This window comes from Nonomuraea terrae (assembly GCF_004348995.1).
Taxonomy (GTDB): domain Bacteria; phylum Actinomycetota; class Actinomycetes; order Streptosporangiales; family Streptosporangiaceae; genus Nonomuraea; species Nonomuraea terrae.
Map to the genome: position 1 here is coordinate 1 of NZ_SMKQ01000014.1, position 55455 is coordinate 55455.

The 55455-nt window shown below is 71.5% G+C and carries 61 protein-coding genes, 6 tRNA genes and 1 pseudogene (1 of these 68 only partly in view); 53 read left to right on the plus strand and 15 right to left on the minus strand.

Annotation, left to right across the window (positions count from 1 at the left end; translation table 11 throughout):
* The 3 genes from E1286_RS07670 to E1286_RS07675 all read left to right on the plus strand — a co-directional run.
* The coding region (locus tag E1286_RS07670) for an integrase core domain-containing protein (protein WP_223189708.1) at nt 1-158 on the plus strand (158 nt) is incomplete at its 5' end.
* A 41-nt stretch (nt 159-199) separates the two neighbouring features.
* Nucleotides 200-340, plus strand: coding sequence for a hypothetical protein (locus E1286_RS47655; RefSeq protein ID WP_281282634.1), 141 nt, complete (start codon nt 200-202; stop codon nt 338-340).
* 20 nt (nt 341-360) lie between these two features.
* Nucleotides 361-1479, plus strand: coding sequence for a Tn3 family transposase (locus E1286_RS07675; protein ID WP_165969630.1), 1119 nt, complete (start codon nt 361-363; stop codon nt 1477-1479).
* Between the two features lie 249 nt (nt 1480-1728).
* On the opposite strand, the gene E1286_RS07680 is transcribed toward E1286_RS07675, so the two are convergent.
* From E1286_RS07680 to E1286_RS07695, 4 genes are read right to left on the minus strand one after another with little or no spacing between them, the layout of a single operon-like run.
* Nucleotides 1729-2484: an SDR family oxidoreductase gene (locus E1286_RS07680; RefSeq protein ID WP_246074557.1), complete on the minus strand. Its 756-nt coding sequence runs from the start codon at nt 2482-2484 to the stop codon at nt 1729-1731.
* Between the two features lie 11 nt (nt 2485-2495).
* Nucleotides 2496-3083: an NADPH-dependent FMN reductase gene (locus tag E1286_RS07685; protein ID WP_132610149.1), complete on the minus strand. Its 588-nt coding sequence runs from the start codon at nt 3081-3083 to the stop codon at nt 2496-2498.
* Nucleotides 3073-3693 carry a DsbA family oxidoreductase gene (locus E1286_RS07690; RefSeq protein WP_165969631.1) on the minus strand — a complete coding sequence of 207 codons (621 nt, stop codon included), beginning with the start codon at nt 3691-3693 and terminating at the stop codon, nt 3073-3075. Before E1286_RS07690 ends, E1286_RS07685 begins: the two co-directional genes overlap by 11 nt.
* A 24-nt stretch (nt 3694-3717) precedes the next feature.
* Entirely contained in the window at nt 3718-5211 is a 1494-nt protein-coding gene (locus tag E1286_RS07695; protein WP_223189687.1) for an MDR family MFS transporter, read from the minus strand.
* 85 nt (nt 5212-5296) lie between these two features.
* Here E1286_RS07695 and E1286_RS07700 point away from each other — a divergent pair, with 85 nt between their 5' ends.
* The 5 genes from E1286_RS07700 to E1286_RS51170 all read left to right on the plus strand — a co-directional run bounded on the left by E1286_RS07700 (nt 5297) and on the right by E1286_RS51170 (nt 7884).
* Nucleotides 5297-6040, plus strand: coding sequence for a TetR/AcrR family transcriptional regulator (locus E1286_RS07700; RefSeq protein WP_132610155.1), 744 nt, complete (start codon nt 5297-5299; stop codon nt 6038-6040).
* Nucleotides 6041-6438: 398 nt separating this feature from the next.
* The gene (locus tag E1286_RS49995; RefSeq protein ID WP_246074559.1) at nt 6439-6726 is read left to right on the plus strand and encodes a hypothetical protein; all 288 of its coding nucleotides are present in this window, start codon (nt 6439-6441) and stop codon (nt 6724-6726) included.
* Nucleotides 6642-7370: a tyrosine-type recombinase/integrase gene (locus E1286_RS07705; RefSeq protein WP_246074561.1), complete on the plus strand. Its 729-nt coding sequence runs from the start codon at nt 6642-6644 to the stop codon at nt 7368-7370. Before E1286_RS49995 ends, E1286_RS07705 begins: the two co-directional genes overlap by 85 nt.
* 32 nt (nt 7371-7402) lie before the next feature.
* Nucleotides 7403-7759 (plus strand): GNAT family N-acetyltransferase, encoded by a 357-nt coding sequence (locus tag E1286_RS07710; protein WP_132610157.1) that lies wholly within the window; start codon nt 7403-7405, stop codon nt 7757-7759.
* Nucleotides 7756-7884 carry a hypothetical protein gene (locus E1286_RS51170; protein WP_281282629.1) on the plus strand — a complete coding sequence of 43 codons (129 nt, stop codon included), beginning with the start codon at nt 7756-7758 and terminating at the stop codon, nt 7882-7884. Before E1286_RS07710 ends, E1286_RS51170 begins: the two co-directional genes overlap by 4 nt.
* Nucleotides 7885-8440: 556 nt before the next feature.
* Here the strand turns inward: E1286_RS51170 and E1286_RS07715 are convergent.
* Entirely contained in the window at nt 8441-8725 is a 285-nt protein-coding gene (locus tag E1286_RS07715; RefSeq protein ID WP_132610159.1) for a hypothetical protein, read from the minus strand.
* Here E1286_RS07715 and E1286_RS07720 point away from each other — a divergent pair.
* The gene (locus E1286_RS07720) at nt 8709-9215 is read left to right on the plus strand and encodes a hypothetical protein (protein ID WP_132610161.1); all 507 of its coding nucleotides are present in this window, start codon (nt 8709-8711) and stop codon (nt 9213-9215) included. The two genes, E1286_RS07715 and E1286_RS07720, sit on opposite strands and share 17 nt — an antisense overlap.
* Nucleotides 9216-9263: 48 nt before the next feature.
* On the opposite strand, the gene E1286_RS07725 is transcribed toward E1286_RS07720, so the two are convergent.
* Entirely contained in the window at nt 9264-9854 is a 591-nt protein-coding gene (locus tag E1286_RS07725) for a TetR/AcrR family transcriptional regulator (RefSeq protein ID WP_132610163.1), read from the minus strand.
* Nucleotides 9855-10167: 313 nt separating this feature from the next.
* Between E1286_RS07725 and E1286_RS07730 the strand changes: the two genes are divergently transcribed.
* The 7 genes from E1286_RS07730 (at nt 10168) to E1286_RS07755 (ending at nt 11747) form a co-directional block, all read left to right on the plus strand.
* A tRNA-Ala gene (locus tag E1286_RS07730) sits at nt 10168-10238 on the plus strand.
* A 5-nt stretch (nt 10239-10243) separates the two neighbouring features.
* Nucleotides 10244-10316, plus strand: a tRNA-Leu gene (locus tag E1286_RS07735).
* 6 nt (nt 10317-10322) lie between these two features.
* Nucleotides 10323-10395: transfer RNA gene (locus E1286_RS07740), tRNA-Glu, on the plus strand.
* 1 nt (nt 10396) lies between these two features.
* Nucleotides 10397-10471, plus strand: a tRNA-Arg gene (locus E1286_RS07745).
* A 5-nt stretch (nt 10472-10476) separates the two neighbouring features.
* Nucleotides 10477-10557, plus strand: a tRNA-Tyr gene (locus tag E1286_RS07750).
* A 35-nt stretch (nt 10558-10592) separates the two neighbouring features.
* Nucleotides 10593-10666: transfer RNA gene (locus E1286_RS47660), tRNA-OTHER, on the plus strand.
* 262 nt (nt 10667-10928) lie between these two features.
* Nucleotides 10929-11747: a nitroreductase/quinone reductase family protein gene (locus E1286_RS07755; protein WP_132610165.1), complete on the plus strand. Its 819-nt coding sequence runs from the start codon at nt 10929-10931 to the stop codon at nt 11745-11747.
* Nucleotides 11748-12021: 274 nt separating this feature from the next.
* Here E1286_RS07755 and E1286_RS48790 read toward each other — a convergent pair whose 3' ends face one another.
* Nucleotides 12022-12585: a tyrosine-type recombinase/integrase gene (locus E1286_RS48790; protein WP_132610167.1), complete on the minus strand. Its 564-nt coding sequence runs from the start codon at nt 12583-12585 to the stop codon at nt 12022-12024.
* 650 nt (nt 12586-13235) lie between these two features.
* On the opposite strand from E1286_RS48790, the gene E1286_RS07765 reads away from it, so the two are divergent.
* Entirely contained in the window at nt 13236-14243 is a 1008-nt protein-coding gene (locus E1286_RS07765) for an RNA polymerase subunit sigma-70 (RefSeq protein ID WP_132610169.1), read from the plus strand.
* Nucleotides 14244-14514: 271 nt separating this feature from the next.
* On the opposite strand, the gene E1286_RS07770 is transcribed toward E1286_RS07765, so the two are convergent.
* The 3 genes from E1286_RS07770 to E1286_RS07785 form a co-directional block, all read right to left on the minus strand.
* On the minus strand, nt 14515-15099 hold the full coding sequence (locus E1286_RS07770) for a dihydrofolate reductase family protein (RefSeq protein WP_132610171.1): 585 nt from the start codon (nt 15097-15099) through the stop codon (nt 14515-14517).
* 204 nt (nt 15100-15303) lie between these two features.
* A complete protein-coding gene (locus E1286_RS07775; RefSeq protein ID WP_223189710.1) occupies nt 15304-15696 on the minus strand; it encodes a DUF4158 domain-containing protein in 393 nt (130 codons plus the stop codon).
* A 311-nt stretch (nt 15697-16007) separates the two neighbouring features.
* Nucleotides 16008-16964, minus strand: a complete 957-nt coding sequence (locus E1286_RS07785; protein WP_223189691.1) for an NADP-dependent oxidoreductase — start codon at nt 16962-16964, stop codon at nt 16008-16010.
* A gap of 370 nt (nt 16965-17334) precedes the next feature.
* Here E1286_RS07785 and E1286_RS07790 point away from each other — a divergent pair, with 370 nt between their 5' ends.
* The 17 genes and pseudogenes from E1286_RS07790 (at nt 17335) to E1286_RS07865 (ending at nt 33074) form a co-directional block, all read left to right on the plus strand.
* Nucleotides 17335-17916, plus strand: coding sequence for a TetR/AcrR family transcriptional regulator (locus E1286_RS07790; RefSeq protein ID WP_187368135.1), 582 nt, complete (start codon nt 17335-17337; stop codon nt 17914-17916).
* Nucleotides 17917-17983: 67 nt separating this feature from the next.
* Nucleotides 17984-18106, plus strand: coding sequence for a hypothetical protein (locus E1286_RS51175; RefSeq protein WP_281282630.1), 123 nt, complete (start codon nt 17984-17986; stop codon nt 18104-18106).
* Nucleotides 18103-19044 carry an NADP-dependent oxidoreductase gene (locus tag E1286_RS07795; RefSeq protein WP_132610173.1) on the plus strand — a complete coding sequence of 314 codons (942 nt, stop codon included), beginning with the start codon at nt 18103-18105 and terminating at the stop codon, nt 19042-19044. Before E1286_RS51175 ends, E1286_RS07795 begins: the two co-directional genes overlap by 4 nt.
* Nucleotides 19045-19119: 75 nt before the next feature.
* Nucleotides 19120-20229, plus strand: coding sequence for a Gfo/Idh/MocA family protein (locus tag E1286_RS07800; protein WP_132610175.1), 1110 nt, complete (start codon nt 19120-19122; stop codon nt 20227-20229).
* Nucleotides 20230-20793: 564 nt separating this feature from the next.
* The gene (locus tag E1286_RS07805; protein WP_132610177.1) at nt 20794-21717 is read left to right on the plus strand and encodes an SDR family NAD(P)-dependent oxidoreductase; all 924 of its coding nucleotides are present in this window, start codon (nt 20794-20796) and stop codon (nt 21715-21717) included.
* A gap of 5 nt (nt 21718-21722) precedes the next feature.
* Nucleotides 21723-23052, plus strand: a pseudogene (locus E1286_RS07810) (transposase); the annotation flags it as partial.
* A 60-nt stretch (nt 23053-23112) separates the two neighbouring features.
* Nucleotides 23113-23952, plus strand: coding sequence for a helix-turn-helix domain-containing protein (locus tag E1286_RS07815; RefSeq protein WP_223189693.1), 840 nt, complete (start codon nt 23113-23115; stop codon nt 23950-23952).
* 65 nt (nt 23953-24017) lie between these two features.
* Nucleotides 24018-24599, plus strand: a complete 582-nt coding sequence (locus E1286_RS07820; protein ID WP_132610181.1) for a dihydrofolate reductase family protein — start codon at nt 24018-24020, stop codon at nt 24597-24599.
* A 325-nt stretch (nt 24600-24924) separates the two neighbouring features.
* Nucleotides 24925-25392: a hypothetical protein gene (locus E1286_RS48795; RefSeq protein ID WP_187368136.1), complete on the plus strand. Its 468-nt coding sequence runs from the start codon at nt 24925-24927 to the stop codon at nt 25390-25392.
* Nucleotides 25393-25525: 133 nt separating this feature from the next.
* Nucleotides 25526-26947, plus strand: a complete 1422-nt coding sequence (locus E1286_RS07830; RefSeq protein WP_246074564.1) for an MFS transporter — start codon at nt 25526-25528, stop codon at nt 26945-26947.
* The gene (locus tag E1286_RS07835; RefSeq protein WP_132610185.1) at nt 26944-27330 is read left to right on the plus strand and encodes a cupin; all 387 of its coding nucleotides are present in this window, start codon (nt 26944-26946) and stop codon (nt 27328-27330) included. The genes E1286_RS07830 and E1286_RS07835 overlap by 4 nt, the downstream gene beginning before the upstream one ends.
* Nucleotides 27331-27352: 22 nt before the next feature.
* A complete protein-coding gene (locus E1286_RS07840; RefSeq protein WP_132610187.1) occupies nt 27353-29149 on the plus strand; it encodes an ABC transporter ATP-binding protein in 1797 nt (598 codons plus the stop codon).
* A gap of 2 nt (nt 29150-29151) precedes the next feature.
* Nucleotides 29152-30900: an ABC transporter ATP-binding protein gene (locus E1286_RS07845; RefSeq protein ID WP_132610189.1), complete on the plus strand. Its 1749-nt coding sequence runs from the start codon at nt 29152-29154 to the stop codon at nt 30898-30900.
* A gap of 119 nt (nt 30901-31019) precedes the next feature.
* Nucleotides 31020-31673: a TetR/AcrR family transcriptional regulator gene (locus tag E1286_RS07850; RefSeq protein ID WP_132610191.1), complete on the plus strand. Its 654-nt coding sequence runs from the start codon at nt 31020-31022 to the stop codon at nt 31671-31673.
* Nucleotides 31661-31948, plus strand: a complete 288-nt coding sequence (locus E1286_RS07855; RefSeq protein ID WP_132610193.1) for a DUF6204 family protein — start codon at nt 31661-31663, stop codon at nt 31946-31948. The genes E1286_RS07850 and E1286_RS07855 overlap by 13 nt, the downstream gene beginning before the upstream one ends.
* Before the next feature lie 27 nt (nt 31949-31975).
* Nucleotides 31976-32536 carry a helix-turn-helix domain-containing protein gene (locus E1286_RS07860; RefSeq protein ID WP_246074566.1) on the plus strand — a complete coding sequence of 187 codons (561 nt, stop codon included), beginning with the start codon at nt 31976-31978 and terminating at the stop codon, nt 32534-32536.
* 19 nt (nt 32537-32555) lie between these two features.
* Entirely contained in the window at nt 32556-33074 is a 519-nt protein-coding gene (locus E1286_RS07865) for a GNAT family N-acetyltransferase (protein WP_132610197.1), read from the plus strand.
* Here E1286_RS07865 and E1286_RS07870 read toward each other — a convergent pair.
* A complete protein-coding gene (locus E1286_RS07870; RefSeq protein ID WP_132610199.1) occupies nt 33069-33899 on the minus strand; it encodes a MurR/RpiR family transcriptional regulator in 831 nt (276 codons plus the stop codon). The genes E1286_RS07865 and E1286_RS07870 overlap by 6 nt on opposite strands.
* Nucleotides 33900-33962: 63 nt before the next feature.
* Between E1286_RS07870 and thrC the strand changes: the two genes are divergently transcribed.
* The 10 genes from thrC (at nt 33963) to E1286_RS07920 (ending at nt 41881) form a co-directional block, all read left to right on the plus strand.
* Complete coding sequence (gene thrC / locus E1286_RS07875; RefSeq protein ID WP_132610201.1) at nt 33963-35027, plus strand: threonine synthase; 1065 nt, start codon at nt 33963-33965, stop codon at nt 35025-35027.
* Between the two features lie 269 nt (nt 35028-35296).
* Nucleotides 35297-35932 (plus strand): DNA/RNA non-specific endonuclease, encoded by a 636-nt coding sequence (locus tag E1286_RS07880; protein ID WP_165969633.1) that lies wholly within the window; start codon nt 35297-35299, stop codon nt 35930-35932.
* Between the two features lie 98 nt (nt 35933-36030).
* Nucleotides 36031-36639 carry a biotin transporter BioY gene (locus E1286_RS07885; protein ID WP_132610205.1) on the plus strand — a complete coding sequence of 203 codons (609 nt, stop codon included), beginning with the start codon at nt 36031-36033 and terminating at the stop codon, nt 36637-36639.
* A 7-nt stretch (nt 36640-36646) separates the two neighbouring features.
* On the plus strand, nt 36647-38008 hold the full coding sequence (locus E1286_RS07890) for an AMP-binding protein (protein ID WP_132610207.1): 1362 nt from the start codon (nt 36647-36649) through the stop codon (nt 38006-38008).
* A 38-nt stretch (nt 38009-38046) separates the two neighbouring features.
* Nucleotides 38047-39189 carry a thiolase family protein gene (locus tag E1286_RS07895; protein WP_132610209.1) on the plus strand — a complete coding sequence of 381 codons (1143 nt, stop codon included), beginning with the start codon at nt 38047-38049 and terminating at the stop codon, nt 39187-39189.
* Between the two features lies 1 nt (nt 39190).
* A complete protein-coding gene (locus E1286_RS07900) occupies nt 39191-39874 on the plus strand; it encodes an energy-coupling factor ABC transporter ATP-binding protein (RefSeq protein ID WP_165969634.1) in 684 nt (227 codons plus the stop codon).
* Nucleotides 39871-40476, plus strand: a complete 606-nt coding sequence (locus E1286_RS07905) for an energy-coupling factor transporter transmembrane component T family protein (RefSeq protein WP_132610211.1) — start codon at nt 39871-39873, stop codon at nt 40474-40476. Before E1286_RS07900 ends, E1286_RS07905 begins: the two co-directional genes overlap by 4 nt.
* Nucleotides 40477-40522: 46 nt before the next feature.
* Entirely contained in the window at nt 40523-40873 is a 351-nt protein-coding gene (locus tag E1286_RS07910) for an ArsR/SmtB family transcription factor (protein ID WP_132610213.1), read from the plus strand.
* Nucleotides 40873-41481 (plus strand): SRPBCC family protein, encoded by a 609-nt coding sequence (locus E1286_RS07915; RefSeq protein WP_187368137.1) that lies wholly within the window; start codon nt 40873-40875, stop codon nt 41479-41481. Before E1286_RS07910 ends, E1286_RS07915 begins: the two co-directional genes overlap by 1 nt.
* A gap of 1 nt (nt 41482) precedes the next feature.
* Entirely contained in the window at nt 41483-41881 is a 399-nt protein-coding gene (locus tag E1286_RS07920) for a VOC family protein (protein ID WP_132610217.1), read from the plus strand.
* Between the two features lie 3 nt (nt 41882-41884).
* On the opposite strand, the gene E1286_RS07925 is transcribed toward E1286_RS07920, so the two are convergent.
* On the minus strand, nt 41885-42409 hold the full coding sequence (locus tag E1286_RS07925; RefSeq protein ID WP_132610219.1) for a helix-turn-helix domain-containing protein: 525 nt from the start codon (nt 42407-42409) through the stop codon (nt 41885-41887).
* A 55-nt stretch (nt 42410-42464) separates the two neighbouring features.
* Here E1286_RS07925 and E1286_RS07930 point away from each other — a divergent pair, with 55 nt between their 5' ends.
* Nucleotides 42465-43694: an alpha/beta hydrolase gene (locus tag E1286_RS07930; RefSeq protein WP_132610221.1), complete on the plus strand. Its 1230-nt coding sequence runs from the start codon at nt 42465-42467 to the stop codon at nt 43692-43694.
* Here the strand turns inward: E1286_RS07930 and E1286_RS07935 are convergent.
* A complete protein-coding gene (locus E1286_RS07935) occupies nt 43691-46753 on the minus strand; it encodes an AfsR/SARP family transcriptional regulator (RefSeq protein WP_132610223.1) in 3063 nt (1020 codons plus the stop codon). The genes E1286_RS07930 and E1286_RS07935 overlap by 4 nt on opposite strands.
* An 89-nt stretch (nt 46754-46842) precedes the next feature.
* On the opposite strand from E1286_RS07935, the gene E1286_RS07940 reads away from it, so the two are divergent.
* Nucleotides 46843-47844 carry an NADP-dependent oxidoreductase gene (locus tag E1286_RS07940; protein ID WP_132610225.1) on the plus strand — a complete coding sequence of 334 codons (1002 nt, stop codon included), beginning with the start codon at nt 46843-46845 and terminating at the stop codon, nt 47842-47844.
* Nucleotides 47845-47856: 12 nt separating this feature from the next.
* On the opposite strand, the gene E1286_RS49095 is transcribed toward E1286_RS07940, so the two are convergent.
* Nucleotides 47857-48411, minus strand: coding sequence for an ArsR/SmtB family transcription factor (locus E1286_RS49095; protein ID WP_223189696.1), 555 nt, complete (start codon nt 48409-48411; stop codon nt 47857-47859).
* 119 nt (nt 48412-48530) lie between these two features.
* Between E1286_RS49095 and E1286_RS49100 the strand changes: the two genes are divergently transcribed.
* Complete coding sequence (locus E1286_RS49100) at nt 48531-48818, plus strand: hypothetical protein (protein WP_223189698.1); 288 nt, start codon at nt 48531-48533, stop codon at nt 48816-48818.
* A gap of 63 nt (nt 48819-48881) precedes the next feature.
* Nucleotides 48882-50090, plus strand: coding sequence for an MFS transporter (locus tag E1286_RS07950; RefSeq protein ID WP_132610227.1), 1209 nt, complete (start codon nt 48882-48884; stop codon nt 50088-50090).
* Between the two features lie 34 nt (nt 50091-50124).
* Here the strand turns inward: E1286_RS07950 and E1286_RS07955 are convergent, their stop codons facing one another.
* Nucleotides 50125-51615 carry a carboxylesterase/lipase family protein gene (locus tag E1286_RS07955; RefSeq protein ID WP_132610229.1) on the minus strand — a complete coding sequence of 497 codons (1491 nt, stop codon included), beginning with the start codon at nt 51613-51615 and terminating at the stop codon, nt 50125-50127.
* 97 nt (nt 51616-51712) lie between these two features.
* On the opposite strand from E1286_RS07955, the gene E1286_RS07960 reads away from it, so the two are divergent.
* The 5 genes from E1286_RS07960 to E1286_RS07980 form a co-directional block, all read left to right on the plus strand.
* Nucleotides 51713-52324 carry a TetR/AcrR family transcriptional regulator gene (locus E1286_RS07960; RefSeq protein ID WP_132610231.1) on the plus strand — a complete coding sequence of 204 codons (612 nt, stop codon included), beginning with the start codon at nt 51713-51715 and terminating at the stop codon, nt 52322-52324.
* A gap of 340 nt (nt 52325-52664) precedes the next feature.
* Nucleotides 52665-53204 (plus strand): GNAT family N-acetyltransferase, encoded by a 540-nt coding sequence (locus tag E1286_RS07965; protein ID WP_132610233.1) that lies wholly within the window; start codon nt 52665-52667, stop codon nt 53202-53204.
* A gap of 21 nt (nt 53205-53225) precedes the next feature.
* Nucleotides 53226-53408, plus strand: coding sequence for a hypothetical protein (locus E1286_RS07970; RefSeq protein ID WP_132610235.1), 183 nt, complete (start codon nt 53226-53228; stop codon nt 53406-53408).
* Nucleotides 53409-53420: 12 nt separating this feature from the next.
* Nucleotides 53421-54320: a LysR family transcriptional regulator gene (locus tag E1286_RS07975; protein ID WP_132610237.1), complete on the plus strand. Its 900-nt coding sequence runs from the start codon at nt 53421-53423 to the stop codon at nt 54318-54320.
* A gap of 116 nt (nt 54321-54436) precedes the next feature.
* Nucleotides 54437-55455, plus strand: the 5' portion of a protein-coding gene (locus E1286_RS07980) for a dihydrolipoyl dehydrogenase family protein (protein WP_132610239.1). Its footprint extends 385 nt past the window's final position; only the first 1019 of its 1404 coding nucleotides appear in the window; it begins with the start codon at nt 54437-54439; the stop codon falls past the right edge of the window.

Consider the following 55455-nt stretch of genomic DNA (forward strand, 5'->3'; position numbering starts at 1 on the left):
AGGGTGCCAAGGGCTGGTCCTCGGCGCGTGAGGCTCGCCTGGCCGTCTTCAAGTGGATCACCCGCTACAACACCCGCAGGAGACATTCCGCCATCGGCTACCTCAGCCCGATCGACTACGAGCAGCACACCGTCGATAGGGTGCTGCTCGCCGCATGACAACCGGTGTCCACACCTCGGGGTGAGCCCCCGCCGAACAGCTGGGGATTGCCGACGTCTCGGTGGCGAAGTTGTACGGCGACCGCCCGCAGACACCGTACGAGCATGCCTCGCAGATCCGGACCATGCTGGGTCATCGCGAGTTCTCGGCCGCCGAGGAGGAGGCGGCGACCCCGCGCTGACCGCTTCCCGGCTGATCGGCGTGGAGAAGGGCTACTTCCACGGTGAGGGCATCGCCGCGGCGTCCGGGCGGCTGGTGGATGAACAGGCCAGCATCGACATCACCGCCGACTGGGGCGGCGGGCTGGTGGCGTCGGTGGACGGGATGCGGTTCGCCGTCCCGGTCCGGTCGTTATATGCCCATCTGTCACCTCTCTATTTCGGTGTCGGGAAAAGGTCGAGGGGCGCTACCTGGTTGAACGTCGTCTCGGACAAGGTGATGGGCTTGGGCGGGCTGGTGGTGCCCGGCACGTTGCGCGACTCGCTGTACATCCTGGACGCCATCCATCGCCTGGACGCCACCGAGCAGCCCGAGGTGGTCGTGACCGACACGGGCTGCTATTCCGACCTGGTGTATGGCCTGTTCGCGATGTGCGGGTACCAGTTCGCGCCCCGGCACGCCGACATCTCCGACACCCAGCTGTGGTGGATCGACACGGCCATGCTGGAGGGTGGTCTGACCACCGGGACGCGCGCCACCAACGGCTGGGGCGACTTCAACAGCCTGGGACTGCGCCGCGTGTTGATTCCCGCGATCGTCCAGCACTGGGACGATATGGCGCGGGTAGCCGGGTCGCTGTCGACCAACCAGGTCCGCGCCTACGACTTGATCAAGATGATGACCGCCGACGGCCGGCTGACCGGCCTGGGCAACGCCTTCGCCCACTACGGCCGCATCTTCAAGTCGCTCCACCTGCTGCAGGTGCTGCACGTGGAGGACTATCGCAGGATGATCGGGGCGCAGCTGAATGTGGGCGAATCCCGTCACACACTGGCCCGGCGGGTGTTCTTCGGCAATCTGGGCCGGTTGGTGCGCGGCTATGAACGCGGGATGGAAGACCAGGTAGGAGCGTTGGGTCTGGGGATCAATGCGATCGTCTGGTGGAATTCGCTGTATATCGACGCGGACGTGAAGCGCCTGGAGGCCGGCGAACTGGGCATCAAGGGCGGCGAGGTAACGCCAGAGATCCGCGCCCGCCTATCACCTCTGCTGTTCGAGCACATCAACTTCCACGGGTTCTACCCGTTCAATCGCCCTGAGCTGAGCGGCGGGCTGCGCGAGCTGCGTGATCCGAACGCCGGCTCCGATGAGGAGGAGTGAGGCCGATGGATGATGAGCCGCCAAATCGCGCCTGAAGTGGGGGTTTCGACAGTGTGCTTCCGGGGGCCGAGTGTCGTGATGGAGGAGCGATCGGAGGCTGCTCGAGCGTGGGATGAACCGTCCGGACCGGCCACGGTGATCAGTACTCTGGCGTTCAGGTGCCGGTTTTCAAGCTCAGCGCGATAGGCGCTCGTCTGCTCGCCGAGTCGGAGCGAGCAGACGAGCATGGGGCAGCTCGGTGGTGTGGGTCTACATGGTCGTCCCGCCTGAGACGTCGAGCCGGTGTCCGGTGATGTAGCGGCTGTCGTCGGAGGCCAGGAAGGCGACGGTGTCGGCCACGTCCTGCGGCGTGCCGAGCCGGCCGAGGGGCGTCTGTGACGACAGCCAGGTCAGGGCCTCGCCGACCAGGCGTCCTTGGTGCATGTCGGTGTCGATGACGCCGGGGGCGACGAGGTTGACGGTGATGCCGCGCGGCCCGAGCTGCTTGGCCAGGGCGACGGTCATGACGTCGAGTGCGGCCTTGGACATGGCGTAGTCGATCACCCTGGGCATGGCCGCCCCGCGGGTCAGCATGGTGCCCACGGTGATGATCCGCCCGCCGTCCCGCAGCCGTGGCAGGGCTTGCTGGGTGATGAGGAACGGGGCGGTGGTGTTGACCGCGAACAGGCGTTCAAGGCCCTCCCGGGTGACGCCGTCGATCTCGCTCTGGCCGCCGAGGATGCCCGCGTTGTTGACCAGGACGTCCAGCCCGTCGGCGTGCGCGTCGAAGGCGGTCCACAGGGCTTCGGCGTCACCGGTCGCGCCCAGCTCGGCCTGGACGGCGAAGGCACGCCCGCCGGAGGATTCGATGGCGGCGACGGTGTCCTTGGCGGCGGCGTGGTTGCCGCCGTAGTGCACGGCGACCCGCGCGCCCTCGCGGGCCAGCCGGGTGGCGATCGCGCGGCCGATGCCCCGGCTCGCGCCGGTCACCAGCGCCGTCTTGCCGGACAGTCTCGTCATGATCATGCCTTTCTGCTTCATGCGGTGTAGGGGGTGGTGGTCTTGGCGTCGCGCAGGATGCGCGCCCACCAGCTCACCTGGTCCAGCAGGGTCTTGGCGGCCGCGGCCGGGCCGACCGGGTCCTTCGGCTGTCCGTTGCCGTCGAAGCACTCCCAGGCGCCGTGGAAGCTGACGGTGTCGCGGGTGGTGACGGCGTGCAGCTCGGCGAAGACGGCACGCAGGTGCTCCACCGCGCGCAGGCCGCCGGAGATGCCGCCGTAGGAGACGAACGCCACCGGCTTGGCGTGGAACTGCTGGTTGTGCCAGTCGATGACATTCTTCAGGCCGGCCGGGTAGCTGTGGTTGTACTCGGGGGTCACCACCACGAACGCGTCGGCGGCCGCCAGCCGCGGGGTCAGCCCGCCCAGGGCCTCCAGCACCGGCGCGGGCGCGGACATCGACGGGGCCGCCCCGCCGATCGGCACGTCGACCAGGTCGATCACGTCGACGTCCAGGTCCGGGCGGGCTTCGGCCTGACCGGCGAACCAGCCGGCCACGGTCGGGCCGAAACGGCCGTCGCGGACGCTGCCGACAATGACGGCCAGCCTCAGCGGGTCAGTGGTCACGGTGTTCTCCCTTCGTGATGGCGGCCTGTCGCAGGGCCGCCAGCAAGGTGGTCTCGGTCTGGGATCCGGTGAGCGGGGCCAGGTCCTCGATGAGGAAGACCGGCACGCCGGTGATGCCGAGGCGGCGCACGCGGTCGAGCCGGGCGCGCACTTCCTGGGAAGGCACGTGGCCGGTGGTGATGCCGACCTCGGCGGCCAGCCGGGCGAGCGTGGCGGGGTCGCCGATGTGCAGCCCGTCGGTGAAGTGGGCGCGAAACAGGCGTTCGGTCATGAGCTCGGCCTTGCCCTGTCGCGCGGCGTCGGCGATGAGGCGGTGAGCGTCGAAGGTGCCGGTGGCGATCGCCTTGCCGTACTCCAGCCGCAGCCCCTCGCGGGCTGCGCGTTCGGCGAAGGCGAGCGCGTCGGCGGCCGCTTGCCGGCCGAAGGTGTGTTCCAGGACCCCCAGCAGCGGACGCCCGTCGGCCGGGGCACCCGGGGCGAGCTCGAAGGGCAGGAACTCCACCGCCACCGGCAGGCCCTCGGCCCTGAGCCGGTCCGCGGCGCGGGTGAAGCGGGTGTAGCCGAGGTAGGAGTGTACGCAGATGACGTCCATCACGAGCTTGACTTTCACCCTCTTTGGCATGGGTGGCCCGCCTCACGCGGCCGCGGTGGCGGGCTCGGCCGACGGGGCGCCATCACGCAAGGGGACCTCGCGGATGAACCAAGCCAGCGCGAAGGCAACGGCGCCCAGCGCGGCGGCCCCGAGCGCCATGGCGTGGACGCCGTCGGAGACGGCGAGACGAACGGCCTCCCGCGCGGCGGGCGCGAGCCGGACGAGCGCTTCGGGCGTCAAGGCGATTGCGGTGGCGGCCTCCGTGCCGAGGCGGTCGACGAGGGTGTCCTGGAGGCGTGCGGTGTACAGGGCGCCGAGGGCGGCCACGCCCAGTGAGGCGCCCATGGTGTGCCAGAGGGTGACCGAGCCGCTGGCCGCCCCCATGTCGCGCGGCTCGGCGCTGTTGATGGTGATGATCGTGGTGGACTGCATCAGCAGGCCCACCCCGAGGCCGCCGATCAGCGTCAGGGCGGAGGCCAGCGCCAGGTTGACGCCGGGGCGCAGCAGGATCAGCGCGAGCATGCCGGCCGTCACGGTCGCACCGCCGACGATCGGGTAGATCCGGTAGCGGCCGGTGCGGCTGATGAGCCGGCCGGTGCCGATCAGCACGGCGACCATACCCAGCATGGCGGGCAGGATCAGCAGGCCGCTGGCGATCGGTGAGGCGCCGTGGACCAGCTGCATGTACTGGGGCAGGAACGTGGCCGCCACCACCATGCCGACGCCGCCGAGGAAGCGGATGCCCTGGGCGAGGGTGAAGTTGCGGTCGGCGAACAGGCGTAGCGGGACGATCGGCTCGGCCGCGCGCCGTTCCACCAGCAGCAGGACGGCCAGCGCCACCAGCCCGACGAGGATCAGGGCGAGGATCGGGGCCGATCCCCAGGCATACTGGGTGCCGCCCCAGCTGGCGACCAGGCTGAGTGCGACCAGGACCACCGTCAGCAGCAGCGCTCCGGGATAGTCGATGCGCGCCCTGATCCGGCGCGGCTCCAGCCGTACGGCGGCGCCGATGAGCAGCAGGGCCGCCGCGCCGACGGGCAGGTTGACGAAGAACGCCCACCGCCAGCCCACGTCGGCGAACAGTCCGCCGAGCAGCGGCCCGGCGATGAAGGCGATCGGCATCATGACCCCGAACAGCCCCATGAGCCTGCCGCTGTGCCGGGGCGGCACGAGCTCGCCGATCAAGGCCAGCGCCCCGGTCATCAGGCCGCCCGCGCCCAGTCCCTGGACCATGCGGAAGCCGACGAGCTGGATCATGTCCTGCGCGGCTCCCGACAGCCCGGAGCCCAGCAGGAAGATCGCAATCGCGGCCATGTAGACGACCTTGCGGCCGTACAGGTCGCCGAGTTTGCCCCAGATCGGCGTCGTGGCGGCCATGCAGATCAGGTAGCCGGTCGCCACCCAGGAGAAGTACTCCAGCCCGCCGAGGTCTTTCACGATCACCGGCAGTGCCGGGCCGAGCATCATGCCGTCCAACGGGGCTGTGATCATGCCCAGCATCACGCCGATCACGCCCACACGAAGAGATCGGTCCATACGTCCTCCAATTCGCGTACGCCGTACGTGAATGGACCATAGCCATTCAGGTACCATGTACGCAAATGGAAGGAAAGGGATGCGCATGGCCGGCGAGGAACCCACCAGCATCTGGATGCAGCCCGAGGCGCACGAGCGCTCCGGCCCGGGACGGCGCCCCGGCTACAGCCGTGAGCAGATCACCCGGACGGCCGTCCAGATCGCCGACGCCGAAGGAGTGGAGGCTGCGACCATGCGGCGGATCGCGGGCGAGCTGGGCACCGGCGCCATGTCGCTCTACCGCTACGTACCCCGGCGCGACGACCTGTTCGACCTCATGATCGACCTGGCGATGAGCGAGATCGAGCTCCCCGACGGCCCGTCCGGTGACTGGCGCGGCGACCTGACGCTGCTGGCCCGGCAGACCCGCGCCGCCGGCCTACGCCACCCCTGGCTGATCGCGCTGCTCACCAGCCGGCCCACGCTGGGCCCCAACCTGCTGCGCGTGCACGAGTTCGCACTCAGCGCCTTCAACGGGACCGGGCTCGACATCGACGACATCACCGGCTTCGTCGGCATGCTGAACGACTACGTACACAGCGCGATCCGCCGCGAGATCGGCTGGCTGGAGGAGGCCCGCCGCACCGGCCTGGACCCCGAGCGCTGGAAGCGGGACTACATGGGACCTTATGTCCGCCAGGTCGTCGAATCCGGCGCCTTCCCCCTGTTCAACCGATCCGTTCTCGACTCCCGCACCGCCCACCTCGCCCCCGAGGAACGCTTCCGGCATGGACTCGATCGCATCCTCGACGCCATCGCAGCGCTCATCCCATCGCTCTGTCCTCGTTGAGCAGGAAGTCCAACGCTCCTGCGAAGGAGCAGCTCGATCGCCGGGCTCAATTGGCCGCCGACAAGAACGAGGCTCGGCAGGAGGATGAGCAAGGCGACGACGACTGAGCGTCCGCTGCGCGCCGTGGCCCTATGCGACAGGGAAGAGTCCATTCCCTGTCGCATACAAGATCCTTCACTCAGCCAGCGGTTCCGCCTCGCGCCTCTAGGGTCGAAGACAACACGTTCCCTGTCACATAGGAGCATGCCGGTGATCCCCGAACCCGCGCCAAGCCCCACCCCCGACCGACAGCGCGCCGCAGACGCACTCGCCCGGCCGTTAGAGACCGCCGCCGCGGCGATGAACGCGCTCATGGACACCGAGTCCATCCTCCGCAATTCCAAGGACCACCGATCCCCGTGACCACGGCCAAGGTCCTGCCGCTCACCAGCGGCCCGACGCTGGCCGACGCCGCCGCCGCGTTCCTGAACCGCCGGGATCTGGACGGCGACACCCTGCGCTCCTATCGCCAGACGCTGACCCGCCTGTGCACCGAGCTCGGACGAGGCGTTCTGCTGACCGACCTGACGGCCGAGCAGACGGCAGCGGTGTTCGCCACGGCGTGGGGAACGCGGCCCCCCGTACCTGGAACCGCCACCGCTCCGCGCTGCGCTCCTTCACCACCTGGGCCGCGCGCTGGAGCATGACCGACCTGGCCGCGCTGGTCGAGCGGCGCCGGGAGAACACCGACGCCACGAAGGTCATCGACCGGCACCTGATCGAGGCCCTGTGGCAGCGCCGCGACCTGTCGCTTCGGGATAAGGCCCTATTCCGTTTGCTGTACGAGAGCGCGGCCCGATCCGTCGAGGTCCTCGGCCTCGACGTCGGCGACCTTGTGCTGGAGGCCAAGCGCGGCCGTGTACGCCGCAAGGGCGGCGCGGTCGACTGGATCCTGTGGCAGTCCGGCACCGCCCGGCTGTTGCCCCGCCTGCTCGGCGGCCGCACCCGCGGCCCGGTCTTCCTCACCGACCGGCGCCCAGGCCCGGCCCGCACTCCCGCCGCCGCCGACCTGTGCCCGGTCACCGGCCGCGCCCGGCTGTCGTACGAGCGTGCCGAGTACCTGTTCAAGCAGGCCACCATCAGCCTGGACCCGGCCGGCGCCGGCTACACCCTCCACCAACTGCGCCACTCCCGGCTGACCCATCTGGGCGAGGACGGCTGGTCGGCTTCCATGCTCATGACCCTGTCCGGCCACCGGAACCTGCGCACCCTCGGCATCTACGTCCAGCCCAGCACCGAAGCCGTCGCCGCCACACTGGCCGAGCACGACCCCGGCCGCCGCCGACACTGACCACGACCTCACACCGTCAGCAGGGTGATCGTATGCCTCGTGACCGAAGCCCCATTCGCGTTCAGCGGGTCTCCCGCCTGCGCTGGTGGTGGACTCGCATCACCACGCCACACGCCCCGCTGCGCTTCGTCTACCACCCGCCCGCACTTCCGGCTGGCCTCCGCGAAATCTACGTCTACGATCCCGGCGACTACGACATCGCCCGGCTGGTCTGGCAGGTCTGCGACGCCTGCCGCTGCGGCAGCATCAACAAGATCTCCATCGACCAGGAATGGCAGCGCCAAGGGCTCGGCCGCCGCCTGATCCACCGCGCCCTGCGCGACGGTCCTGCTTACGCCTGGGTCACCTCAGGACAGTCCCGGAAGCCAAGAAGTTCTTCCCGATCATGAGCGCCGAGACGGGAGCGGCTTTCACCGCGCACGGCCGGTCGTGTCCCCACATCAAGCTCGACCGGAAAAGCCTCGCCACCGAACGCATCCCGCCACCGCGCGCGGTGATCGAACACGACATCTGACAACGCGACGCGATGGACAACGCTGACCACCAGTCCGCCGCTTCCTCCCCCGCCGGGGCCGAGGCGGCCACGCCTGACTACACCGTTCCTCAACGCCAGGACGGCTGGCCCAACTGGCTCGGCCGCCGCCCGATGCGCAGCTCCGATCGAGCGCGAATCCGTGAAGCGCTCGAGACCGGGCTACCCGACGGACCACTCACCGTTCCCGGCCCCTTCCTGTGCTACCTCACCATCCGCCCAGCGTCGCCGCCCCCGCTGATCCAACACCGCCCCGGTGCCGAGCGTGCTGTCGGATGGGAATCCATTCCGCTCGAATCACGGACCTGGGTTCTTGCCCGATCTTGAGGACTGCAGCGGCAACCCGAGCGGTCCGGGCGCTCAGCACGTCCATCAGGCACGCCCCCACAGCTGTTTAGCCGGCTCTATGTCGACCTCGGTGACCCGGTCGGCGTATGCCGGGCAACGCAAGCCCCCAAGACCTCAGCCACCGAGCAGCGCATCAGTACAGGTCAGGCAAATCCGTTGGAAATTTCCCCGGGACTACATCCACCCCAACTCATACGAACTCGATCGCCTCGATCGCATCCGCCGATCCACCGCCGAGTACGCTCACCGCCGGGGGCTCTACCTGGCCGCCTTCGGCCTCATCGTCGGGTCCTTCGCATTTGACGGCGTCCGGGAGAACCATGTCCTTCCCGTCCTGCTCTTCGCCGTTCTGCTCGCCGCTGTGGCCCGCTACTACCGCGGGACCTTCGGCGGTCATCCCGCGGCGCGACGGTGCCAGGTTCCACGCCTTCGGGCTCATCCCTGTACCGCTGTCGGGCGTGCTCGTGGTGGTCACCGCCGCCAACGTCGCCGGGACGCCCGGACATCTCACCGGCGGTCTGATCTTCGCCGTCTTCCTCGCGCTGATCGGCGGACCACCCTGGCCTGGGCGCGGACACTACCCGGCCTCGGCCGTGGCGCTCATGGCCCCCACCCTGGCCCCGCTCGGCGTGCTCACCCCGTCGGGAGAGCATCCGTTCGCCTCGGCCGATCCCCTCTGGCTGCTCCTGGTCATCGGCGCGCTGCTCGTCGTCAACGGCCTGCTCGACCACCGCGCTCTGGTGCGCTCGCTTCCGCGACCGGCTGGCGAGGAGGCTGAGGTGAGCACCCCATTCGCGGACATGACTGGAGAAGGGCGGAATCGTCAAGATCGACAAGACCGCCGAACGCCGTCCCGAACCGTCGTCAGCCTCACCGAGCCCGGCCGCACCACCGTTGCCGAACACTGGGACCGGCTGATACGCCTGCACGAGGCCGCCCACGCCTGGGTCCCCTCCGACGCTTGAACTCCCGCCTGGCGTGACCTTCTGTAGTGCCGGTGGAAGACTCCGACGTCAAGCCGGGCGCAGCGCCTTGAGCGCGAGCTCGACCAGGGCGTCGGCGTAGTCGGCGGTGAGCGGCCCCGAGCGCAGCAGCCAGCGCTGGTACAGGGGCGCGTACAACAACTCCAGCGCGAGGTCGAGGTCGGCGTCGGCGGCGATCTGGCCCGCCTGCTGGGCGCTGCGCAGCCGGGCCTTCTTGGCCTCGTCGACGGGGTCGGCCACTTTTTCGCGGTAGAGGGCGGCCAGCTCAGGGTCCTGCAGGATCTCGGTGTTGAGCGCCCGGATCGGCGCCTCGAAGCCGGGGTCGGCGAACTCGGCCACCGTCGCCCGCATCACCGTCTTGAGGTCGGCCTCGATGTCGCCGGTGTCGGGCAGCGCCATGCCGTCGTCACCCTCGCTGAGGGTCAGCACCGCGTCGAAGACCACCGCTCCCTTGGAACGCCACCAGCGGTAGATCGTCTGCTTGCCGACGCCGGCCCGCGCGGCGATGGCCTCGATGGACAGCTTGGCGTATCCGACCTCGGTGACCAGCTCACGAGCGGCGGCGAGGACGGCCTGGCGGGAGCGCTCGCTGCGCCGGGACGGGTCGGGTTGCTTGGCCATGCGGGACAGCCTAGCACGATCGCAAGACGATACGGTCCGTCTTGTATATTTGACGAGAATAAATGAGTGGCACGGCGCCGGAGGCGGTCGTTAATGTCGGACACGACGAAAGACGGGGCGGGTTCGAATTCCACCCCACGGTGAATTGCTCAGAGAAAGGCCGGGCCATGCGGATCACACTCGAGCGGGAACTCCGCTATCGCCGATGCGCCGCGCCGGCCGGGCAGGCTTCGGGATAATCCACGCCAGGATATCCGAAGGCCGCCAGGTGAGAACCAGGCGGCCTTTTTCTTTCGGCACGTCAAACCGCCGTGGGCCGATGGTGAAAAGGCATCACACCTGCCTTGCACGCAGGAGTTCGGGTTTCGAGATACCGTCGGTCCATTCTCGCGTCCGTGGCCCAATGGCAGAGGCACCGGTTTAAGGAACCGGACGGTGCGGGTTCGAATCCCGCCGGACGTACGCAAGGCCCCGTTGGTCCAGCGGTCAGGACGCCTGGCTTTCACCCGGGAAATCGCCGGTTCGAGTCCGGTACGGGGTACGGCTCCATAGCTCAGTGGACAGAGCGCCGGTCTACGAAACCGGGTCCGCCGCAGGTTCGAGTCCTGCTGGAGCCACGCATGCGCGAGCTGGGCACATGGTGAGCCCACCCGGCTGTAAACCGGACGCTTCGGCTGTGGCGGTTCGACTCCGTCCTCGCGCACGTTCGCCCCGACACGATGGGGGCCGGGGCGGCCCGGCGCAGTTCGCGGGTTGCGGAGGAAGGCCTGCAAAGCCTGACCGTGCGAGTTCGACTCTCGCCTGCGTCTCCACACGGGGTTGACAGCCGTCGGTGAACGATCGTGTAATGGCGGTCGCGTCGCGTGCCGCCGCCCGCAGAGGACGGGGGTGGCATGGAGGCGCCGAATCAAAGGGGATGACGCCGTGACCGCTCACTTCATCGGTCGTGCCTGAGCACGCTGCCCCCGCGCGTCGTCCCATGCCTCCAGCGGTGTCGTAAACCCGTCCGCGCCGGCATGCCCGTGCGGGTTCTCCCATGTCATCGACACCTTCACGCTTGGAGCCGTACTCAGCATGCCCCATGACTTCAACCAGCAGATCATCGAGGAGTTCCGCGCCAACCAGGGCCGCGTCGGCGGCGTCTTCGAGGGAGCGCGGCTGCTCCTGCTGACGACCACCGGAGCCCGTACGGGCGCCCCGCACACGACGCCGCTCGGCTACCTGCCCGACGGTGACCGCCTGCTGATCATCGCCTCGGCCGGGGGCGCGCCCGCCCACCCGCAGTGGTACCGCAACCTGCGCGCCCACCCCCAGGTGACCGTCGAGGACGGCGTCTTCACCTACCCGGCCAAGGCCGTGGTGCTGGAGGGCGAGGAACGCGAGCGGATGTTCGCCCGCGCCGTCGAGGCGGACCCGGGATGGGGCGACTACCAGGCCCGCGCCGGGCGGCCACTGCCCGTGGTGGCGCTGCTGCCGGTCGACGCCGGGCCGCCCGCGGGCCCCCTGGGCGACGCCCTGATCAGGATGCACGACGCCTTCCGCCGAGAACTGGAACTGATCCGGGCGGAGGCGGCCGCGTCCGGGCCGCGGCTGGGCGCACAGTTGCGCGTCACCTGCCTGACCATGTGCCAGGGGCTGCACGTCCACCACGAGCGCGAGGACGGCTTCATGTTCTCCGCGCTGGAGCGCCGCTACCCCGAGCTGGCGCCGGTGATGGAACGGCTGCGCGCCGAGCACGCGACCGTCGCCCGGCTGCTCGGCGAGCTCAAGGCCCTCCTGGCGGCCGACGACACCGACCCGCGGACGCTGCTGGCCGAGGTCGAGCGGCTCACCCGCGAGCTTGAGGCCCACCTGGACTACGAGGAGGAGCACCTCGTCCCGTTGCTCAACTGACCGCACACCGGGGTGTCGCTGTGACAACAGGGACAGGTGGGACGTATTCTGAAAGGGCGTCCGGGCCCGGCGCCACACTTCTCACCACCTCGCGGCGGCACTCTCGTGCCGTCACGCCGCCGGGCGCCCGCGCCTCCCCGGCGGACGTACGCCTCCAAGAGCCCGGTCATGATGACGCTCGCCTACCGGCGGCTCCATGTCGCCGGGCGACCACGCCGTCGTGCTCGCGCTGCGAGGCGGACGGACGCCGACTGCGGCTTCGGGGAGCGCGGGTTCAGGCGGAGCCTTCACCGTGCTGCGTGTCGTGCCTGTCGGTCGCGGCCGGGATGGGGTCCCCGTAGTACTCGCCGAAAATCGGGCTGATATGGCTGACCAGCAAAGATCGGGTTTGGCTGCTGTCGCGGTTGCTGGTCATGCGGGCGGTGAGTTCGGCGGCGTTGGGTGTCCAGGTCCCTCGTGCGTCGAGCCCGTCGAGGCGACGGTGGATGCCTTCTTTGCTGGGCTTGAGGTAGCGCTGGAGGGTGCGGCGGTCTTCGTGGCCGGAGAGGTTCATCAGGTCGGCTTCGGTGGCGCCGTCCTCGCCGGCGTGGGTGAGTCGGGAATGGCGGAGGTCGTGCAGATTCCAGTGGTCGGTGGCGGCGCCGAGGTGGCGTTCGGCGGTGCGGATGTCGTAGAGCAGCTCGTCGGCTTTGCCGCCTTTGCGGATGGTGCGTGCGCGGCGGTTGGCGCGGTCGAGGTCTTCGACGTTCAGGCGCAGGACTTCCTCGGCTGGCACCTCTCCAGGCGTCTCCGCGTTGTCACGGTCGGGCACGGCGGTGAGGTGCCGGTCTGTCGCCATCTGGCCCGCTTCCCTGGTTGTCAGATAACACGCGTGAAAGGTGCACGGCCCGCACGGATGTTCCCGCAGGAGCCGATCCCGCCGTTGTCAGATAATGCGCCGTTATCTGGCAATATCAGCAGATCGACAAAGACGAGGACGACCGGGACAGGCCTCACCTGAGCGGAGTTGTGCCGGCTAAGAGTGGTCCAGGAAAGGGCGGTGGCGCGATGACCTCGCCGTCGGACCGCGAGCTGCTCAGGGGAGTCCGGCCAGCGAGGCCGAGGAGCGCGCCGACATGAAGCAACTCCAAGCTCAGCGCGACGCTGTGACCGCGCCACCGCCGGTCTGAACCGTCGGTTAGGCGTCCTGGCCGACCTCGGCGAGGCCGCGCGGGTGACTGACCTCGCCGAGGCGGCGTCTGGTTTGGCATCGCGGTCGGAGGCGCGCCGATGCGGCCCCTAAGTAGCAGGCGCCGAAAAACAACGCTTAGCCGTGCCGGCCCCACCTCGACATCGAGGGTGTGCCCGACCCGGAGCACGTCCCCTGGATCGACCCCGACCCATCCGGCCTGGCGAGCGGCCCGGTGTCAGCGGCTTCACCGATCAGAAATCCTCCGCCACGTCGTCAGTTCTGTTAGCCCTCTCGCACCGGTGGAAGGATTGATGACCATGACCGACGCCAGACTGCTGGGCGCCGACGAGGCCACGTTCATCGCGGCGGTCCGCTCAGGCGACACAGCGCAGTTCGCACTCATCACGGAGCGCCACCGGCGTGAGCTGCAGGTGCACTGCTACCGGATGCTCGCGAACTACGAGGACGCCCAGGACCTAACGCAGGAGACGTTCCTGCGAGCGTGGAACAAGCGGGAGTCGTTCAAGGGCCACGCGGCCCTGCGGACCTGGCTGTACCGGATCGCGACGAACGCCTGCCTCGACTTCCTGGAGAAGCGCAACGACCGCACACCCGTACCGTCCGAGCTGCCGGACCCCGGCTCCGAGGTGCCGTACCTGCAGCCGTACCCCGACTGGATGCTCCCCGAGGACCCGCAGGAATCGGTGGTGGCGCGGGAAACGATCGAGCTGGCGTTCATCGTCGCCGTCCAGCACCTGCCGCCGCGGCAGCGGGCGGCGTTCATCCTGCGCGACGTCCTCGGCTGGCCGGCGTCGAAAGCCGCCGACGCCCTCGAGCTGACCGTCGCATCGGTGACCAGCGCACTGCAGCGGGCCCGTGTGACGATGCGCGAGCAGCTGCCCGACCGCCGCCTCGACTGGCGGAGCCCCGCCACCCACGAGCTGTCGGATGACGAGCGCAGCGTGGTGAAGTCGTATATCGACGCCCACGAGCGCAACGACCTCGACGGGCTGATGGCCCTGCTGCGCGACGACCTGCGCTTCACGATGCTGCCCGAGCCGGGCACCTTGATCGTCACGGCCAAGGACGCGGTGGACGGCTGGGTCTCCAGTGGGCTCTTCCAACGCGGCTACGACGACTGGCGCTGTATCACCACGACGGTCAACCGCATGCCTGCCGCCGTGCTGTACCTCCGCACCCCCGACGACCCGGAATATCGATTGTTCAACATCGCGGTCCTGCACATCGTCGACGGGAAGATCGCCGAGCTCACCGGATTCGACGTCACCGACAAACCATGGCTGAGCCTGTCCGCGACGCTGTGATCGGACAAGTCCTCATCGTCGACGAGTCCAGCGCACGGGCCGGCGTCACCGAAGTCACCGCGGAATGAGCATCCGACCAGCTGAACACCACCGCCCCGCCGGCGTTGCCGGCGGGGCATGTCCGAGGAACATCGTCACGATCAACGACGTCGTCGTCCTCATCTTCGCGAGTCGGTGGGCAGGGAAAGGGACCCCTCATCGCCGAGGGTCACGATGAGCACGCAAGGAAGGATTTCGACCTGGCCTTACGAGCCGGGCATTTGGCCCGTGCTCATCGCCTCGTCTCGTATCGGGTCAGCACCACGCCGCCGGGAAATGTCCGCGTCTCGACCAGTTTCAGGTTCACCCAGCTGTCCAGGGCTGTGAAGAACGGCGTGCCGCCGCCCACCAGGACCGGATGGGTGACGATCGCGTACTCGTCGATCAGCCCGCTCCGCATGGCCGCCGCGGCGAGCGTCGCGCCGCAGATGTCCATCGGGCCGCCGTCCTCGGCCCTGAGCCGGGCGATCTCGGCGACCGCGTCGCCAGTGACCAGGCGGGTGTTCCAGTCGACCTTGTCGATCGTCGATGAGAACACCACCTTCGGCATGTCCCGCCAGAGGCGCGCGAACTCGATCTCCGCCGGGGTCGCGTTGGGCTGCTGGTCGCCGGTCGGCCAGTGGGAGCTCATCGCCTCCCAAAGCTTGCGCCCGTACAGCGCCAGGCCCGTCGCGCCCACCCGGTCGGACCACCACTGGAACAGCTCGGCGCTCGAAGACGAGTCCGGTCCCTCCCCACCACTCCAGCCGATGTCGTCGCCGGTCGCGGCGATGTAGCCGTCCAGGGTCACGTTCATGGCGAAGATCAGTTTCCGCATCGTGCCAGCCTTCCGTGAGTCGATCTCACACGTACTGACGGGCGCGGCGCGGAAACCTAATCGGTGCGTGATCTGCGTCCGCAGGTAGTCCTCGCGTTCCGGACTCAGCAGCGGGCGTACTCGGCGGGCTCGAGCACCACCGACCGGATCTCGATCTCACCCTCGCAAACGCCTGGTCACACAGCGCACAGCGCCGGGGCCCGCTCACCCGCTGGGGATCGCCAACCGCCGCCCCAGATACTTCGCCACCAGCCGCAAAGGCTCGGTCCGCGTCTTCGCCCGCCGCCCGTACGAGCGCAGCCCGGCCGGGTCGACGCCGAGCTGCTCGGACAGCCTGGCCACCGCCACCGGCGGGGCCGAAAGCACCTTGTCCGGCACGAACGCCAGCCACGGCAACGTGCATAACGCCACGGCCAAGCCGAGCCGGTCCGCCGGACCACGGCCCCGACCGGGATCGACGAACGCGACATCCGCCGGAGTGAGGGTGCAGAACCTCGCTAGCCCGTCCCTGCCAATCTCCGGAACCCCCGCAGGCGCTCCAGCTCCTCGTCCGCGAACACCTGCGTCGCCAAGAAAGACCTCCCGCCAGGCCCACAGCTTCCCAGCTCAGAAGCCTGCCCAGCCATATCCGCCCGATTTTCGGCGAGTACTACGGGGACCCCGGGATGTGGGGCACCACGGGGGTCAGCATCGCGGAGCCGAGGAGCGCCAGCTTGTCGGCGTCGAGGCGCAGAACGCGGGCGAGCGATTCGAGGACCTGCGACGACGGGTTGCGGTCGCGACCGCGTTCCAGGCGCAGGTAGAGGGTTGATCGATCTCGCGGTTGGACACCAGCAACTCTACGGCCAGGCGTGCGATCGCTGCACGGATGAGATTTCAGCAGGGGCCGATGTTCCCGAGCGCCGCGGTCAGCTCTGGGCGATCACGGTCAGGACGGTCTTGCCGGTGGCGCCTCCGCCGTCGATGTACCGGTGCGCCTCGGCGGCCTGTGCCAGCGGCAGTTCCCGGGACACACTGACCTTCAGTTTTCCGGAGTCGGCCAGCTCGGCCAGGTGCTCCAGGCCGCGGTAGTCGGGCTCGACGATGAGGGGCGCCACCCGCAGGCCGCGCTCGGCCGCCTCCTCGGAGATGTCCAGCCCGCGCGGCAGCGGGATGAGCAGTCCACCTTCGGCCAGCACCTCCAGCGAGCGGCGGCGGGTCTCGCCACCGACGAGGTCGAGCACCACGTCCACGGGCTCGACGGCGTCCTCGAACGCGATGGCTGTGTAGTCGATCACCTCATCGGCTCCCAGTGAACGCACGAAGTCGTGCTTGGCGGCCCGGGCGGTGCCTATCACGTACGCGCCCCGCGCCTGGGCGATCTGCACCGCCAGATGGCCGACGCCGCCCGCCGCCGCGTGGATCAGTACGCGCATGCCGGGCCCTACCTGAGCGGTGTCGACCAGGGACTGCCAGGCGGTCAATCCCGCCAGCGGCAGCGCCGCAGCCTCCGCGTGCGACAGGGTCGCGGGTTTGCGGGCGACCTGGCGCGAGCGCACCGCGACGAACTCGGCGTACGTGCCGGCACGGTGCGGGAAGTTCGGCATGCCGTACACCTCATCGCCCGGCTGGAAGCGGGTCACGCCGTAGCCGATCTCCTCCACCACACCCGACAGGTCCCAGCCGGGGATGAACGGCGGCCCACCCACTTGGGTGGCGAAGCCGCCGCCGGCGCGGGTCTTGCCGTCGATCGGGTTGACCCCGGCGGCGTGCACTCGTACCAGCACCTCGGTGACCCCCGGCTCGGGCCGGGAAACCTCAGTGAGCTGCAGCACTTCCGGCCCGCCGTAGGCGTGCTGGACGATCGCCCGCATGGTCGCCGTCATGACGTACTCCTCCTGTGAGCCCTTCGGCCGAGCCGAGCCAGGGTGTGGGCGGCGATCTCGTGCCGGCCCGCTACCGATCGATCAGGGGGACGCGGCCGGGCTCAGTCACCATTGATGGCGCCAGAGCCGGACGCCTGGTGCCGATCGTCCACCTGCATGGGACCAAGAATTCCACGGGAGTGCGGACCCGCCCCCGCCATATCCTCCGTGTCCTGGAAAGTGGCTCTCACGGGTGAGTCCAGCATTCCGAACATTCCCGAGGGGCCCCGCCTCGGGCCGCGACACGGGATCAGGCGGCCTGGGTGGGCGCGTCGCGGCAGGCGGCCTCGAAACTTGACTGTTCGTTCCAGATACGGCTAGTCTGCGTAGCGTGGCACGGGTGAGGGAGTTCGACACGGAGGCCGCGCTGGAAGCGGCGATGTCGGTCTTCCGGCACAAGGGGTATGAGGGCACCTCGGTGCAGGACCTGGTCGACGCCACCGGGGTGGGCCGCGGCTCTCTCTATGCGGCGTTCGGCAGCAAGGAAGGCCTGTATCGGGCGGTGCTGGACCGTTACCGGGAGCGGTACGCGCTGCCTCTGGTCGATCTGCTGCGCAGCGGCACCCCGGCACGGAAGCTGATCCGCGACATCCTGGTCGATCTGGTGGAGACGATCCTGCGGGACGGGCGCGAGCAGGCCTGTCTGATCGTCAGCGCCGCGACCGAGCGGCTGTGCCACGACCCCGAGGTGGCCACGCGGGTGGGGGCGACGACCTCGCTGCTGGAGGACGAGCTGACCGGGGTGATCGCGGCGGCCCAGGCCCGCGGCGAGCCGGTCGGCATCCGCGACCCCCGGGACTCGGCGAGGCTCATCATGACGCTCATTCATGGGTTGCGTGTCACGGGGGCGATCAACCCCGACCGCCGGCACCTGATGAGCGTCGTGGAGGCAGCCCTGAGCTGCCTTGACTGACGTTTCACGCCCTAAATCTGTAACGATCATTCAAGATATTTACTGGCGACAGCCAGGAAGAGGTTCCATGGACGACAACGACACGCTGCACCGCCGCTCCGACATCCGGGCCGGGGACAGTCCGTGGGCGCTCGGGGTTCCCGCTGCGCGGGCGGCCGATCGGCCGGGCACGTTCAGGAGCCGGCTGTGAGGGCCGTCGGCGCATTCGGCTTCGGCGGGCCCGAGGTCCTGCAGGTGGTGGAGGTGCCCGAGCCGCATGCCGGACCCGGCTGCGTACGCATCCGCGTGCACGCCGCCGCAGTCAATCCGGCGGACACGCTCATGCGTGCCGGACAGGTTCGCCTGCCTGGTGTGCGGCCGCCGTACATCCCCGGGCAGGACGCCGCAGGCGTCGTGGACGAGATAGGCCCCGGCACCGCCACCGGCCTGCGGATGGGCGACCGGGTGATGGCCATGGTCATGCCGAACGTCCCCGGCGGCGGTGCCTACGCCGAGCACGTGGTCTTGCCCGCCTCCTGGGTGGCCAGGGCGCCGGCCGCCGCCGGCCACGCCGAGGCCGCGACCCTGCCGCTCAACGGTCTCACCGCGCGCCTGGCGCTCGACCTGCTCGCCCTGTCGCCCGGCCAGACGCTCGCGATCACCGGCGCGGCCGGCGCGGTCGGCGGCATGCTGATCCAACTGGCGAAGGCCGACGGGCTGCGGGTCGTCGGCGACGCCGCTCCTGCCGACCGCGACCTGGTCCGGTCTCTGGGTGCGGACTCGGTGGTCGCCAGGGGCGGCGACGTGGCCACGCGGTTCCGCGAGGTCATGCCCGCCGGAGTGCACGCTCTGGCCGACGCCGCACTCATCGGTGCCCCGGTTGCGGCGGCGGTCCGCGACGGCGGAGGCATCGCCGCCTTCCGCGGCACGGCCGCCTTCGGCCCGCCCGAACGCGGGCTCAGCTACCACCAGGTCTACGTCCCCGACTACGGCGGCAGACCCGACAAGCTCGACTTGTTGCGCCGCCTGGCGGAGACCGGTGCGCTGGCCATGCGCGTGGCGGGCACCTTCCTGCCCGAACAGGCCGCCGAGGCCCACCGCCGCTTCGAGGCCGGAGGCGTCCGGGGACGGCTGGTCCTGCAGTTCTGACCCACCACACCACCCCCGCACACGACATCGGCACACCGTTCGCCGCCGGCGACCGGACACCACCAAAGGAGCATCATGAAGATCGGCGTCGGCATCATCGGGGCGAGCGTCGGCGGCTGGGCGGCCATCAGCCATGTCCCCGCGCTCAAGGCCCTCCCGGACTACGAGTTGCGTGCCATCAGCACCTCACGCCGCGAGTCCGCCGGGCGGGCCGCCAAGGAGTTCGACCTCTCGGCGGCTTTCGACGACCCCGCCGACCTGATTGCCCACCCCGGAGTGGATCTGGTGGTGGTGTCGGTCAAGGTGCCCCACCACCACGCCCTGATCTCCGCGGCGCTGGCGGCGGGGAAGATGGTCTACAGCGAGTGGCCCCTCGGCGTCGGCACCGACGAGGCGGCCGACCTGGCCGCCCGGGCCGAGGCGGCAGGGGTCCGTACGGTGATCGGGCTGCAGGGCGGCTTCCTCCCGGCGATCCGCCACACCCGTGACCTGGTCGCGGACGGCTACGTCGGGAAGGTGCTCGGCACGACGCTGGTCGGATCGGGCCTGTCCTGGAGCCCCGTCACCGACCGCGCGCACGCCTATCTCTACGACGCCGCCGCCGGCGCGTCGCTCTTGACGGCGTCGGCGCTGCACGCCCTGGAGGCGGTCAACGTCGTGCTCGGCGAGCTCACCGATATCTCGGCCAACCTGGTCACTAGCCTCACACAGGCACAGGTGATCGACGAGGGCTCCACCATTCCGGTGACGGTGGCCGATCAGGTATCTGTCACGGGCACCTTCGGCAGCGGTGCCGCCCTCTCCCTGTTCTACCGGGGCGGCTTCTCCCGTGGCGACAACTTCCGCTGGGAGATCAACGGCACCGACGGCGACCTGGTCCTGACCGCCCCCGGCATCAACGGCAACCTCCAGGCTCTGGACCTGCGACTGCAGGGCGGCCGGGGCGATGACCAGGCGCTTGCCGACATCGCCCTCCCCGACAGCCGCTTCCATCCGGTCCCGCGCCACCTGCCCGCAACGGCGCAGGGCGTCGCCCAGGTTTACGCGCGCTTTGGGAGGGACCTGCGTGAGGGCACGCACACCGTGCCCGGCTTCGGCCATGCCCTGCGGAGACACCGGCTCATCGACACGATCGAGCGGGCCTCCCGCACGGGAGCCACCCAGATACCGGCCCCGGCGGCATAGGGGCGCCGCCTGGACGTGCTTCGTCGCATGGAACACATCACCATGACATCAACCGGCCGGCGTGCCCCCGGCCAAACCGCGCGAACCGAAACCGTCGGTTCCCGGCTCGGCGACTGGTTACAACCGTGGGTTTTACCCTGCTGCGTGACCGACCTCCACCACCTGATGATCGACGCCACCCTCGGCGCTTTCCCGAACCCGCGATGCCGAAGCACTCACCGCGCTCGCCGACGCAACAGCTGACCAGGTCAGCCTCAGCGCCGATACGCCCTTCCTGGCAGCGCGGGTTCGGGAAAGCTGGGAGGTGCCCTGGATGCAACATGCCTTCAAACCCGGTCAACCTGCCTTACGTACCTAAAAGATCATCTCGCTCTGACCTGCGGGAAGATGCCAACAACCCCAGATAGCAGAGCACGGCCGCAACCGGCAGGGTAAGACGGTGAGCGGCGTCCCGGCCCACGCGACAGAGCAGGCGGACGTTGTGCCCTTGGTGCGCTCGTCTGTACTGGTCATTTGCCAGTTCGGCCGTGCTTCCGCACTTGCATCCGGATCTAGGAAACGCCCATGTCTGAGCTCTTCCGTAGTCCCTTCGACCGCCATTCGACCGCTTCGGAGGTGATCAAGAGTGTCGACCTCTCCGGCAAACGCGCAGTGATCACTGGCGCCACGTCCGGTATCGGTGTGGAGACCGCCCGTGCACTGGCGGCCATCGGCGCCGAGGTCACCCTCGCGGTTCGGCGTCCCGACGCCGGCGAGCAGGTCGCAGCCGACCTGCGGACCAAGACCGGCAAGGACGCGATCCACGTCGCCCGGGTGGACGTGGCGGACCTGGCCTCGGTGAACGCGTTCACCGCTGCCTGGGCCGGTCCCCTGCACATCCTGGTCAACAACGCCGGGATCATGATGCTCCCCGAACTGGAGCGGGGCACCGGTGGCCACGAGCAGCAGTTCGCCACCAACTACCTGGGGCACTTCGCCCTGGCCCTGGGCCTGCATGGGGCACTCGCTGACGCCGGCGGTGCGCGCATGGTGAACGTGTCTTCCAGCGGTCACATGTTCTCCCCGGTCGTCTTCGACGACCTGGACTATCGCTTCCGCCCCTACGACGCGCTGGGCGCCTACGGCCAGTCCAAGACCGCCGAAGTGCTCCTGGCCGTCGAGGCGGACCGGCGCTGGTCAGGCGAGGGCATCCGGGCGAACGCGCTGCACCCCGGGGCAATCGCCACCAACCTCCAGCGGCACACCGGCGGCCTGAAGACCCCCGAGCCCTACCGCAAGACCCTCGGACAGGGCGCGGCCACCTCCGTCTTCCTCGCCGCCTCCCCGCTGGCCGAAGGCGTCGGCGGACGCTACTTCGAAGACGTCAACGAAGCCCCGCAGGTCACCTCACGGCCCACACAACTGGGCGTGCCGGGAGTGGCACCCTATGCGCTCGATGCCGCGAACGCCGAGCGCCTGTGGGACCTCGGCACCACCATCCTGCGCTGACCGCGGTCGTCCCGGCCGAGTTGGTGGAGCTGATGTACCGGGCCGACAGCACGAAGCGGGAGCGGATCCTGCGCACCGTGTACGAGTGCGGCGTCTTTCCGACGCTACGGGAGAAACTGCGGTGCAAGGAGATCTGGGTGGTCGGCGCCGACCGGCGGCGCGACCCCGACGACGACCTGCCGAAGGACTTCGAGGACCGGCGGGCCGAGAACTACGCCAATTCACGCCTACGGGACAAGGACCGGGATCCGCGCGGTCGCCGCCGGCGACCATCCCCACACCGAGGACGACCTTCGGTACGCGCGCCGCCGCTATCTGACCGTCGAGGCCTGCCGCGAGGTCGCCCGGGTGATCGCCAACGCGACCTTCGCTGTCCGGCAGGCCGCCCTGTGGGGCGAGGGCACGACCACGGTCGCCTCGGACTCCACTCACTTCTCAGCCTTCGATCAGAACATCTTCACCGAGTGGCACTCCCGCTACCGCAGGGCCAAGCGCGGCGTGCTGATCTACTGGACGGTCGAAACCGGCGGGTCCATGGCCGTCCACTCCCAGCTGATCTCCTGCTCCGCGTCCGAGGTGCACGCCATGGTCGAGGGCGCGATGCGGCACGGCACCGACATGGAGATCGAGCAGAACGTCGTCGACTCCCACGGCGCCTCGTTCGTCGGGTTCGGGATCACCCGGCTGCTGGACTTCGACCTGGTCGCCCGGTTCAAGCAGATCAACAAGATGAAGCTGTATGTGCCCGGCCGGGGCGAGGACTTCTCCTACCCGTTGCTCGGACCCGCGCTGACCAGGCCGATCCGGTGGGACATCATCACCCAGAACTACGACATCATGATGAAGTACGCCACCGCGATCCGGCTGCGGACCGCCTCCACCGAGGCCCTGCTACGCCGGTTCACCAGCGAGACCACCCACCCCGCCCACGCCGCGATGCTGGAGGTCGGCCGCGCCCAGCGCACCGTCTTCCTGGCCCGCTGGCTTCGCGACCGCGATCTTCAGCGGGAGACCGAATCCGGGCTGAACGTGGTGGAGAACTACAACGGCGTCAACGACTACATCAAGTTCGGCAAGCGCGGAGAGCTCGCCTCCAACCGGCGCGAAGAACAGGAACCGGGGATGTTGTGCCTGCACATTCTCCAGTCGGCCCTCGGTCTGATCAACACGCTGATAATCCAGGACGCCCTCGCCCTACCCGAGTGGGAGAACGTCCTGACCGACGCCGACCGGCGCGGGCTCACGCCGCTGTTCCACACCAACATGACCCCCTACGGTGAGATCCAGCTGCGCATCGACCGGCGCCTGGACCTCACCGACCTGCCGACTGCGTAACGCCGGACGCTCGCCCGTTCCGGCGCTCGTTGCCGGCGGGGCGTCGGCGATACTGTGGGCGTGGAGTACGTGTCCAGAGTGCCGCGACCGCCGCTGGACGGGCTGATCGACGACCTTTACTACCTGGAGGGTGCGCCGCCGTACGCCCGGCTGACGCTGCCGCCGAGTCCGTCGGCGTTGCTCATCGTCAACCTCGGGGCGCCGTTCCGCATCCGCGCCGGCATCGACATCGAGACGGCCGAGTACGCCGACGGCTGCGTGGTCACCATGCCCACCCGCGCCTTCGAGTTCGGCTATCCGCCGGAGACCCGGTCAGTCGGCGTGCACTTCAAGCCGTGGGGGCCGGCGCCGTTCCTGCCGATGCCGGCGGCCGAGCTGTGTGACCGGCCGGTGACGGTGGAGCAGGTTTGGGGCCGGCCCGCCATTGCTGAGCTGCGGGACCGGCTGGCCACGGCGGCCGGGCCGGACGAGATGCTGACGCTGCTCGAGGAGGAGCTGATGCGACGGCTGTGCGAGACCGCCGGTCTGGGGCTGGTCCGCCATACGAGCAGCGTCATCGCGGCGACCAGCGGGGCGGTGGCGATCGGCGACCTGAGCGTGGCAGCCGGTGTCAGCAGCACTCATCTGGCACAGCGGTTCAAGGAGCTCATCGGCGTCACGCCGAAGCGGCTGGCCCGCACCTACCGCTTCACCGCCACCGTGTTCGCGATCGACCCCGCCGGACCGATCGACTGGGGCGACCTCGCCGGTGGCGCAGGCTACTTCGACCAGGCCCACTTCGGCCACGAGTTCCGGGCGTTCACCGGGCTCACGCCGACCCGGTACGTCGAAGTCCGGCGGCGGTTCCTGCGCGAACATCCCGGCCACGCGCTGGACGGCTGGCCGCTGCCGGCCGATTGATTTCTTACAAGAGCGACAGCTCCCGACACGCTAATTTGGGGCACCCCGAAGTAGAGGAGAGCCCCGTGGGCAAGGTGGTCATGTACGGCTCGGTGTCGGTGGACGGCTTCGTCGCGGACGAGAATGACCAGCCCGGACCGCTGTTCGACTGGTTGTCCAACGGTGACGTCCCGTTGGACGAGAGCGGCGAGCTGAAGGTGTCGCAGACGACCTACGACTACACCCGGCCGTACTGGGACCAGATCGGAGTCACGATCGCCGGCCGCCACGTCTTCGACCTGACGGACGGCTGGGACGGGAAGCCTCCGAGCGGGATCGACCACGTGGTCGTCGTGACGCACCGGCCGATGCCCGAAGGCTGGGACCCCGAGGCGCCGTTTCACTTCGTCGACGGTGTCGAGGCAGCCGTGGCCAAGGCGCAGGAGCTTGCGGGTGACCGCATGGTCGAGGTCGCCGCCGGCGACGTCGGTGGCCAGGTGCTTGCCGCGGGCCTGGTCGACGAGGTGCGCATGGACGTCGTACCTGTCGTGTTCGGGTCCGGCAAGCGCTACTTCGGGTCGGTCCACGCGCAGCACCTGTTGGAGGATCCTGACGTGGTGATTCAGGGCAACCGGGTCCTTCACCTGCGCTATCGGGTGCGCCGTTGACCGATCTGAGCGGGTACGCGAAGAAGTCCACTGCGAACGGTGACACAGGATCGGGCCTCCGGCTGCGTTTGCGCATCGCTGTCCCTGGTCGGGCAGCCGACGCCGATCCGCCCCAGCACCTCACCTGCGGCAAGTTCAACTCAAGATCACTGGTTGCCGTTTCCGTCGTATCTTGGCCGACCCCCGAACGGACTTGGCCTGAGCGTGGCCTCGGACTTTGGGCCCGATCAACGCGCCGACGCCGCCCTCCCATCAGAGCTTCTGATATCGCGGTCCTGGACTACGCTTAGCCCGGCGTATCAACTTCTGACATTGCAAGGGCGATGTGGGGCGGCAGCACCAAGCGGTACCCGAGGCGTTCACCACGATCCACGCCGCCTACGCCGCAGCGCTGAAGCGAGCCCCGCTGGACGGCGACACCCGCCGCGCCTACGACTCCCGGGTCCGGACCTTCCTCACCTGGCAGGAGGCCAGCGGCCTCGACGGCGACCCGCTCACCGACGCCCACAACCGCGACTTCGCCATCCGCGACTACAAGACCCACATGAAGACCGTGCTGCGCCGCGCGTCGAATACCGTCAACGCCCACCTCGCCGCGTTGGAGCACTTCTTCACCCAGCTCGGACAAGGTCTCGACCGAGAAGGCCCGCCGCGTGCTGGGCCGGCAGCCGCGCAAGTCGGAGGACGCCATCATCGCGTCCGCACAAAGTATGATCGCGAAGTCGCTCGTCAAGAACTGACCCACCTGTCGTCTGCGGTCTACTCCCGGCGTCGTAGTCCGGCGGGTCGTTGATCCCTGAGGGGTAGTCGGAGATGACTCCGCTCGTAAGACGCCCCTGACCACCGACTGGACGACGATTGCGGTCATGAGGACCTCGGTCGGTACATCCACACGCTCTGCGCGGCCGGGACTCACGCTCGCCGCGGTGGCCGTCGTGCAGTTCATGGTGTCGCTGGATCTGTCGGTGGTGAACGTCGGGCTCCCGGAGATCGCCGCCGGCCTCGGCTTCAGCGCGGTGGGCCTGACCTGGGTGATCCACGCCTACGCGCTCACCTTCGGCGGGCTGCTCCTGCTGGGCGGCAAGGCGGCCGACCGGTACGGCCGCAGGCGGGTCCTGCTCCTCGGGCTCGGCGTGTTCGGTCTCGCCTCACTCGTCGGCGGCTTCGCTCAGGAGCCCGGCCATCTGGTCGCCGCCCGAGCCGTGCAGGGCATCGGGGCCGCCGCGCTGGCTCCGGCCGCGCTGGCGCTGCTGACCACGACGTTCCCCGCGGGGAAGGCCCGCGTCCGAGCCTTCGGCATATGGAGCGCGACGAACGCCGCCGGGGGAGCGCTCGGCGTCCTGATCGGCGGCCTGCTCACGGAGTACGCCGGCTGGCGCTGGGTGATGTTCGTGAGCGTGCCCATGGCCGCTTGCGCGCTGGCCCTGGTCTGGCGGGGCGTCGTCGGAGGCCCGCCACCGGCGCGCGGCAGCCGTCCCGACGTCCTCGGGGCCGTGCTGGCCACGGCGGGCATGACGCTGCTGGTGTTCGGCGTCGTCCGGACCGACCAGTATCCGTGGACCTCGCCGGTCACCGTGACGACCCTGGCGGTCGCCGTCGCGCTGCTGGCCGCGTTCGTCCACGTCGAGCGGACCACCGCTCGCGACCCGCTGATCCGGCTCGGCCTGTTCGCCAACCGCTCGGTCGCCGGTGCGAACGCCTACAACCTCCTGGCCGGTGCGGCCATAGCGTCGGCCTTCTACTTCGTGTCCCTCTACCTGCAACGCGTGCTCGAAATGGGGCCGGCGCTGACCGGGCTCATGTTCGTGCCGCTGGCCCTCGGCGTGATCGCCGGCTCCGTGCTCGCCGTCAAGCTCGGCTACCGTCTCCCGCCGCGTACGCTGCTGATCATCGGTGGGCTGCTGACCGCGACCGGGATGGCGTGGTTCGGCCTGATCAGCCCGGACGGCGCTTTCGTCACCGACGTGCTCGGGCCCTCGATCGTGGCCGGCGTCGGTTTCGGGCTCTGCCTCGGACCGGTGGTCTCCATCGGCACCGCGGGCGTGGCGCACCACGAGACCGGCACGGCATCGGGCCTGCTCAACAGCTCACGCCAGATCGGCGCCTCACTCGGGCTGGCCGCACTCGGCACCGCGGCGCAGCACCGCACCGGGCAGACCGTCACACCCGAGACCCTCAACGACGGGTACGCGCTCGGCCTGACCCTCAGCGCCGGGCTCCTGGTCGCCGCCGTCCTCATCGCCCTGACCGTCCTGCGCCGGGCCGACCCTCCGTCATGGGCTGAGCAGACCGATGACCGATCGACCGGCACCCCGGCAGTCGCACGGAGGAAGGATGCCCCGGCATGACTACCACCCCGATCGATCTGTTCGCGTCGCTTCTCCGGCTTCACCAGGACGGCGAGATCCACGCCGGGACGAGAGCCCTGGACTGCGACCAGGACGGCTGGCGGCTGATGGCCTTCCACGCGAAGACCGACGCCGACGTCCACGCCGACCGCTGGGAGGTGCATCCCGAGGCCGAGGAGATCGTGTGCTGCCTCATCGGCAAGATACGCCTCTACCTCCGCCCGGAACGGCCCGGACGGGAGGAAGAGATCAGGCTGCCGGCCGGCACCGCCGCCATCGTCCCGCGCGGGCGCTGGCACCGCATCGAGCTGGACATCCCCAGCAACATCATGGCCGTCACCCTGCCACGTGGCACCCGGCTGGAGAAGCGGATCGAAGCCTAGAACCGGCATGGAAGGTCACACGATGAAAACGGAGCAGGCGGAGCCTACGGGCGTCGTAGGTCTCGGGGAGTTGTCGCGTCCCGTCCGGCCCCGGCTGGGCATCGCGATCGGCCTGCAGGCCGTCGCGGCGGTGGTCGCCGTGGTGCCGTTCGCCGCGGTGGCCGAGCTGGCCAGGGTGCTGCTGGCGGCCGGTCCGGCCGACCACGGCAGAGCCTGGGCGGTCGCCGCGATCGCGGCGGGCGCGCTGGCGGTGTGGCTGCTGCTGACCACCGCGGCGGGAGCGATCGCACATCACGCGGATCTGGATCTCCAGTTGTCGGTACGGCGGCGTCTGGTCGACCGGCTGGGCCGCGTTCCGCTGGGGTGGTTCACCGATCGGGGCGCGGGCGGCATCGGGAAGGCGGTCCAGCACGATGTGGACGCGATGCATCACCTGGTCGCGCATTCACTGCTGAACTTCACCGCGAGCGCCGTCACACCGCTGGTGACGCTGGTCTACCTGTTCTGGGTGGACTGGCGGATGACGCTGATCCTGCTGATCCCGATCGTGATCGGAATCGCGCTGTTCGTCCGGCTGGTGATCAGCCTGAACGCGGGGACGGCGGCCTACGACGATGCCCAGCAGCGCATCGTCAGCAGCGTCATCGAGTTCGTCGAAGGCATCGCGGTGGTGAAGATGTTCGGGCAGGCCAGGCGCGCGCATCGGCGCTACACGCGGGCCGCCGACGATTTCGCGACGTTCTTCATCGCCTGGATGTCGACGAGTTTCCGGGCGAGCGCGGTCTCGGCGCTGGTGCTGAGCCCGGTCACCGTTCTGCTGACGATGCTGGCCGGCGGCACGGCGCTGGTCTCCACCGGGAACCTGGACGCGCTCGACCTGCTGCCGTTCGCGATCCTCGGGCTGGGGCTGGCCGCGCCCGTGCAGGCGCTGGACTTCCACAGCCACGACCTGGAGATGGCGAGTGCGGCGGCCAAGCGGGTGGGTGCGCTGCTCGCGGCGCCGACACTGCCGCTCCCCGCCGAGCCTCGACAACCGGACCTCGACGGGGGCGTCCGGGTGGAGTTCTCCGGGGTGGAGTTCGCCTATGACGCGGATCGGCCGGTGTTGAGCGGTGTCGATCTGGTGCTGGCGCCGGGCACCGTGACCGCGCTGGTCGGGACGTCCGGTTCGGGGAAGACGACCCTGGCGAAGCTGCTGCCGCGCTTCTTCGACCCGACCGCGGGCACCGTCGCGGTCGGCGGCGTCGACCTGCGCGAGATCGCGCCGGAGCAGCTGTACCGGCTGGTGTCGTTCGTCCTGCAGGACGTCCAGCTGCTGGACGCCAGTGTGAGCGACAACATCCGCCTCGCCCGTCCCGACGCCGACGAGGAATCGGTGCGCCGCGCCGCGCGGGCGGCGGCCATCGACGAACGCGTCTGTGCGTTGCCGCGCGGCTATGACTCGGTGGTCGGCCGGGACGTGCGCTTCTCCGGCGGTGAGGCGCAGCGGATCTCCATCGCCCGGGCCATTCTCGCGGACACCCCGATCGTGGTGCTCGACGAGGCGACCGCACATGCCGATCCCGAAGCGGAGGCGCTGATCCAGGACGCGTTGTCGGAGCTGGCGGCAGGGCGGACCGTGCTCGTCGTCGCGCACCGGCTGGCTTCGGTGGTCAGCGCCGATCACATCGTGCTGCTCGAACAGGGCCGGATGGTCGAGCAGGGCACCCACGAGGAGTTGCTCGCCGCCGACGGCCGGTTCGCGCGGATGTGGCGGCTGCAGGAGCAGACCGGTCTCGGAGACGCCTACGCCGGGGCCGGCGCGGCGAAGGAGGAATGACGATGATCCGTCGACTGTTCAACGCGCTCGGCCCTGAGCACGGCGGCGCGCTGCGCCGCCTGCTGGGCTGGTTCACCGCCGCGGCGCTGCTGCAGGGAGTGGCGTTCGTCCTGCTGGTCCCGGCGCTGCGCGAGCTGCTCAGCGCGGAACCGGAGCGGGCCTGGCCCTGGGTGATCGCCCTCGCGGTGCTGTGGGCCGGCTATGCGGCGGTGAACTACCCGGCGACGCTGATCGGTTACCGGACCTGTGCGGATCTGCTCCGCGACCTGCACCGCCGCATCGGTGACAAGGTCGCGCAGTTGCCGCCGGCCTGGTTCACCGCCGATCGCGTCGGCGGGCTCGGGCGCCTGGCCTCGCAGCGCGTGATCGACATCATGGGGCTGCCCGCTCACCTGCTGCGGCAGCTGGTCGACGCCTTCGTCACACCGCTGGTCGTGGTGCTGGCCATGGTCCTGTTCGACTGGCGGCTGGCCGTTTCGACGGCCGTCGCCGCGGTGGCGGTCGCGGTGGTGTACCGCGTGGCCAGCCGGGGCATGCAGGCCGCCGACCGGGAGGCGGACCGCATCCACGCCGACGCCGCCGGGCGGGTCGTGGAATTCGCGCGCGCCCAGCCGGTTCTGCGAGCCTTCGGCCGCACGGTGGAAGGGCATGCCGCCCTCGATGAAGCGCTCGCGGCGCAGCACGCGGCCGGTGGCCGGATGCTCCGCGCCGGTATGCCGGGCATCGTCGGCCTCGGCTTCATCGCGCAGGCGGGGTTCATCGCGCTGCTGTCCCTGGGCACCTATCTGGTGCTCGACGGTTCGCTGGCGACGGCCGAACTGGTCGCGCTGCTGGTGCTGGCGGCCCGGTTCGTCGAACCCGTCATGCTCACCGCGGAACTCGGTGGCGCCATCCGGGTCGCCGAGAACGCGTTGACCGAAATCAACGCACTGCTCGACACCGAGACGCTGCCCGAACCGGAGAGGACGCGGCGGGCGGACGGGGCCGACATCGAACTCGACGACGTGCGCTTCGGATACGATGGCACCCCCGTGCTGGACGGGCTGTCGATGCGGGTGCCGCAGGGCCGGATGACCGCCCTGGTCGGCCCGTCCGGTGCGGGCAAGACGACCGTGATCAAGCTGATCGCGCGGTTCTTCGATCCCGACGCCGGCACGGTACGGGTGGGCGGTGTGGACGTTCGCGACATGCGGACCGAGGACCTGACGTCGCTCATCTCGGTGGTCTTCCAGGACGTCTACCTCTTCGACGGCACGATTCTCGACAACGTGCGCATCGGGCGGCCCGAGGCCACCGACGAGGAGGTCTACGCCGCCGCCCGCACCGCGCGGGTCGGCGACATCGCCGACCGCCTGCCAGGCGGCTGGGACGCGCCGGTCGGAGAGGGCGGCAGCCGCCTGTCCGGCGGTGAGCGGCAACGTATCTCGATCGCGCGCGCCCTGCTGAAGAACACACCGATCGTGCTGCTGGACGAGGCCACCGCCGCGCTGGACGCCGACAACGAGCACGCCCTGCGGGAGGCCGTCGCGGCGCTGGCCGGGCAGCGCACCGTACTGATGATCACCCACCGCCTGCAGACCATCCGCGACGCCGACCAGATCGTGGTGCTGGCCGACGGCGTCGCCGCCGAGACCGGAACCCACGAGGAGCTTCTCGCCGCGGGCGGCCGCTACGCCCGGTACTGGCGGGAACGCAGCCGCGCGGCCGGATGGCGCCTGACCCGCCGCGACACGCTCACCGTCCCGAGCTGACGAGATCCACCTGTCCGCGATCAGCTGGATCGGAGTGCCGCCTCTCCTGCCCGGCCGACCCCCAGGGCACCATCCAGAAAAATGAAACGTACTCCAAATTTGTGGTAGACTCCATCAATGTGGCGGAAGGACTGCGGGAGCGGAAGAAACGGCTGACCAGGCAGCGCATCTCCGAGACGGCCGTGCGGCTGTTCGTGGAGCGCGGCTTCGACAACGTGACGATCGCCGAGGTCGCGGCCGTCGCCGAGGTGTCGGTCAACACCGTCTACAACTACTTCCCGGCCAAGGAGGACCTCGTGCTGCCGCCCGAGGAGGCCTCGCCGCGGCGGCTGGCCGACATCGTGCGAGAGCGGCCCACGGGGCAGTCCGCGGCCGGGGCGGTCCTCGCGCGGCTGCGCGAGGAGGTGCGCGAGCGCGAGCGGCGGGTGGGCCTGAGCGCCGGGTTCGGGCGGGTGCTGGAGATGATGCGGGCCGCGCCCACGCTCACCGCGCGGCTGGAGGAGCTGGGTCACCAGATGACGGAGGCGCTGGGCGCCGTCCTGGCGCAGGAGACCGGCGCCGGGGCGGACGACCCGCTGCCGCGGGTGGTGGCCTGGCACATCGGCTGCCTGCACGCGCTGGCACTGAGCGAGATCGCCCGCCGTACCGCGGCCGGGCAGCGGCCCGAGGAGATCGCCGGGGCCGTGCTGGAGTTGCTGGACGCCGCCGAGAGCGTGCTGGGCGAACGCGTCCTGACCTATGCCGTACGAGAGGAGCCCGTGTGTTCAGGGTGACGATCAGGGGGAGGTTCGCCGGGCTCGACGACGCCGGGCGGGCCGCCGTACGGGCGGCGGGCGGCATGGCGTTCACCGAGGCGGGGACGTTCACGCACGACGCGAGCGTGTCGGCGTTCACGTTCCGCTGCCAGGTGCCGGCCGGGCCCGACGATGGCGAGGACGAGGCCGCGCTGGGTGCGATGGCGGCGCTGGAGGCGCACGGCCAGCCGCACGAGATCCTGCGGCTCGCCGTGACCGACATGCGGGAGATCAAGATCCGGCGTCGCCGCTGATCTCAGATCTGGGATATATTCCCGGATGTGATACAGGACGTCGAAGCGCGGCTGGCCGAGCGGCTCGCCGCGTTGCGCGCCGAACGCGGCTGGTCGCTGGAGGAGCTGGCGAGCCGCTCCGGGATCAGCCGCTCCACACTGTCCCGGCTCGAACGCGGCGAGATCAGCCCCACCTCGGCCCTGCTCGGCAGGCTCTGCGCCGTCTACGAGCGCACGATGTCGCGGCTGCTGGCCGAGGTCGAGTCAGAGCCGCCGCAGGTCGTCACCGCCGCCGGCCAGCCCGTGTGGCACGACGAGGAGTCCGGGTTCGTACGCCGCTCAGTGTCGCCGCCACACCCCGCGCTGCGCGGCGAGGTCGTCGAGGGGCGGCTGCGGGCCGGGGCCGACATCGCCTACGACACGCCGCCCGTGCCCGGGCTGGAGCAGCACGTCTGGGTCCTGGAAGGGACGGTGGAGATCACCGCCGACGGGCGTACGCATCGGGTGGAGGCGGGCGACTGCCTGCGCTTCCGCCTGTGGGGCGCCTCCCGGTTCCGCTGCCCCGGCCCCGGCCCCGTACGGTACGCGATCTTCGTCGTCCTGCCCTGACCCCCGATCGGAGGAGTGCATGCCCAGCATCGAGCGCGTGTCCGCCGCGGAGTTCGGCTCCTGCGTCAAGGAGCTGGCGGACCTGCTGGCCGACGCCGTGGAGGGTGGCGCGTCCGTCGGGTTCGTGACGCCGTTCGACCACGAGGCCGCCGCCGCGTGGTGGCGGGCGCAGGCCCCGGCGGTGGCGGCCGGCAGCCACCTGGTGTGGGCCTGCCGCGAGGACGGCGTCCTGCTCGGCACCGTCAGCCTGGTCCTGGCGAGCAAGCCCAACTCCCGCCACCGCGCCGAGCTGGTCAAGCTGATGGTCCGCCGCTCCGCGCGCGGACGGGGCCTGTCGCGCGCCCTGCTGGCCACCGCCGAGCGGGCCGCGGCCGAGGCGGGGATCGAGCTGCTGATGCTCGACACCGAGACCGGCAGCGCCGCCGAGCGCGTCTACCTCACCGGCGGCTGGACCCGTTACGGCATCGTCCCCGCGTACGCCGGAGCGCCCGACGGGACGCTGCTCGACTGCAGCTTCTTCTACAAGCGCCTCTCATAGCGTCTGGGCTAGCGCGTCGAGGTCGGCGAGGCGGCCGGCGGGGGCCAGGCGGGCGGCCGCGGCGACGAGCAGCAGCTCGGTGACGGCGATCTCGTGCGCCAGCGGCGCGATCGGCCCGGCGGCCTCGCGCGGCAACCTGATCAGCACCTCCGCCTCGGCGGCCAGCGGCGACTCCCAGGCGTCGGTGACCAGCACCAGCCGCGCGTCGCGGGCGCGCGCGGCGCGCACGAAGCGGGCGGTGGCGGAGGAGTAGCGGCGGAAGTCGTACGCGACGACCAGGTCGGATCCGCTGAGATCGAGCACGGTACGGGCGCGGGCGTACGCGGGCTCCGGCACCCGGTGCACGCCCGGCCGCAGGCCGGACAGCTGGCGTACCAGGTATTCGGCGGCCAGCTCGCTCAGCGGGCCGCCGAGCGCCCACACGGTGCGGGCGTCCGCCAGCAGGGCCGCCACGGTCTGACAGAGCTGCTCGGGGACGGCGGCGAGTGTGCCCTCCAGGCCGGTCCGCAGGTCCTGCGCGGCCTGCCACACCTGCGCGCCGGTCGTCGCTTCGGCCGGTGCGGTGGGGGCTCGGGTGACGAACTCCAGGAGGCGGGAGCGGTCGCGTACGGCGGCCTGGAAGTCGGCGAAGCCGGCGTAGCCGAGCCGGTCGAAGAGCCGGGAGGCGGTCGGCGGGCTCACCCCGGCGCGCTCGGCGAGCGCCCGCAGGGATCCCAGCGCCGCGAAGGGGTGGTCGTCGAGCAGCACCCGCACGACCGCTCGCTCACCGGGCGGCAGGTCGGGGTAGGCGGCGCCGAGCTTGGCCTTGATCGGGTCGTTCTCCACCTGACAAATGTTACATCAACCGATATTTGCTCATAAACATGGAACAAGTGTTACGGTCCTGGCATGAGTCCCTGGAACGGCCTGATCGACAGCGCGTACCGGCGGTGGCTGCCGGTCACCCCCGGCACCCCGTCCGTCTCCCTCAACGAGGGCAACACCCCGCTGCTGCGTTCGGAGCACCTGTCGGGCCTCACCGGATGTGAGGTCTGGCTGAAGGTGGAGGGCGCCAACCCGACGGGGTCCTTCAAGGACCGCGGCATGACCGTCGCCATCAGCCGCGCCGCCGAGGCCGGCGCCGAGACCGTCATCTGCGCCTCCACCGGCAACACCAGCGCCTCGGCCGCCGCGTACGCCGCCCGCGCCGGGCTGACCGCCGCCGTCCTGGTCCCCAAGGGCCGCGTCGCGCTGGGCAAGCTCAGCCAGGCCGTCCGGTACGGCGCCGAGATCGTCGAGGTCGGCGGCACGTTCGACGACTGCCTGCGGGTGGCCCGCGAACTGGCCGCGCACCACCCGGTCGCGCTGGTCAACTCGGTCGGGAACGAGCTGCGCCTGGCGGGGCAGCGCACGGTGGCGTACGAGGTCGTGGACGCCCTGGGCGGGGCGCCTGACGTGCATTGCCTGCCGGTCGGCAACGGCGGCAACATCACCGCCACGTGGGGCGGCTACCAGGCCTACCGCGACGCCGGGTTGTCGGACGGGCTGCCGCGCATGTGGGGTTTCCAGGCGGCCGGTGCGGCGCCGCTCGTGCACGGGGCGCCCGTGGCGGCGCCGCGTACGGAGGCGACGGCGATCAACGTCGGCAACCCGGCCACCTGGGACGGGGCCGTGGCCGCCCGCGATGAGTCCGGAGGGCTGATCGGGGCGGTGAGCGACGAGCAGATCTTCGCCGCGTACCGGATGCTGGCCCGCCGCGACGGCGTCTTCGCCGAGCCGGCGTCGGCGGCCGGAGTCGCAGGGCTCCTCGACCGGCACGCCCGGGGCCTGCTGGAGCCGGGTCTGCGGATCGTGATCACTCTGAGCGGGAACGGCCTGAAGGACCTCGACGCCTCCCTGCGCGACGGCTACACACCCCGGGAGACCGCGGCCACCTCCACCGCCGTAGCCCGCGCCCTCCACCTGGCCGCCTGACCGTTGGAGGACCGGCGCCCCGCGGCCGTGCGCCGAGGGGAACCGCTGAGGCCCGGACGTCGGCCACCTCCCCTTCCTGCCGGAAGGATCTCAGCGCACGACGGTGTGTCGGCGTGTTTGAGGCGGTAGGCGTGGCTACCTACTGAAACTACTGTTCGTCACTGTTTGGTGACGTTAAGTGATTCGCTGCTCGGGGACGGGTTTTGCGACGAAGTTTGCGAGGACTTCTGATTGGCGGATCGCTCTTGGGTCCGCGAGAGGACGAGTCCGTGGCCCCGACCAGATTGCGCCCGGTTCTGTGGCCTGGGGCGGCTGCGGCGCTGTTGTTCAGCGCTGCGGCGTCTGCGCCGCTGGACGTTTCCGACACCGTCGCCTGCAGCCGGCTGCTCGAGCCTGAACGGACGTATCGCGCCCATCGGCAGACGTTCACCACCGACGCGGCTGGGCGGCCGGTCGATGCTCTGGCCAGGACGCTGGTCGATCGTGACGCTCCGCGCGGCGAGTGCGAGGGCGCCGTGGGGGACTGGGGTGGACGGGGGGACTGGCAGGGCGGTCATCTCATCGCGGCCTCCTTCTACGGCGTGAGCATGCGGTACAACCTGGTCCCGATGCGCGGCAGGCAGATCAACCAGGGGCTGATGGCCCGCGTCGAGAACGGCGCCCGCGCCTGCCTGGAGGGCGACGGCAGCGTGGCCGACTACCGGGTGCGCCTGCGCTACCCCGACCGCAAGGCGCTCGCGCCCGACCGCATCCACATCACCATGACCCCGAAGATCTCCGGCGTGACGCGCAGGATCACGCTCACCCTGCCCAACGACAGCCTGTCCGAGCGGGAGTTCGACGCCTGGGGCGAGCGGATCGCCCGGGCGTTCCGCCAGGCCCGCTGCGACCGGGACGGCGCCTAGCCCGCCGCGCCGGTATCGATCGCCAGCAGACGATCGGCCGGAAAGTTGTGGAATACCTCCATGCCGCAGTGTGTCCGTTCTGGTGTGGGATCGAGCCCATGAACGATGTAGGCAAGCAGCGCAGGTTCCCCACGGGCGACCTGGCGAGAGTGGCGGTGTTCGCCGCGCTCATCGCGGTCCTCGGCATGCCCGGCTCGCTGAACGTCTTCGGCAACGCCGTCCCCATCACCCTGCAGACCCTCGGCGTCATGCTGGCGGGCGTGATCCTCGGCACATGGCGGGCCGCGCTGGCCGTCGTCGTGCTCCTCGTCCTGGTGGCCGCGGGGTTGCCGCTGCTGTCCGGCGGGCGGGGCGGGCTCGGGGCGTTCGTCGGGCCGTCGGCCGGGTTCCTGATCGGCTGGATCCCCGGTGCGGCCGTGACCGGCTGGCTCGTCGAGCGGGCGGGCCGCGACCCCGGCATCGTCCGGCTCGTGGTGGCGTGCCTCGTGGGCGGTGTCGGCGTGATCTACCTGTTCGGCATCCCGGTCCAGGCCGTCGTCACCGGCGTCCCCCTCGGCACGACGGCCCTTCTTTCGCTCGCCTTCCTTCCCGGTGACCTGATCAAGGCGGTGCTGGCCTCCGTGATCGCCCGCGGCACCCAGCGGGCCTACCCCGACGCGATCCCGGCCGTGCACCAGGAACGCCTGCGCGCCGGCGGGGGGCGTTGACCGCTCGATGCCCGTAGCGCAAGACGTGATCCGGCACGCCGCCGAGCGACCCTCGAAGCTCGCGGCGTGCGGCCCGGGAGGCGAGCTCACCTACGCCGAGCTCGCCGGCAAGATCAGCGGTGCCGCGCGGCACCTGCTGCGCCGGGGGATCGGCCCCGGCACCATCGTCGCCCTCGCTCTGGCCGACCCGGTCGAACTGCTCGCCGCCGTGCTGGCGGCCGACCTGGCGGGGGCGACGCCGCTCATCGGCGACCACACCTGGGACCGCCGCCGCTGGTCCCAGGTCACCGCCCCGGTCGGCCCGGTGGCGTTCGTCGGCAGGCCGCTGCCGTACGCCGCCGGACCGCCCGTACGACGGGAGCCGCGCCCGGAGGACCCGGCGTGGGCCTGCTTCAGCTCCGGCAGCACCGGCCGGCCGCGCGCGATCGTCCGCCGCCGCGCCTCATGGACGGCATCGTTCCCGCACCTCAGTGACCTGGCCGGGATCGGGCCCGACGACGTGGTGCTGGTGCCCGGCCCCCTGGTGTCCTCTCTGTACGCCTTCGCCGCCGTGCACGCCCTGGCCACCGGCGCGACCGCCGTCGTGCCCGGCCGCTGGCCGGCGCGCCGCTCGCTGGCCGCGCACCTGGCGGGGGCGACGGTCGTGCACCTGGTGCCGCACCGCCTGCCCGACGTGGTCGGCCGTTCCGGCTCGTCCCTGCGCGCGGCCGTGGTCGGCGGCGCGGCCCTGGCCCCCGGCACGCGGGAGGAGGCCGGCCGCGCCGGGCTGCACGTGCTGGCCTACTACGGGGCGACCGAGCTGTCGTTCGTCGCCGTGGACGTCGACGGCGACGGGCTGCGCCCGTTCCCCGGCGTGGAGATCGAGGTCCGCCCCGAGGCGGGCTCGTCGTTCGGGGAGGTGTGGGTGCGCTCGCCGTGGCTGGCCGACGGCTACCTGGGCGACGCGGCGGGCCCGTTGCGGCGTGACCGCGACGGCTGGGTGACCGTCGGCGACGTGGCGCAGCCGTACCGGCCGGGGGAGGTGCTGCGGGTGCGGGGGCGCGGCGACGGCGCGATCCAGACCGGTGGCGCCACCGTCGTGCCCGAGGACGTCGAGGAGGTGCTGCGGAAGGTGCCGGGCGTGGGCGACGTCGTGGTGGTCGGCTCGCCGCACCCGTCGCTGGGCGCGGTGGTCACGGCCATCGTCGAGGGCGCGCCGCCCCGGGCGCTGCTTGAGGCGACCGCCAGGACCGGCCTGGACGCGGCGCAGCGGCCCCGCCGCTGGTACGGCGTGCTGAGCCTGCCGCGCACGGCGACCGGCAAACCGGCGCGCGCCCTGGTCGCGGCCCGCCTGGCCGACGGCGACCCCGGCATCCGGCGGCTGACCTGAACACGCCCGCCGACCATCTGAAGTCACGAGGTCTGAACATGCGAGAAACCCCCGGCAGCGCGCCCGTCGTCGTGGCGGCGCGGCGCACGCCCATCGGGACGGCGGGCCACGCCTACAAGGAGCTGACCGTGGACGGGCTGGCCGCCCCCGTCATCGCGGCCGTCGCCGAGGACGTGCCCGGGCGGAAGGCCGAGGACGTCGTGCTGGGCAACTGCATGGGGCCGGGCGGCAACGTGGCCCGGGTGTCGGCGCTGGCCGCCGGGCTGGGTCACGACGTTCCCGGCCTGACGGTGGACCGGCAGTGCGGCAGCGGCCTGGCCGCGATCCTGGTGGCCGCCCAGGCGGTACGCGCGGGCGAGATGGACCTGGTGATCGCCGGAGGAGCCGAGAGCGCCTCGACCGCGCCGCGGCGTACCCACCGGGGGGCCGAGGCCCCCTACGACCGGGCGCCGTTCACCCCCGCCGGCCACCCCGACCCCGACATGGGGCCGGCGGCCGAGGCGCTGGCGGCCAGGTGCGGGATCAGCCGGGAGCGCCAGGACGCCTACGCCTCCCGCAGCCACGCCCGGGCGCTGGCCGCCCGCGAGGCGGGGGCGTTCAAGGAGGAGATCGTGCCGCTCGGCGGGCGGTCCGACGACCAGCGGCCGCGCCCGCTGCGGGAGGCGTCACTGGCCCGGCTGCCTGCGGCGTTCGTCCAGGAAGGTACAGTGACGGCCGGAAATTCCTCCCCGGTCAGTGACGGCGCCGCGGCGGTGGCCCTCGTGCCGGAACGCCTGCGCGCGGGCCTGCCCGGCCTGCGGCTGGTGGCCGGGTCCGTCGTCGGGTGCGATCCCGAGCTGCCCGGGTGGGGGCCGGTGCCCGCGATCCGGCGGGTGCTGGCACGTACGGGCGTGGGGTTGGAGCAGATCGCGGCGGTGGAGATCGTGGAGGCGTTCGCGGCGCAGGTGCTGGCCGTCACCGACGCGCTGGGCCTCGACCCGCTGAGCGCCGACGACGGGCGCGTCTGCCCCGGCGGCGGGGCGCTGGCGCTGGGGCACCCGTGGGGCGCGACCGGGGCGGTCGTGGTGACCCGGCTGTTCAGCGGGCTCGTCCGTGCCGCCGCCCCGCCGGGCACGCTCGGTCTGGCGGCGGCCGCGGTCGGCGGGGGGCTCGGCGTGGCCGCGTTGTTCGAGGTGGTCTGAGGTGGCCGCCGCGATCGACTTCGCCGAGGTGCGCGTACGCTTCGGCGAGCGCGAGGTGCTGCGCGGCGTCACCGCCGCCCTGACCGAGCGCCGCGTCGGGGTGGTGGGCGCCAACGGCTCCGGCAAGAGCACGCTGGCCCGCCTGGTCAACGGCCTGGCGGTGCCGACCTCCGGCAGCGTCACCGTGCTCGGCCTCGACACCCGCCGCCACGCCGCGAAGATCCGGCGCGGCGTCGGGTTCCTGTTCACCGATCCCGACGCCCAGATCGTGATGCCGACGGTGGCCGAGGATGTGGCGTTCTCGCTGCGCCGCAAGGGCCTGGCGGCCGCGGAGACGGATCGGCGCGTACACGAGGTCCTGGAACGTTACGGCCTGGCCGGTCACGCCGACCATCCCGCCCACCACCTGTCCGGCGGCCAGAAGCAGCTGCTCGCGCTCTGCTCGATCATGGTGCTGGAGCCGGAGATCCTCGTCATGGACGAGCCGACCACGCTGCTCGACCTGCGCCACTCCCGCCAGGTCGCCGCGCTGCTGCGCGACCTGCCGCAGCAGGTACTGGTCGTCACGCACGACCTGCCGCTGCTGGAGGACTTCGACCGGGTGCTGGTGCTCGACGAGGGCCGCGTGGTGGCCGACGGCACGCCGCGCGAGGCCATCGGCCACTACAGGAAGCTCATGGCATGAACGGCCTGACCGGCGCGTACGTCCCGCGCGCCTCGCCGCTGCACCGCCTGCCCGCCGGGGCCAAGCTGGCCGGGCTGGCCGTGGCGTGCACGGTGCTGGTGCTGCTGACCTCGCTGCTCGCGCTGGGCGTCGCCACGCTCGTCGTCGTGGCCCTGTACGCGTTGTCGCGGGTGGGCGCGGCGGCGGCGTGGGCGCAGGTACGGCCGGTGCGCTGGTTCGCGGTGGCGCTGTTCGCCTTCCAGCTGCTGTTCGCCGGGCCGGAGACGGCCGCGGCGACGGTGCTGCGCGTGGTGCTGGCGGTGGCGCTGGCCGGGCTGGTGACGCTCACCACCCGCATGTCGGCCATGCTGGCGGCGCTGGAACGCTGCCTGTCGCCGGTGCGGTTCGTCGGCCTCGACCCGTTCCGGCTGTCGCTGCTGCTGTCGCTGACGGTGCGCAGCGTGCCGGTCATCGCGGCGCTGGCCGTCCGCGTCAGGGAGGCCCAGCGGGCGCGGGGTGTCGAACGCAGCCTGCGCGCGTTCGCGGTGCCGCTGGTGGTGGGCTCGTTGCGACACGCCGACGCGCTGGGGGAGGCCCTGAGCGCCCGCGGCCTCGACGACTGAAATCCCAGCCTTGACTTATATAAGCTCAAACTGAAAGACTCGGGCCGTGCACGCGTTCGACGTCCTCGGCGATCCTGTCCGGCGCCGGATCCTGGAGCTGCTGGCCGACGGTGAGCAGAGCTCGGGCGAGCTCACCGCCGTCATCCAGCACGAGTTCGGGATCTCCCAGCCGGCCGTCTCCCAGCACCTGCGGGTGCTGCGTGACCACGGCTTCGCCAGCGTGCGGGCCCAGGGCACCCGCCGGCTGTACGCCGTCGAGCCCGGCCCGCTGCAGGAGGTCGATCTCTGGCTGGAGCGCTTTCGCGGCTTCTGGAGCCAGCGCATGGACGCTCTGGCGACAGAGCTGGCCCGCGGCAAACGCGAGCGACGCATGACCCACGAGGCGAAGGAAACGTGATGGATATCGTTGACGAGCTCAACCGCGCGCACCGCGAGTTGCTCGACGGCAAGCGCAAGACCGTGGCGCTGCGGCGCCGTTACGACGCCGGAGTCGAGGACGTGTGGGACGCCTGCACCGACGCCGACCGGCTGAGCCGCTGGTTCATGCCCGTCTCCGGCGACCTGCGGCAGGGCGGCACGTACCAACTGGAGGGCAACGCGCACGGCGAGATCCTGCTGTGCGAGCCGCCGCGCCGGATCAGGGTCACCTGGCTGTTCGGCGAGAACCCCGGTTTCTCCGAGGTCGAGGTCACCCTGTCGGCCGAGGACGGCGGCACCCTGTTCGAGCTGCGCCACACCGCCGAGGTGCCGGAGGAGTTCTGGTCGCGGTACGGCCCAGGCGCGACCGGCGTGGGCTGGGACCTGGCGCTGCTCGGCCTGGCCCTGCACCTGGCGGGCGGCGAGAAGGTCGACGAGTCGACCTTCCACGAGACCGACGAGGGCCGCCGCTACATCACCGGCAGCAGCCGGGCGTGGGGCGATGCGCACCGCGCCGCGGGCGGGCCGGCCGACGAGGTCGAGGCCACCGTCTCGGCCGTCACCGCTTTCTACGCTCCGGAGTCCTGACATGACCCAGAAGACCACCACAGCGCTGATGTTCCAGAACGGCGACGCCGAGGAGGCGATGACCTTCTACATGTCGCTGTTCGACGACTCCAAGGTCGTCTTCGCCGAGCGTTTCGCCGCCGGCGAGCCCGGCCCCGAGGGCACCATCAAGATGGCCGCCTTCACCCTGGCCGGCCAGGAGTACTTCTGCATGGACAGCTCCATCCGCCACGGGTTCACCTTCACGCCGTCGATCTCCCTGTACGTCACGTGCGAGAGCGAGGAGGAGCTCACCCGCCTGTACGGCGCGCTGATGGAGGGCGGCGAGGCGCTGATGCCGCTGGACTCCTACGGATTCAGCAAGAAGTTCGGCTGGGTCCAGGACCGTTTCGGCGTCTCCTGGCAGCTCAACCTGCCCTGAGCGTCACTCGACGGGGAAGAGGATCGGGCTGAGCAGGTAGCGGGCGCGTCCCGGCGCGGGCTCGTGACTCAGCCGGGGCGCGATGGCCCGGCGCAGCTCGCCGATCAGCTCCTCCAGCTCCTCTCGGCTGAGCCAGACGGCGTGCTGGCGGAAGCCGACGTGGTCGGCGGCCGGGTCTGCGCCCTCGTGGCCGAGATAGGCGTCGAACTCGGCGATGAGGGCGGCCATCGCCACCGCGAAAGCACGCCGGTGGTCGTCGGCCGTCATCTTCTCGAAGGCCTCCATGCCGATCGAGGCGTGTTCGCCGCGCAGCCGGTAGTGCCGCTCCACGGCGCCGCGCACCCGGCGCTCCTCGGCCACCTCCAGGACGCCGCCCGCGGCCAGCAGGTCGATGTGCCGGTAGACGGTGGCCTTGGAGACGCCGGGCAGGCGCTCGCAGAGCTCGGACGTGGTCAGGGTGCGCCCGCCGCGCAGGGCGTGCACGATGCGCAGCCGTACGGGCTGGCCGAGAAGCTCCAAGGGATCCACGCCACTACGATCTCATACCGTGCTACCTTTCTCATAAATCGAGAAAGGTGATGCCGTGACGGGATCCGATCCGGGCCAGCGCGCCCGGGCAGTGGTCGAGCTGCTGCGCCAAGGCCGCTTCGGCGAGGTCGAGGAGCTGTTCGCACCGGCCCTGCGCGCGCTGGTGCCCACAGGTGGCTTGGGCGCCGCGTGGCTCGCCGGTACGGGCGGCAACGGCGCCGTCCGCGCGATCGGGGAGGCGCGGTGCGACCCGGACGGACCGGTCCGGGTCCCGATGACGTTCGAACGCGGCCTGCTCACCGCGGTGGTGTCGTTCGACGATGCCGGGCTGCTCGACGGCCTGCGCGTCGACGACCCGTCCGCCCCCGTGTGGACGCCGCCGCCGTACGCCCGCCCGGAGGCGTTCGACGAGCACGAGGTCACCGTCGGATCGGGCGACCTGGCCGTGCCGGGGACGCTGACGGTGCCGCGCGGGCCGGGCCCGTGGCCGGGCGTGGTGCTGCTGGCCGGCGGAGGGCCGTTCGACCGCGACGGCACCACCGGGCCGAACAAGCCGCTCAAGGACCTGGCGTGGGGCCTGGCCGGGCGCGGCGTGGCGGTCCTGCGCTTCGACAAGGTGACCTGCGCCCACCCGTCCCGGGTCCCGGCCACCATGACGGAGGAGTACGTCCCCCACGCGGTCGCCGCCGTACGGCTGCTGCTTGAGCGCGCCGACGTCGGCCGCGTCTTCGTCGCCGGTCACAGCATGGGCGGCAAGGTGAGCCCGCGGGTGGCGGCGGCCGAGCCGTCCGTCGCCGGGCTGGTGCTCCTGGCGGGCGACGCCGAGCCGATGCACCGGGCCGCCGTCCGCGTCGTGCGCCACCTGGCCGCGTCCGACCCGGGCGCGCAGGCCGCCGTCGAGACGTTCGAACGGCAGGCCGCGGCGGTCGAGGATCCCGGCCTTTCCGCGGACACCCCGGCCGCCGAGCTGCCGTTCGGCCTGCCCGGCTCCTACTGGCTCGACCTGCGCGGCTACGACCCCGTGGCGACCGCGGCGGCGCTGGACAAGCCGATGCTCATCCTGCAGGGCGGCCGCGACTACCAGGTGACCGTGACCGACGATCTCGCCCGCTGGCGGGCGGGGCTGGCGCACCGGGCGGACGTCACCTTCCGCGTCCACGACGCCGACGACCACCTCTTCTTCCCCGGCACCGGCCCCGTGACGCCCGCCGACTACACACGGCCGCAACACGTCGACCCGGAGGTGGTCAGCGACATCGCGATCTGGCTGGAGCGCGCACGCTAGTCAAGGCTCCCGCCCGCCGCCGCGCGTACCGCGGCGGCGATCCGGTCGACGTCGCCGCGTTCCCCGGCCGGCAGGGGCGCCCCCACCGACTGCCTGAGCGCGGCGGCCTCACCCAGCAGGGTCGCAGCCTCCTCGTACGCGCCCTCGGCCGCCGCGACGCCGGCCAGCCCCTCCTGGGCCAGGGCGATCGCGCGTGGATCGCCCGACTCGCGGGCCGCGGCGAGCCCCTCCAGGTGCAGTGACCTGGCCGTGGTGGTGTCGCCGCGCTGCTCGGCGATGAAGCCGAGCTCGGCCAGCAGCAGCGTCACCCCGTAGAAGGGCACGCCGTAGTCGGCTTCCAGGCGGCGGTTCCAGGCCAGCGACTGCTGGAAGAGCCGCTCCGCCGCGTCGAGGTCGCCCGCGCGGCGGGCCACGAGGCCGAGACCGACCCGGGCGAACTCCTCGGCGAAGTTGTTGGACTGCTCGGCGGCCAGCCGCAGCCCTCTTTCGTGGAGCTCGCGGGATCCGTCCAGATCCCCGGTCAGCAGGGCGAGCCGGCCGAGGCTGGACAGGCGGTAGGACGCGTAGGCCCACAACCTCAGGTCCTCGGCACCGCGCAGGCCCTCGCGGTGCAGCCGGGCGGCCCGCTCGTAGTCACCGGTGATCTCGGCGAGGTAGCCGAGCATGTCCGAGGCCTGCAGCCGTCCCCAGCCGTCGCCCAGGTCGTCGAAGATCTTCAGGCTCTCGGTGCCGGACCGCTCGGCGAGGGCGTGGTCACCCTGGAACATCGCCTGCTTGGCGCGGCCCGCGAGCGCCGCCGCCTCGCCCCACCGGTCGCCGTCTGCGCGAAACCCGGTCAGCGCCTCCGTCAGCAGGCCCGCCGCGGTGGCGGCGTCGCCGAAGCTCAGGTGCGCCAGTGCCAGGAACCAGCGCGAGCGCGAGTCACGGGTGTCCAGCCCCCGCGCCGCGGTACGGCTGCGTTCCAGCAGGTCGGTGCCGTCGCCGGTCAGCATCGCGAACCCGGCCTCCCAGGCTCGCGCCCTCGGGGACCGTGCTCCGGGCAGGGCCATGGCGGCGGCGAAGGAGGCGCGGCCCTCGCGATGCCTGCCGCGCAGGTACCAGTACCACGCCAGGGCCTCGACCAGGCGCAGAGCCAGTGCGCGGTCGGTGGTGTGCTCCAGCGTGGCCCGCAGGTTGGGCGCCTCGGTGTCGAGGCGGTCCAGCCACCGGCGCTGGGCGGGACCGTGGAGATGGGGCCGGGCCTGTTCGGCGAGTTCGGTGTAGTGGAGGTCGCGGCGTTGGAAGGCGGGGTCGTCGTGGGGGAGCCGTTCGAGGCAGTAGGCGGCGATCGACTCCAGCAGCCGGTAGCGGGATCCGCCGGAGGTCTCCACCATGGACCTGGCCACCAACTGGTGGAGCAGATGGGCGACATCGAGCCCGGGACCCGCGCACACCGCCTCGGCCGCCTCCAGCGTGCAGCCTCCCGGGTGGACCGCCGGCCGGAGCAGGATCAGCCGCTGCTGCTCGGTGAGCTGATCCCAGCTCCAGTCGATCACCGCGCGCAGGGTCTGCTGGCGGGCCGGTCGTCCTCGGCCCGAGACGGCGAGCAGGTGGAAGCGGTCGTCCAGCCGATCCGCCACAGCCCGGACACCCAGGGCGCGTACCCGGGCGGCGGCCAGCTCCAGCGCCAGCGGCAGGCCGTCCAGCCTCCTGCAGATCGCCGCCACCGCGGGCGCGCTCGCCGCGTCCAGCACGAACCCGGGTGCGGCGGCTGCCGCACGGGCCACGAACAGCCGTACGGAGGCGGCTTCCCGCGGGTCCGCGCCGGGCGCCGGAAGGCCGAGCGGCGGCACCACGTACAGCGTCTCGCCGGGGATCGCCAGCGACTCCTGGCCGGTCGTCAGCACCCGCAGATCCGGGGCGGCCCCCAGGAGCAGGTCCACCAGCTCGGCGACCTGTTCGATCACGTGCTCGCAGTTGTCCAGCACGAGCAGCAGCCGCCGGCCGCGCAGGGCGTCGGCCAGCCGGTCCGCCAGGCCGGCCGGTCGCACGCCGGGACGCGAACCCGTCGCCGTGTCGTCGCGGACGCCCAGCTCGGCGGCCACCACCTCGGCCACGGTCGCCGTCGCACCCGAGGCCCCTGCCAGCTCGACCAGCCACACCCCGTCGGGGAAGTCGCCGGCGGCGAGGTCGGCGACCGCCAGGGCGAGCCGGGTCTTGCCGACACCGCCCGGGCCCGTCAGCGTGACCAGACGCGCGGAGCCGAGCAGGGCGCCGACCTCGGCCACCGCCTGTTCACGGCCGATCAGCCCGGTGAGCGGCGCGGGGAGGTTCGTCGGCGGGCGCGGAGGCGCGAGCGAGGGATCCTGACGCAACATCGCCTGGTGGAGGGCGGCCAGTTCCGGGCCGGGGTCGAGGCCCAGCTCGTCGGTGAGCAGGCGCCGCAGTTCGTCGTAGCCGGCCAGCGCCTCCGCCTGCCGTCCCGACCGGTAGAGCGCGCGCAGGTGGGCGGCGCGCAGGCGTTCGCGCAGCGGGTGGGCGGCCACCAGCTCGCCCAGCTCGTCGGCCAGCCGGCCGTGCTCGCCGAGTTCCAGCCGTACTTCCGCCTGTTCCTCCAGCGCGGTCAGGCGCTGCTCCTCCAGACGGGTGGCGGCGGTGCGGACGAACCCCTCGTCGCGGAAGTCGGCGTAGGCGGGACCGCGCCACAGCGCCAGCGCGTCCGACAGCAGCGCGGCCTTCGCCCGGAGATCAGCGGTGGCACGGGCCCGGTCGAGCAGCGCGGCGAAGCGGGCGGCGTCCACGTCGGTGGCACGCAGGACGTAGCCGGCCGCCTCGAAGGCCACCAGTCGGCCGTCCCCCAGGGCGCGGCGCAGCTGGGACACCTTGGTCTGCAGCGTGTTGACGGGGTTGCCCGGCGGGTCGTCCCCCCACAGGTCCTCGGCCAGGCGGTCGGCGGAGACCGGCCCCCCGTCGTGGGCCAGCAGGTCGGCGAGAAGTGCCCGGACCTTCACCTCGGGGACCCGCACGGGGCGCCCGTCGCCGGTCCACACCGCAAGAGGGCCGAGTACGCCGAATCGCATCAGGTCACGGTACCCGCAGCGAACCCCCAGCCGATCGTGCGCGCCCCTGCCCAGAGTGGAGCCCGAACCACACGAGTGAGGAGCACACCGTGATCGTGAACCGTGAGATCCACCTGGCGGCCCGCCCTGTCGGCGAGCAGCTCCCGGAGGACTTCCGGCTGGTCTCCACCGCGCTGCCTGAGCCGGCCGAGGGCCAGGTCGTGGTCCGCAACACCTGGATGTCGGTCGATCCCTACATGCGTGAGCGGATGGACGACGCCGAGTCCTACCTGCCGCCGTTCGAGCTCGGCGCGCCGATGGACGGCTCTGCGATCGGCGAGGTGGTGGCCTCGCGCTCGGCGGACGTCCCGGTGGGTGCGACCGTCGTGCATTTCCTGGGCTGGCGTGAGTACGCCGCGGTGGACGCCGCGGCCGTGACCGTCGCCGACCTCGCCCTGGCCCCTGCCGAGGCGTGGCTGGGGCCGCTGGGCACCACCGGGCTGACCGCGTACGCGGCCCTGACCCAGGTGGCCCCCGTACGGGAGGGCGACGTGGTCTTCGTCTCGGCGGCGGCCGGGGCGGTGGGCAGCGTCGCCGGGCAGCTCGCCCGCAAGCTCGGCGCCTCCCGCGTGATCGGCTCCGCCGGCGGGACGCTCAAGACCAAGAAGATCGTGACGGACTTCGGCTACGACGCCGCGATCGACCACCGTGCCGGTTCGGTCGCCGGGCAGCTGGCCGAGGCCGCTCCCGGCGGCGTCGACGTCTACGTCGACCACGTCGGCGGCGACCACCTGGTGGCGGCCATCGACGCGCTGCGTCCCGGCGGCAGGATCGCGATGGTGGGCGCGATCAGCTCCTACAACGCCACCGAGCCGGTTCCCGGCCCGAGCAACCTGTTCAGCTTGGCCGCCAGGGACGCCACCCTGCGGGGCATGCTGATCAACTCTTACTTCCACCTGTTCCCGGAGTGGATCGGCAGGGCGGCCGGCTGGCTGGCCGACGGCTCGCTGCGCACCGAGGTGACCGTGGCCGAGAGCATAGAGCAGGCACCCGCGGCCTTCCTGGACATGATGCGCGGCGGCAACGTGGGCAAGATGCTGGTGAAGCTCTGACACGCGACGGCGTCAGGAGGATTCCTGGCCGGTCGCCAGCGCGTCGCCGGTCGCGGTGCGCCAGTACAGCACCGAGCGGCCGGACCGGCGGCGGCGGATCAGGCCGGCGTCCAGGAGGATCTTCAGGTGCCGTCCGACCGAGCCGAGCCCCTGACCGGTCAGCGCCACCAGCTGGGTGGTGCTCTTGGGGGTGTCGAGCAGGACGAGGACGGTCGCACGGGCGGGGCCGAGCAGGCGGGACAGCGCGGCGGGCGCCTGCCGCTCGGCGAGGAGCTGGCCGGCGCACGGGTAGATGACCGCGTACCGGTCCGGCAGCCGCCAGGCCACCCACGCCCTGCTCGGCACGACGGGGACGAACACCAGCTCGGCCCCGGTCAGCTCGCGGGGCGGCCGGTCGTGGGCGTTGATCCGCAGCCGGCCGTCGCCCAGCCAGCGCATCCCCGGCCGCAGGTCGGTCAGCGCCGCCGCCCAGCCGCCCTGGCTCAGCCGTTCGGTCCTGGCCACGATGTCGGCCTCGATGATCCGCCGTCTGCGCGGCCAGTCCGGCAACACGGTCCGCCGCCACACCCACTCCACCAGGCCGGCCGGTCCGTACGGGCAGGTCGTCTCGGTCGAGGGCGGCCGGCAGCGGCCCGCCGAGCGCGACCCCCAGGTCCGTCCGAGCGACCTCGGCCGGGGTGGCGCGGATGACCCGCAGCTCGTCCTCGAACGTCCGCTCCGGCCCGCCGGACGGCGGGGGAGTGAGGAAGTCGGCGATCCAGTGGCGGCCCAGCGCGGCCCGGACGAGCAGCGCGGTGACCGGGTCGGCGGCCAGCAGGTCGCGGAAGGCGGGCCGGTGGGCGTCGAGCCAGGCCCGCTCGCCCGGGTGCGCGGGCGAGCCCGTGACCAGCGTGATCAGGGCGGCGATGGTCTCCGACAGCGGTGACACGGTGAACCGGCCGCGCGCGAGCGTGTCGGCGCTGACCTGCCAGTAGCCCATGTTTCGCTCCCCCGCGAAACTCTAACAGCGCCGATCCGCGCTGGAATAGGACTCCCTCATGCGTACGTATGAGGATCTTTTCCGGGTGCGGGAGTTCGCGACGCTGTTCGCCGCGTCCGCCGGGCAGACGGCGGCTTCGACGGTGAGCGGGCTGGCCCTCGGCACGCTCGTCTACGCCGAGACCGCCTCGCCGCTGCTGTCGGCGCTGAGCATGTTCGGCCCCTCGCTGGCCCAGGTGGTGGGGGCGACGGCGCTGCTGTCGGCGGCCGACCGGCTGCCGCCGCGGGCGGCGATGAGCGGCCTGGCGGCGGCGTTCGCGGTGGGAACGGCGGCGCTGGCGATCCCCGGGCTGCCGGTGGGCGCGGTCTTCGCCCTGCTGTTCGCGCTCGGCGTGCTCGCCTCACTGGGCGGCGGCGTGCGCTACGGGCTGCTCACCGACGTCCTGCCGCGCGAGGCTTACCTGCTCGGCCGTTCGGTGCTCAACATGTCGACCGGCCTGCTGCAGATCGCCGGGTACGCGGCCGGCGGTCTGCTGGTGACCGCGCTGTCGCCGCGCGGCACGTTGCTCGCCGCCGCCGCGCTGTACCTGCTGGACGCGCTGGTGGCGCGGTTCGGGCTGGCCCGCCGCCCGGCCCGCGCGAGCGGGCGCCCGTCGGTCGCGGCGACGTGGCGCGGCAATCGGCGGCTGTGGTCGTCGGCGCCCCGCCGCTACGTCTACCTGGCGCTGTGGGTGCCCAACGGGCTGATCGTCGGCTGTGAGGCGCTGTTCGTCCCGTACGCCCCCGTGTACGCCGGCGCCCTGTTCGCGCTGGCAGCGCTCGGCATGCTGGCCGGGGACCTGCTGATCGGCCGGTTCACGCCGCAGCGGTGGCGGGAACGGCTGGCCGCGCCACTACGGCTGCTGCTGGCCGTGCCGTACCTGGTGTTCGTGCTGGAGCCGGCCCTGCCGGTGGCCGCGGCGGCGATCGTGCTCGCCTCGGTCGGTTACGCGGCCAGCCTGCTGCTGCAGGAACGGCTGGTCGCCCTCACCCCGGACGAGCTGCGCGGGCACGCGCTCGGCCTGCACTCCTCCGGGATGATGACCATGCAGGGCGTCGGAGCGGCCCTGGCGGGCGCCGTCGCCCAGCACACCTCGCCCGCGACGGCGATGGCCGTCATGGCCGCCGCGTCGGCCGCGGTCACGCTCGTCCTGGCCCCCGGCCTGCGGCCGCCGCGGTCACCCGGCCTGTCGGGTGGCGTCCAGCTGGGGCTGTCCGGCCGGGATTGAAACGACAAGCCTCCGCCCTGCGGTGTCTCCGCCCCTACGACAGATCGAAGGGAGCGGGGGAGTGACCTTCCCAGATCCGGCGGGAGGCCTGTTCGGGGTAGGGCAGAGTCTCCGATTCGGTGTCCAGGACGCGGGTGAGGTGCCCGCCGGGCCGGTGGGCGGCCCAGCCCGCGTCGCCGGTGGTGACGAAGCGGACCCATGCCTCCTGGAGTTCGCGGGAGAGCGCGACGGCCTCGGGAGAGGGCTCTTCGCCGATGAGCTGGGTGCCGACGGGGCTGTTCAGCGTGCCGAACGCCAGGGGCACGTCGAGGCTGTGGCAGGCGCCCAGGATGCCGCCGAGGGCCGGGGCAACCCAGCACAGTTCGAACAGGTACGAGGTGCCGCCGGCTGCGGCGTTCGCCTCGGCCAGCTTCTGTGACGGCATGCGGAAGAGGGCGTCGGAGTACACCGTCTCCACCAGCTCCTCCGGGCCGGCCTGCGGAAACGCGGCACGGTACCCCTCCGCGCCGTGCGGCTGCGGGGCGAGCAGCTCCAGGGCCGCACGGGCGTCCTGCTCGGTGAAGGTGCCCTGCCGTCCGCTCATGACGCTGAACAGCCGGAATTCGTCCCGGGTGTGGCCGACGAGCAGCTCGGTCCCGCTCGCGCGCGCGCCGGTCAGCGCGGTCCAGGGCGTTTCGGGGAGGACCTCGCCGTCGACGACGGGGCACAGCGCGGTGCCGGTCTCCGTGAGGCGTCCCCAGCTCTCCCGGTGCGCGTGGAGGCCGGCGTTGAAGGAGGTGAGCTCGGCGGCCAGGTGCCAGGGGTCGATGTCGCGCAGGGCCTCGGCGGTGGGGGCCGTAGCGCCGAGCCGGTCCGCGAACGCGGCGGTGACCTGCCGTGCCAGCGCGGGGGTGCTGTGCAGCCCCGGCACCGAATGGGCGATGGCACGCCGGAACAGGCCGCGCGCCGGCTTCATCGTCAGCAGGGCGGCGACCGACCCTGCCCCGGCAGACACCCCGGCCACGGTGACCTGGCCGGGGTCGCCTCCGAAGGCGGCGATGTTGCGCTGCACCCACTCCAGCGCCGCGATCTGGTCGAGGAATCCTCGGTTGGGCGGCGCGTCGTCGAGGAACGCGAATCCCTCCGCGCCCACGCGGCAGTTGATGGTCACCACGACGAGTCCCGCCTCGGCCAGCGCTGCCGGGTCGAACATCGGGTCGCTCGACGCCGCCGAGAGGTAGCCGCCCACGGGGATCCACACCAGCACCGGCAGTCCCGCCGCGCCGGGATCCGGAGTGCCGACGTTGAGCGTCAGCCAGTCGGTGCCCTGCGGGGGCACGTCGATCGGCAGGGACAGCGGCACCACGGGGCCGAACTCGACCGCCTGCCTCGTCCCCTCCCAGCGGTGCGGCGGCGCGGGCGCGGCGAAGCGGAGCGCTCCGACCGGGGGCTGGGCGTAGGGGATGCCGCGGAACACCGCGTGCCCCTGCCGCCGGCGCCCCTGCACCACGCCTTCCGTGGTCCGTACCTTTGGCTGTTCGGACATGACGATTCCTTCCCTCGAGTGGACCTCAGGATTATGGGTCAGGTGTATTATGTCAATCGTATTGGAACAGTCCCGGGGTACGAGGGAGGGGCCGGCGATGCCGAAACAGGTGGATCACCGCGGACGCCGCGAAGCGATCGCCCGCGCGCTGTGGCGGGTGGTGGAACAGCGCGGCGTCACGCAGCTGACGATGCGCGTGGTGGCGCAGGAGGCGGGCATCTCCCTCGGGCAGCTGCAGCACTATTTCGCCTCCCGGGCCGCCATGCTCTCCTTCGCCATGGACTTCGCGTCCGAGCAGACCTCGCTGCGCGTCAGCCAGGGCCTCGACAAGCTCGGTGACCGTCCGCACCCCCGTGACGTACTGCGACTGACGCTCGCGGAAATGCTCCCCCTGCATGCCGACGCCCGCGCGACCAGCCGGATGAGCGCCGCCTATGTCCTGGAGGCGCTGCACGACGAGGCCGTCCACGAGCAGGCGCGCCGCGGCCTCGCCCGAGGACGGGCCCTCGTCGAGCAGTTGATCCGCCAGGCGGTCGCCGACGGCCTCATCGACTCTGACCGCGACCCGGCGACCGAGACCAACCTGCTCCTCGCCCTCACCGGCTTCACGCCGCTGATCGAACTGGACGTGATCGGGCCCCAGGACGCGCTCACCGCGATCGATCTGCATCTGGACAGGCTGTTCAGCGGGAACGATCGGAGCGCGTGACCCGCGCCCGCGCGCGGGGACAGGCCCTCGGCGACGACCACGCCGGTGTCCGCCGTGGTGAGCCGTAAGGAGGGCACCGTGCCCAGCCAGGGAGGGCGGGGCCGGTCGCTGCGCCGGCAGGACGTCGCACCGTGCTCGCGCATCCGCTCAGTACGGGCGGTGATGTCCACGGCCATGGTCGGGCAGAGCTGGGCCTCCAAGGGCGCCGGACGGTTCCTGGCGGGCCGATGTGCCGGCCACCGACCGGGCGGTACGTGGGCAATGGCGGTGTGCGCCGAAGCCGTGACTTTGTTCGGGAGTCGTGCAAGCGCGTTCGCGGGCGCGCGATAGGTTGCCCGCCATGACTGAACTAGGGTCCGTCACCTGGCCACCTGCCCCGATCAAGACCGAGCGGCTCGTGCTCCGCGCGTCCGAGGCCCGGGACCGTGCGGCGTTCATCGAGCTGCTGGCGTCGCCGGAGGTGCACACCTACCTCGGCGGCCCCCGCCCGCGTGACGAGCTTGAGCGCGAGATACCCGAGGTGCCCGAGCGGTGGCCCGGGAGTTTCGTCGTTGATCTCGACGGGGCGATGATCGGCCAGATCCTGCTCAGGAGAGCAACGGGGCACCGTCGCCCGGCTGCCGCGGGGAAGGTCGATCTCGGTTACCTGTTCCTGCCGCGGGCGTGGGGTTTCGGGTACGCCGCCGAGGGATGCGCGGCGGCACTCGACTGGTTCGACGGCGTCCTTCCCGGCGAGCCGGTGGTGCTCACCACCCAGACCGCCAACGTCGGCTCGATGCGCCTCGCGGCAAAGCTGGGGTTCACCGAGGTGGAGCGGTTCCAGGCCTGGGACGCCGAGCAGTGGCTCGGCCTGCGGTCCCCGGTCACGCCGTCCGCTTGATCGCGGGGGAGGAACGCGACCATGAGGATCACGGTCCTCGGCGCCACCGGCGGCTGCCGCACGGCCGTGGACCTCGACGTCCGCGGTGGCCACACCACCGCCCGCGCGGATCTGGCCCACTGCGTGCCGGTCCTGGTCGGCGATTCCTCCGCCGTCCGCTCCGTCGTCTCGGTGGCCTCCGACGCGGGACTCCTGGACGTGTGATGGCATGACCACATGGAATTGCGGGAACTGCGCGCGTTCGTCGTGGTGACGGAGGAAGGCGGCATGTCGGCGGCGGCGCGGCGGCTGCACATCAGCCAGCCGGCCCTGTCGCAGACGGTCAACGCGCTCGAACGCCAGCTCGGCGTCAAACTGCTGGTGCGCAGCAGCACGGGCGTGAGCCCCACCGAGGCCGGAACAACGCTGCTCGGCGAGGCCCGGGCGCTGCTGGCCCGGCACGACCACTTGTTGCGCGCGATGGGCCGCTACTCCGGCGAGGCCGGCGGGGTGCTACGGCTGGGCATCCCGCTGGAGCTGCCGTCCGACCTGCTCGGCCCGCCGCTGGAGCGGCTGGCCCTGGCCTGCCCCGAGACGCGCGTGCAGGCCCTGCACCTGTCGACGGCCGCGCAGCAGGCGGCGCTGCAGGCGGGCGAGCTCGACGTGGCCCTGCTCCGCGAGCGTCCGCCGGGCCGCGAGTTCGACGCGATGCTCGTGGTCAGGGAACGCCTGGGCGTGCTGCTGTCCGCCGACCAGGCCGCCGAGCTGGGCGGCCCCGACGGCATCCACCTGGAGGCGCTAACCGGTCTGACGTGGGTGTCCTTCCCGCGCTCAGGCAGCCCCGCCTGGTTCGACGAGCTGACCGCCATCCTGCGCAGCCACGGCCTCGACCTGGGGCCGCCCGCTCCCGAGGGCCAGGCGCTGATCGCCGAGGTGAAGCTGGCGGCCGTCAGCGCCGGGCAGTCCTTCGCCCTGGCGCCGCCGCACTGGTCGCAGCCGCTGCCGGAGAACGTCGCCTGGTCGCCGCTGGTCGGCCATCCGCTGGTGCGCCGTACGTGGGCGGTGTGGCCGGCCGCTTCCCGCCGCCGCGCCGTGGCCGTGTTCGTCAGCGGGTTCGCCGAGCCGGGCGCCGCCTGAGCAGCGCTTATGGCGTCCATAACCAGACGTGATGGGTAGGGAGGAAGGACCGGGGGCCGGTCGTGGCTGACATGCCGTACGACATTCCCGGCTGCACTGACAGACCTGGAGATTCCATGAGCACCACCATCAACGCCGACGTTCTCGTGGTCGGCTTCGGCAAGGGCGGCAAGACCGTGGCCGCCGAGCTGGGCAAACTGGGCAGGAACGTCGTCCTCGTCGAGCAGTCCGACCAGATGTACGGCGGCACCTGCCCCAACGTGGGCTGCGTGCCGACCAAGGCACTCGTCCACCACTCCCGCAAGCGGCGCCCGGAGGACTCGCCGCGGGAGTGGTACGCCCGCTCCGTCGGCGAGGTGCACGCGCTGACGTCGAAGTTCCGCGCGGGCAACCGCGACGCGATGCAGTCCGCCGAGACGATCACCCTGCTCACCGGCCGCGCCCGCTTCACCGACCCGCACACCGTCGAGGTCGCCCAGGGCGCCGACCATGCCACGGTCACCGCGGACACCATCGTCATCAACACCGGCTCCGAGCCGATCGTCCCCGACATCGCGGGCCTGCGCGACAGCAAGCGCCTGGCCACCAGCACCGACCTGATCCACAGCACCGACCTGCCGGACCGGCTGGTGATCATCGGGGGCGGCTTCCTCGGCCTGGAGTTCGCCTCCATCTACGGGCAGTTCGGCTCCCGTGTCACGGTGCTGGAGGCCGCGCCGGAGATCCTCGGCCGGCTCGACGACGACGTGGCCCAGGCCGCGCTCGGCATCATGCGGGGTGAGGGCGTCGAGTTCGTCACGAGCGCCGCCGTCACCGAGGTCCGCGACGGCGTGGCCCAGACCGACGTCGTCTACGAGCGCGACGGGCAGCGCCACAGCGTGGCGGCCGACGCCGTCCTCGCGGCGGTCGGCCGCACACCGGTCACCCAGGGGCTCGATCTGGACGCCGCGGGCGTGCGCACGACCGGGCGCGGCGGGATCGAGGTGGACGAGCGCCTGAGGACGAGCCAGCCGCACATCTTCGCGCTCGGCGACGTCAACGGCGGCCCGCAGTTCACCTACATCTCGCTGGACGACAGCCGGATCGTGCTCGACCAGCTGGTCGGCGAGGGAAGACGGTCGCGGGCGGATCGGGT

Bases quoted from the DNA above. Each gene is read 5' to 3' on its own strand.
- E1286_RS07680 (WP_246074557.1), bottom strand. From the start codon at position 2,484: ATGATCATGACGAGACTGTCCGGCAAGACGGCGCTGGTGACCGGCGCG.
- E1286_RS07695 (WP_223189687.1), bottom strand. From the start codon at position 5,211: ATGGACCGATCTCTTCGTGTGGGCGTGATCGGCGTGATGCTGGGCATG.
- E1286_RS07700 (WP_132610155.1), top strand. From the start codon at position 5,297: ATGGCCGGCGAGGAACCCACCAGCATCTGGATGCAGCCCGAGGCGCAC.
- E1286_RS07710 (WP_132610157.1), top strand. From the start codon at position 7,403: ATGCCTCGTGACCGAAGCCCCATTCGCGTTCAGCGGGTCTCCCGCCTG.
- E1286_RS51170 (WP_281282629.1), top strand. From the start codon at position 7,756: ATGAGCGCCGAGACGGGAGCGGCTTTCACCGCGCACGGCCGGTCGTGT.
- E1286_RS07725 (WP_132610163.1), bottom strand. From the start codon at position 9,854: ATGGCCAAGCAACCCGACCCGTCCCGGCGCAGCGAGCGCTCCCGCCAG.
- E1286_RS07755 (WP_132610165.1), top strand. From the start codon at position 10,929: ATGCCCCATGACTTCAACCAGCAGATCATCGAGGAGTTCCGCGCCAAC.
- E1286_RS48790 (WP_132610167.1), bottom strand. From the start codon at position 12,585: ATGGCGACAGACCGGCACCTCACCGCCGTGCCCGACCGTGACAACGCG.
- E1286_RS07765 (WP_132610169.1), top strand. From the start codon at position 13,236: ATGACCGACGCCAGACTGCTGGGCGCCGACGAGGCCACGTTCATCGCG.
- E1286_RS07770 (WP_132610171.1), bottom strand. From the start codon at position 15,099: ATGCGGAAACTGATCTTCGCCATGAACGTGACCCTGGACGGCTACATC.
- E1286_RS07785 (WP_223189691.1), bottom strand. From the start codon at position 16,964: ATGACGGCGACCATGCGGGCGATCGTCCAGCACGCCTACGGCGGGCCG.
- E1286_RS51175 (WP_281282630.1), top strand. From the start codon at position 17,984: ATGGACGACAACGACACGCTGCACCGCCGCTCCGACATCCGGGCCGGG.
- E1286_RS07800 (WP_132610175.1), top strand. From the start codon at position 19,120: ATGAAGATCGGCGTCGGCATCATCGGGGCGAGCGTCGGCGGCTGGGCG.
- E1286_RS07805 (WP_132610177.1), top strand. From the start codon at position 20,794: ATGTCTGAGCTCTTCCGTAGTCCCTTCGACCGCCATTCGACCGCTTCG.
- E1286_RS07835 (WP_132610185.1), top strand. From the start codon at position 26,944: ATGACTACCACCCCGATCGATCTGTTCGCGTCGCTTCTCCGGCTTCAC.
- E1286_RS07840 (WP_132610187.1), top strand. From the start codon at position 27,353: ATGAAAACGGAGCAGGCGGAGCCTACGGGCGTCGTAGGTCTCGGGGAG.
- E1286_RS07845 (WP_132610189.1), top strand. From the start codon at position 29,152: ATGATCCGTCGACTGTTCAACGCGCTCGGCCCTGAGCACGGCGGCGCG.
- E1286_RS07865 (WP_132610197.1), top strand. From the start codon at position 32,556: ATGCCCAGCATCGAGCGCGTGTCCGCCGCGGAGTTCGGCTCCTGCGTC.
- thrC (WP_132610201.1), top strand. From the start codon at position 33,963: ATGAGTCCCTGGAACGGCCTGATCGACAGCGCGTACCGGCGGTGGCTG.
- E1286_RS07885 (WP_132610205.1), top strand. From the start codon at position 36,031: ATGAACGATGTAGGCAAGCAGCGCAGGTTCCCCACGGGCGACCTGGCG.
- E1286_RS07890 (WP_132610207.1), top strand. From the start codon at position 36,647: ATGCCCGTAGCGCAAGACGTGATCCGGCACGCCGCCGAGCGACCCTCG.
- E1286_RS07895 (WP_132610209.1), top strand. From the start codon at position 38,047: ATGCGAGAAACCCCCGGCAGCGCGCCCGTCGTCGTGGCGGCGCGGCGC.
- E1286_RS07905 (WP_132610211.1), top strand. From the start codon at position 39,871: ATGAACGGCCTGACCGGCGCGTACGTCCCGCGCGCCTCGCCGCTGCAC.
- E1286_RS07915 (WP_187368137.1), top strand. From the start codon at position 40,873: ATGGATATCGTTGACGAGCTCAACCGCGCGCACCGCGAGTTGCTCGAC.
- E1286_RS07920 (WP_132610217.1), top strand. From the start codon at position 41,483: ATGACCCAGAAGACCACCACAGCGCTGATGTTCCAGAACGGCGACGCC.
- E1286_RS07935 (WP_132610223.1), bottom strand. From the start codon at position 46,753: ATGCGATTCGGCGTACTCGGCCCTCTTGCGGTGTGGACCGGCGACGGG.
- E1286_RS49100 (WP_223189698.1), top strand. From the start codon at position 48,531: ATGACCCGCAGCTCGTCCTCGAACGTCCGCTCCGGCCCGCCGGACGGC.
- E1286_RS07950 (WP_132610227.1), top strand. From the start codon at position 48,882: ATGCGTACGTATGAGGATCTTTTCCGGGTGCGGGAGTTCGCGACGCTG.
- E1286_RS07955 (WP_132610229.1), bottom strand. From the start codon at position 51,615: ATGTCCGAACAGCCAAAGGTACGGACCACGGAAGGCGTGGTGCAGGGG.
- E1286_RS07960 (WP_132610231.1), top strand. From the start codon at position 51,713: ATGCCGAAACAGGTGGATCACCGCGGACGCCGCGAAGCGATCGCCCGC.
- E1286_RS07965 (WP_132610233.1), top strand. From the start codon at position 52,665: ATGACTGAACTAGGGTCCGTCACCTGGCCACCTGCCCCGATCAAGACC.
- E1286_RS07970 (WP_132610235.1), top strand. From the start codon at position 53,226: ATGAGGATCACGGTCCTCGGCGCCACCGGCGGCTGCCGCACGGCCGTG.
- E1286_RS07975 (WP_132610237.1), top strand. From the start codon at position 53,421: ATGGAATTGCGGGAACTGCGCGCGTTCGTCGTGGTGACGGAGGAAGGC.